The following is a 55,779-nucleotide window of genomic DNA, read 5'->3' as shown; positions in this document are numbered from 1 at the left end:
CTGCTCCAGCCGCGGCAGTCCGCTCATCGCGGTCTCGATGGGGAAGGTGATGCGCTGCTCGACTTCGAGCGGCGAGTAGCCCTGGGCGGCGGTGTTGATCTGCACCTGGACGTTGGTGATGTCGGGGACGGCGTCGATCGGCAGGCGCTGGTAGTTATAGACGCCAAGGCCGGCCAGGCAGGCGACGGCGAACAGGACCAGCCAGCGGCGCGCGATGGCGAATGCGATGAGTTTCTGGAACATGGCAGCCTTCTCAGTCGTCGTGTTCGGCTTCGGATTTCCCGAGCTCGGCCTTGAGGAGGAAGCTGCCGCTGGACGCATGGGGCGTGCCGGCTGCGATGCCTTTCAGGATTTCGGTTCGCTTGCCGTCCGAGCGTCCGATGGTGACGTCCCGCGGCTGGAAGCCGGAAGGCGTGCGCACGAAGACGACCTCGTGCTCGTGGATGGTCTGGACGGCTTCGCTGGCGACCGTCACCGGCGCCTGCGCTTGTGGGCCGAGCAGGTCGAGCGTGGCCAGCATCCCGGGGCGAAGATGTCCTTCGCGGTTGGGAAGCAGGACTCTGGCGGTGGCCATGCGGGTCGCCTCGCCGAGCACGGGGCCGACGAAGGACACGACACCGTCGAGCGCCGCCGGCATGGCGTTGACGCTGACCCTGGCCGGCATGCCCGGGCGGACCTGCGCCAGGCTGTCGGCGGGCACGGCTGCCTCCACCCAGACCCGGGACAGGTCGGCGATCGTCAGCAGCGGCTTGCCGCTGTCCACCGCCTGGCCGGCGACGGCGGGCTTGTCGATCACGACGCCGTCCAGCGGGGCGCGCACGGTAACGATGCCGGATAGCTTGCCGTCCGCCGCGATGCCCAGCGCTGTCATCCGCTGCCGCGCGGCCTGTGCGGCGATCTCCGATTCCTTCAAGCCTGCCTGTGCGGCCTCGAGGTCCTGGCGCGCGGAGATGCCTTCTTCCCACAGGGTCTTTTCGCGCTGCCAGGCCGTTCGCGCCAGCGCCACGCGGGCCTGGGCGCTCGCCAGATCGGCGCGCCACTGGGCGGCGCTGGGGCTCTGGATGGTCACCAGCGCCTGTCCGCGCTTGACGGTGGCGCCGGGCGACACCAGCACCGATTGCGCGATGCCTTCGGCGGGCGCACCGATGGCGACCGTCCGCTCGGCATCGACCTTGATTTCCGCCGGCAGGTGCAGCCGCTCGCGGATCATGGCCGGCGCTGCCGGGTCGACGGCGATGCCATTCGATTTGATCTGCGCCTCGCTCATCGCCACGCCAGGCTGGCTTTCGGACTGGGCAGCTTGTGCGCCTTCGTCAGGGTGGCGGTCGTCATGGCCGTGGGAGTCCCGGTGTGCGGCGTGCTCGCCGCCTTGCGCGGCGGGTGCGGCGGGCTGGCGCCACAGGATCAGGGCGGCCAGGATTGCGGACACCGCGCACATCAGCGCGATCGTCCATGTCTGTTTCTTCGTCATGTCTGTCTCAATCGGTAAATTCGGTGGAGGCTGCGGGGCCGGCGATGCGCTCGATGTCGGCAAAGGCGCGCCAGGCTTCCAGCACGCTGTTCGATTCGCGGGACTGGGCCTGGAACCAGGTGCGCTGGGCGTCGAGCACGTCCAGGATCGAAAACTTGCCGTACTCGAAGCCCTTCAGGGTCAGCTCGTAGGCAGATTGCGCGTTCGGCAGCACTTCCTGGCACAGCAGCCGCGCTTCGGTGCGCGCGGCGTCGTAGCGGGCGCGGGCGCTGGCCAGCTCCGCTGCCGTATTGGACTGGGCGGCGGCCAGCTCTTCGCGGGCCTTGTCGGTGCGCTGCAGGGCCGCGCGCAGATTGCCCTCGTTGCGGTTAAACAGCGGCAGCGGCACCGAGAGGCCGAGCACGGCCTGGCGCCGGCCGGCTTCGTCCTCGCGCTGGCTGCCGACGGACAGGGTGAGGTCGGGAAGCCGCGCGGCGCGCTCGACGCCGGCCTGCGCTTCCTGGACCGCCAGCTGGCTGCGGGCGCGCCGGACGGATCCCGAGGCGCCGGCGCGGGCGAGCAGGGCGCCGAGCGCTTCGACCTCAGGCAACTGGTCCGCCGGCCCCTCCAGCACGAGCTCAGCTGGCGACATGCCGGTCAGCGTGCCCAGCCGATTCCTGGCGACGGCGAGTTCGGCCCCGGCCTGGGTCAAGCCGGCGGCGGCGTCCACCGCGGCCAGGCGGGCCTTGGTTTCGTCGATCGGTGAGACCTTGCCGGCGCGGACCCGCTTGCCGGCCACCTCGACGCTCCTGCGCGCCAGCTCGCTCATGGCCTGCGCCAACTGCACGCGGCGCTGTGCCACCAGCACCGCATGCCAGGCGCCGATGACGTCGGCGCGGACTTCCTGGCGCCGTGCCGCCAGCTCGCTCTTCGAGAGGCCGGCGGCGCCTTGCGCGAGTGCGACGCGCGCCCGGCGCTTGCCGCCCAGTTCGATAGTCTGGTTGACCTGGATGGTGGTAGTGCGCGCGCCCGGCTGCTGGCCTTCGCGCAACCAGGCGAGCTCCGGGTTGGGGTAACTGCCGGCCTGGCCGACCAGGGCTTCGTTTGCCGCCACCTCGTGGGCGGATGCGCGCAGGGCGGGCTGTGCGAGCGCCAGGCGGACTGCGGCCGCCAGGTCGATCGTCTCGGCCGCGCAAGGGCCCCACGCCAATAGGGATACGACGGCCAGCATGGCTGGACGCCTCTTTAGGGTGTACATGGTCTGCTCCTGAAATGGGTTTATTCAGGCGCGCAGGCGGTGCGGGCCGGCCGGCCCGTCAATCAAGAATCCGCGCGCCGGTCGGCGGCGGTCGGCCATTTGGGCCGTTCCAGGCGGCCCCTGGGCGGCGCGGTCGGGCTCGGGAGGGCGAAGGCCGTGCGCTCCACGTGGTGCGGCGCGGCGGGCAGGTCGATACTGCCGGAAGGGAGGTAAATGATGTGCCCGAACACGCAGGCGGCGCAATGCGGATCGGACAGCGCACCGTGGCCGTCGTCGGCCACGAACACCGCCGGCGCGGCGAAAGTGGCGCGGTCCTGCTCCGCGCCGTGATGGGTCAGGCCGGCGGGCGTCGTCACGCAGCACTTGTCCGCCACTGCCAGGGCAACCTGGAATGGATAGACGAGCAACAGCATGATGATGATCCAGCGGCGCATGGAGGCATGATACCGGCAATTGCGAGATCGTCAAACCGTCCTGCGCAACGTGCCGGTGGTGGGCGGCAGCGAAACCATCCTGGTGGTGAGGACGACCTGGCGGTGCAGGCGATGCAGGGCCTCGGCTACCGCGTACTGAAGGGCAGCGACGGCCAGGGCGCGCTGACCATCCCGCAAAGCGGGATCCCGGTCGACATGCTGTTCACCTCGAGCTATACGCAGAATGCCATCGTGCACGGCGGCCGCCTCGATCCGGGCGTGGAACTGATCAGCAAGCCTTGCGGCCGCGACGAACTGGCGCGCCGGACTCCGCCGGCCTCGGGATCAAGCCGCTGTTCCTGCCGAAGCCCTTCACCCTCGCCGCACTGCAGGCGCTGCTGGAAGAACTCAGCGGCGAAGGCAGCGTCTGAGGTCGGCCTTTATTCGAGACCGTCGATGATCCCGCACAGCCGCTCGGTCGGCACCGGCTTCACCAGGTGCAGGTCGAAGCCGGCTTCCAGCGCCCGGTTCTGGTCCTTCACCAGGCCGTAGCCGGTCAGGGCGATCAGCCGGATGCCGCTGGTGGCCGGGTCCTGGCGCAGGCGCCGCGCGACTTCGTAACCGTCCATGCCGGGCAGGCCGATGTCGACCAGCGCCAGCTGCGGCGGGTTGGCGGTCGCCTCTTCGATGCCGCGGATGCCGTCGCCGGCCTGGCGCACGTCGTAGCCATGGGCGCGCAGCGCAAGCGCCATCATTTCGCGGCCGTCGTCGTTATCGTCGATCAGCAGGATGCTCGGCCTGGCGGCACGCGGGGATGCGCGGCGCTCGACCCGCACCGTCTCGCCCGGCTCGATCGCCGGCAGGCGCACCGTGAAGCTGCTTCCCTGTCCGGTTCCTTCGCTGCTGACGGCGATCGCGCCGCCGTGCAGTTCCACCATCCGCCGCACCAGCGACAGGCCGATGCCCAGGCCGCCCTGCGAGCGGTCGAGCGCGCTCGATACCTGCATGAAGATGTCGAAGACGCGCGGCAGCAGATCGGCGTCGATGCCGATGCCATCGTCCTTGACCACCACCACCGCCTCCTGTCCGATCCGCTGGACCGACACCTCGATGGCGCCGCCCGGCGGCGTGTACTTCAGGGCGTTCTCGACCAGGTTCGAAATCACCTGCTCGAGGCGGGCGGGATCGCCGTCCACCCAGACCGCGTCCAGGGTGTCCTTCAGCGTGTGCAGGCCGGCGCGCCCGGTCGCGCGGTAGGTCGCAAGGCAGGTCTCGACCAGCTTGCCCAGATCGAGCGGCCGGCGCGCCAGCACCACCTTGCCCGACATCGCGCGCGACAGGTCCAGCAGGTCGTCGACGATGGCGCTCAGCTGCTTGGTCTGGCGCTGGACGATGCTGCGCGCGCGCAGGGCGATATCGGACGTGATGGCCGGCATGCCCAGCAGCGAAGCCGCGCTGCTGATCGCCGACAGCGGATTGCGCAGCTCGTGCCCGAGCATCGCCAGGAATTCGTCCTTGGCATGGCTGGCCCGCTCGACGGCATGGCGCTCTTCCATCTCGCGGGTGAGCCGCTCGTTGATGTCGACCAGTTCCTGCGTATGCTGGCCGAGTTCGGTGGTCTGGCGGCGCAGCTCTTCGTTCTTCTGCGCCATGGTGACGAACACCGAGACCTTGGCGCGCATGATCTGCGGGATCACCGGCGTGAAGAGGAAGTCGGCGGCGCCGCGCTGGTAGGCCTGCAGGCGCGCGACTTCGTCGGCCTGGTAGGCCGTGATGAAGATGATGGGGACTTCCGCGGAGCGTGGGTGCTGCTGGATCGCCTCCGCGGTCTCGAAGCCGTTCATGCCGGGCATGTTCACGTCGAGCAGGATCACGGCGAAGTCGTGCAGCAGTACCTGGCGCAGGGCCTCCTGTCCGGAGCGCGCGCTGACGACCGTGTAATTCAGTTCCTCGGCCCAGAGATCGAGCAGGCTGGTCAGCGCCAGGAGGCTGGCATGGTCGTCGTTGACGACCAAAATCCTGGGACGCTCGAATGGGGGCACCTTGTCTCCGGTCGTATTTATCAATGCTGGCCGCGAAGCATAACAAAGTTGCAGTGATGCATGCAATTCGATTCGTATCGTGCAGGCCTGCGCCTTCTAGTGTTTCTGATAGACCAGCCCTTCCGGTTCGGCTTCCGCCCTATCGGGGCCGCGCCGTCCCAGTCGCATGATGGGCGCCTCCACCAGTACGAAGGATAGCCTGGCGAGCGCCAGCGTGAGCACGAAGATCAGCAGCGCGCGCCCAACCGGTCCGGGCAACTGTACATGCAGCAGCGCGAGCCCCTGGCGCAACCAGGCGCTGTCCAGCAGCAGCGGCACCGCCAGGTGGTAGAGGTAGAAGCCGTAGCTGATCCTGCCCAGGGCGGCCAGCGGACGGGTCTCCAGCAGGCGCACCGCCAGGCTGTCCTGGCGGCAGGCGAGCCAGGCGACCAGCACGGCCAGGCACAGGCCCAGCACCAGCGCCGAGCCGGCGTAGCGCAGCGGGCCGAGATCGGTCCAGGCGTCCGGTGCGCGGTAGCAGGAACTGGCGGCGCCGACAACGAAGGCCAGCAGGGCCACCCGGCCGCCCAGCAGCCTGCGCAGGCGGGACGCCGGATTGCCCACCGCCTGGTAAGCAAGCGCGCCCAGCGCCAGCACCCACATATTGGTGAGCGGATGGGTCAGGAAGAACACCTGGCTCGTACCGGCGGTCTTGAAGGCCCACATGGCCATCACGCCGCTGGCGGCCAGCAGGGTGCAGGCCAGCCAGTGCCAGCGCAGCGGCAACAGTAGCAGCACGGGGGCGAACAGCAGGTAGAACTGTTCTTCGACCGCCAGGCTCCACAGGTGCGAGAAGGGCCCTGGCCAGTCGCCCCAGGCGCCAATCCAGAAGTTCGACAGGTAGGCGTAGTGGAAGGGCAGCGAGGGCCGGAACTCGGCCGGCAACGCGCCGCTCAGCACCATCGCCGTCAGCACGACCAGCAGCAGGTAGTAGATCGGAAAGATGCGCAGCGTGCGCCGCAGCAGGAAGTGCTCGAGCGCCGTCGTCACCTGGCTGGCGCCGGCTTCGATCAGGCGGCGATGGCGCGCCAGGATGCCGGTGATCAGGTAACCGCTGAGAGCAAAGAAAATCCAGACGCCCAGCTGACCCGGGCCGAACAGGGTGATGTGCGCGTTATGCTGGAGGAAAACCAGGCAGACGGCGATGGCACGCAGACCATCGAAGCCGCGAATTCTCTGTGTCATAAACCTGTGGAATAAAATGTTCCACAGGGATATTACATTAATAATATTATAAAAGATGAAACAGTTCACTGGACTGTCGCATTGCCAACACAAGCGGCGCTAGAAGGGCGGCGCTTCGTCGGACGCCGGTGGCGGCAGGTCCAGGTCGATCTCGAATTTGTCCAGCAGCGAGAGATCGGCGCCGTCGACCAGCGCCTGGGCCTGGAAGGCCGCATGTGCGCGCACCCCGTGCGGCTGATGCGACACCAGCATCACCGGCAGGGCGGGGAAATGCGGCTGCAGCCGCGCCAGCAATGCATCGCCCATGCCTGGCACGACCCAGGCCGGCGGCGGGAAGGCCACCACCACCCGCACGCCTTTCAGCACCGCCAGCGCGACCCCGATCTTCATCTCAGATCCGGTCGCTTTCCTTGCGCACCACGCGCCCGATCAGCAGGCATTCCGCGCCTTTGCACAGCTTGCGGTGGTAGCGGCGCTGGTCCGGGTTGTCCGAGGTCAGCCACCACTGGCCGGCGTCGCGCGTGAGGCGCTTGACCACCGCTTCGCCCTCGTAGTTGAAGGCATAGACGGCGCCGTCGACGGGCTTGGTGTCGAGGGTGTTGACGATCACGATGTCGTCCTGGTACAGCGAGGGCTCCATGCTCTCGCCCTTTACCAGGATGGCGATCAGGTGCTCGGCGCGCAGCTGGTGGCGCTCGATCCAGGAGCGGCGCAGGCCCAGGGTGCCGCCATCGCGCCGTTCGGGCTCCGTCTGGAAGCCGGTGATGCCGGCGGAGAGGCGCAGCTTGACCATCTGGATCTGGACGAAGTCGGCGTCGTCGTTGGCGGCGGCGCGCACCGCCATCGCATCCTTGACCCCGTGCAGCGGTGCATGGTGGCGGTCGCCTTCGCCGGTCATCAGCCAGATATGGGAAATCCCGAGCTCGCGCTCGAGGTTCAGTGCGTAGCGGATATCCATCGACTTGATCTTCCCGGTCAGCCACTGGTTGACCACGCTTTTCGATGCGCCGGAGGCTTTCACCAGGCCGGTCTGGCCGCGTTCGCCTTCGAGCTGGGGGAGGTCGCGATGGATGAGGTCCAGGCGTTCCGATAGGGAGTTCATGTTTAGCATCCTAAACCCGATTGGTGTAGTGTTCTTGACTAAGATCAGTTTAGAGTTCTATACTCGTATCGAATACTAAACCTTTGCAAGGCAATAATCAACGCTTGGAGACACACCATGATCGCGATCCTGTTCCTGAAGCTCGCCGCTGTCCCGTTTGCCGCCGGCCTGGCGGCGACCGGCCTCGGCTTCCTGTTCCTGTGGCCGAAGTCGGGACGCGAGGCGGCCGTGCGCTTTGCCTGCACCTTGCTGGCCTGTACGGTGGCCGGGCCGATCCTGGCGATCGCCGCCTACTGCTGGTGGCCGGCCCTGTTCGCCTCCAGCGGGCAGTTCGCGGTCCTGGCCGGCGGGCCGGCCGAAATGGGCGTGCTGATGGTGGCCGCACCCTTCCTGGTGCTGGCGGGCTTGCCGGCCTGGTGGATCCTCGGCGCCGTGCTGCTGTGGTTCGAGCGGCGCCGCAGCAAGGATATCGCCGAGATCGCGCAAGATGCCGCCGAGGCCGTGCGCCAGGTGCGCGAGACGCTGTGAAGTCATGCGCGCGGGTTTGAGCTAGATCGACCGCGAAGCGCTGGCCCAGTTGCTGCGCCAGAAAGCCGATGTCTTGCGTCACGCCAATCAACATTCCGCTCCGCATCACATTCGAGCGGACTCATCGATCTAGCGCAAGGGTTCTCGCCGAGCCCGTCTTGTTGTGCCTACCCGCGGTGGATAGATTGAACGGTGCTGTCGAGCTCGTCCATAACGGACCGCCGACGATTCCGATTAACATACCGAGGAGAACAACATGACGCGCAAACCCTTGTCCATATCCGAACTGGTCCATCAGGCGCAGGCCGCACTGTCGCCCGGCATGCAGGCCTGGCGCCGCCGGCGCCGGAGCCTGCTGGCCGCGGGCCTGCTGGCGGTGGCCGGCATCGGGCTGCCCTCGCTGCCCGCCATTGCCCAATCCGCCTGGAATACCGAGCAGTGGGTCGGCACCTGGGGCACGGCGCCGGCAGGCCCGCCGCTGCCTGCCCAGCTGCAGACCTTCAACGACCAGACCCTGCGCCTGATCGTGCACACCAGTATCGGAGGGAAGTCGGTCCGGATCCGGATAGCGAACACCTTCGGCACCACCCCGCTACGCGTAGGCTCCGCACACATCGCACTGCGCCAGAGCGGCGCCAACATCGTTGCCGGCAGCGACCGCACCTTGACCTTCAGCGGCAACGCGTCGATCACGATCCCGCCCGGCGCGCCGGTGCTGTCCGACCCGGTCGACCTCGACGTGCCGGCGCTGTCCGACCTGGCGATCTCCCTGCACCTGCCGGGCAGCGTGCAGGCCAACACCATCCACGGCTCGGCCTTCCAGACCAACTACGTCTCGCTGCCCGGGAACTTTACCGGCGCCGCCACTTTCCCGACCGATCGCACGATCACTTCCTGGCCGTACCTGACCGAGGTCGACGTCAACGCGCCGGGCGCCGCAGCCATCGTGGCGCTGGGCGATTCGATCACGGACGGCGCCGTTACCACGGTCGACGCCAACCACCGCTGGCCCGACCTGCTGGCGCTGCGCCTGCAGACCGCGCGCGACGTCTTCGGTGCGGCGCCGGCCGGAAAACGGGGCGCGAACCTCGGCCCTGACACCGCCGGCCTGATCGCCTGGGGCACGAACCTGGGCGTGGTGAACCGCGGCATCGGCGGCAACCGCCTGCTGCGCGATCCGGGCGAGCAGCCTCTGTTCGGCCGCTCCGCGCTGGAACGCTTCGACCGCGACGTGATCGCCACCGCCGGCGTCCGCTACATGGTGGTCCTGATCGGCATCAACGACATCGGCCACCCGGGTACCGGCACCATCCCGGCCTCGGAAGAGCCGACTCCGGCCGACCTGATCGCCGGCTACCGCCAGCTGATCGCTCGCGCCCACGCCAAGGGCATCGCAGTGTATGGCGCGACGCTGACGCCCTTCGAAGGCACGATCTTCCCCGGCTATTACTCGCCCGAGAAAGAGCAGATCCGCCAGGCCGTCAACAACTGGATCCGTTCCGGCGACGAGTTCGACGGCGTGATCGACTTCGACCGCGCGGTACGCGATCCCAGCCACCCGACCCGCATGCTGCCGGCCTACGACAGCGGCGACCACCTGCATCCGAACGACCTCGGCATGCAGGCAATGGCCAATGCGATCCCGCTGCAGCTGTTCCGCAGCCTGGGCTCGCCGGCGGCTGCCACCACGCGCTAACGGTGCCGGCGGAGGAGGCGGCCCGCTCGGATTGCGGCGGAAGGCGAGGGCGGTTATGCTCGGCAGTTCTCCGAATGAACAGCCGAGCCTGACGTGAACAGACCGCCGCCATCCGCCGCTTCCCCCGATGCCGCGTCGCCGCCTCGCGCGCGCCGGCGCAGCATCGGTCTCGTTCCCCGTCTGCTGCTGGGGCTGCTGGCCATCTATGCCCTGGTCCTGCTGCCGCCATGGCCGCGCCTGATGGCGCCGGCCGACGACGGCTGGACCGGCACCTGGGGCGCGGGCCTGGCCGGCCCGGCGCTGCCCGCCGAGACAGTGGTCCTGCGCGGGCAGACGCTGCGCCTGATCGTCCACACCAGCATCGCCGGATCCCGTGCGCGCATCCGCCTGTCCAACGAATTCGGCGCGGCCCCGCTGCGCATCGCCGCCGCACATCTCGCGCTGCGGCAGGACGGCGCCGGCATCCTTGCTGCAAGCGACCGCGTACTGCTTTTCGACGGCAAGCGCGAACTCAGCATCCCGGCCGGCAAAAGCGTGGAATCGGATCCGGTCGCGCTGGCGGTGCCGGCGCTGGCCGACCTGGCGGTCAGCCTGTATTTGCCGGACAGCGTGCAGGCGAACACCGTGCAGGCGGCCGCCTACCAGATGAGCTATGTGTCCGCGCCCGGCAATTTTGCCGGCGCAGCCACGCTGCCGGTCGAACGCAAGATTCCGTCCTGGCCGCTGCTGGCCGAGGTGGACGTCGACACCGGCGGCGCCAAGGATGCCGCGGCGCTGGTCGTGTTCGGCGACTCGATCGCCAGCGGCGCCGTCACGACCATGGACGCCAACCGCCGCTGGCCGGACCTGCTGGCCCGGCGCATGTTCACAACCGGTGCGGCGCGGATCGGCATCGTCAACCGCGGCATCGGCGGCAACCGCCTGCTGCGCGACCCGGCCGTGCAGCCCGTCTTCGGCATCGCCGCGCTGGACCGCTTCGGGCGCGACGTGCTGGATACCGCCGGGGTGCGCGCCGTCATCGTGGCGATCGGCATCAACGACATCGGCCACCCCGGCATGGCTGGCACCCCGGCCGCCGAACTGCCGTCCGCCGACGAGATGGTCGAGGGCTACCGCGCGCTGATCGCGAAGGCGCACAAGCGCGGTATCGCCGTCCTCGGCGTGACCATGACGCCGCTGGAAGGCACGGTCTACCCGGGCTATGCGACGCCGCAGAAGGAGCGCATCCGCCACGTCGTCAACGGCTGGATCCGCCTCTCGGGCAAGTTCGACGGCGTGATCGACGCCGACCTTGCCGTGCAGGACCCGGACCACCCCACGCGTCTGCTGCCGGCCTACGACAGCGGCGACCACCTGCATCCGAACGACCGCGGCATGCAGGCGATTGCCGATGCGGTGCCGCTCGCGATGGTGCGCGAGGCTGCGCGCGGCTACCGCAAACCGGCTAGCTAGCGTCGAGGCCGGCATCGGCTTCCTCCATTGGCCGTGCTGCCAGGCGCGGCGCCAGCAGCTCCAGTACCGCATCGGCGACGCGTGCCGGCGTCACCCCGGCCAGGCACGCGTGGTGCCCGGCCGGGCAGGCGCTCTTGAAGCAGAAGCGGCAGGACACGTCCTGGAACAGCACCCGGCAGCGTACCTGCCAGGGCGTGTGCTGGGGATTCGTCAGCGCATACAGGTCGACCACCGGCGTACCCACCGCGGCCGCCACATGGGCCGGTCCGCTGTTGTTGGTCAGGGCGACGGCCGCCAGGCGCAGCGCGGCCCCCAGTTCGCCCAGGCTCAGCTGGCCGACCAGCGCATGCACCGCCATGCCAACGCCGGCGCCGCAGCCGGCGCGGATCTCGGTGATCGTGCCGGCATCCGATGCGCCGCCCACGATCAGCACCGGCAGGCCGGTACGCCGCACCAGCAGCTCGAGCGCGCGCGCCCAGTGGCCGGCCGGATAGCGGCGCGAGGCCGCGCTGGCGCCCGGATGCAGCAGCAGCCAGGGACGGTCGGCATCGATGCCCAGCCGCAGCAGGCGTGCACGCATGGCGGCCAGATCGGCGGTGCGCAGCGCGAAGGACAGCGGCTGTTTCGCTCCGGCCGGCTGCGCCGCGCCGGCGCGCCGCACCAGGGCCAGCTGGCGCTGCACCTCGTGGCGCACCAGCAGCTGCGGCTCCGGCTCTTCGACCCAGTCGGTGAGCAGGTGGTAGGGATTCTCGCGGCAGTGGGCCAGCCGCAGCGGGATCCCGGCCAGCCAGCACAGGGTCGCCGCCGGCAGGGCGCTTTGCGTGTAGGTCGTGAACACGACCGCCGCATCGAAGCGGCGCGCCGCCAGGCTGGCCGCCAGCGCGAACAGATCGTCGGGCCGCGACGGCAGCTCCGTTTTCATCCAGGGCGCGGCGTGCACGATCGCGTCGTCGAGTTCGGGAATGAAGGGCGCGGCCGCGGCGCCCGACGGCGAAGTCAGCAGGGTCAGGCTGCGGCCGGGGACGGCGTCGCGCAGGGCCCGCATCGCCGGGGTGCACATCAGGACGTCGCCGAGGGCGTCCAGGCGCACGCACAGGATGCGGCGCGCGTCTTCCCATGCCGGCCCGACGCGCGCCGTCATGCGGCATCCCCATGGCTGGCGATCAGCACCGCCGCGGCATACAGATCGGGCGCCATGCGGGTCGGGATGCGGCGCGGGCCCAGCCGCCATTCGGTTTCGTTGCCGTTATCGATCAGCACGGTGCGGCAGCCGGCGCGGTTGCCCGCTTCGACATCGTGCAGGATGTCGCCGACCATCCAGGACGAACGCAGGTCGATACCGTGGTCGCGCGCCGCCTGCAGCAGCATGCCGGGCATCGGCTTGCGGCAGTGGCAATCGCAGGCATAGTCGCTCACGCTGCCTTCCGGATGGTGGGGACAATAATAAAAGCCTTCCAGCGTGAGCTGCTCGCGGAACAGCAGGTCCTGCAGGCGGTCGTGGACGATCTCCATGGCGCCTTCGGCAAAGCGGCCGAAGGCGATGCCGGCCTGGTTGCTGACGACGAACAGCCGGTAGTCGAGCCGCGACAGCAGGCGCAGGGCCGGTCCCGCGCCGCTGCACAGGGTGATGCGCTGAGGCTCGACGTTGTACGGCAGGTCGTCGACCAGCGTGCCGTCCTTGTCCAGGAAAACGGCTTTCATGGCCAGGACGTCTCCCGCACCGGCAGCACGGTCAGCTCGGGCACCACGCTTGCGCGCGGCAACAGCAAAGCGCCGAGGATGGCCTGGGCGACGTCGGCCGGGTCCTGCAGCACGCCGGGATCGAGCTCGGGGAAGCGGTCCAGGAGGAAGGGTGTGCGCATGCCGCCGGCCACCACGGCGGTGACCCGGATGCCGTGCGGGCGCAGCTCGGCGTGCAGGGCGTGCGACAGCCCGAGTAGGCCCCATTTGCTGGCGTGGTAGGCGCTGGCGTTGGGCCAGGCGCGCTTGGCGGCGGTCGAGGCGATGTTGACGATGTCGCCCGAGCCCTGGCGGCGCATGTGCAGCGCCGCGCGCTTGGACAGAAGGAAGGGACCGTTCAGGTTGGTGCCGATCACGCGCAGCCAATCCTCCTCACTCAGTTCGTCGATCGGCAGGGTGACGTCGGTGCCGGCGTTGTTGACCAGGATGTCGAGGCGCCCCATGCGGTCGAGGGTGCGCTCGATGGCCTCGTGCGCCTGCGCCGGGTCGCTGACGTCGAGCTCGACGCCTTCGGCGCGCACGCCGTGGGCGCGCAGGCGCGGCAGCAGGTCGTGCAGGGCGGCGGGACGGATGTCGGCCGCCACGATGTCGGCGCCGGCGGCGGCCAGCGCATCGGCCAGGGCGGCGCCGAGCCCGCTGGCGGCGCCGGTGATGAAGGCGGTTTTGCCCTGCAGGGCGCCTGAAGAAGTGGTGAAGGACGGCTCGGCCATGCTGGCTCCTAGGGTTGGGTGAGGTCGATGGTGGCGCGCGCCTGCGTTTCGGCCAGCACGGCGGCGTACACCGCCGCGACCTGCTGGGCGACGCTGCGCCAGGTGTAGTGGCGGTAGGCCCGCCGCAGGCCGGCGTCGCCCATGCTGCGGGCGAGCAGGGGATTGCGCTGCAGCGTGGCGAGGCGCTCGGCCAGCGCCTGCGGGTCGCGCGAGGGCACCAGGAAGCCGGTGCTGCCGTCGACCACCGTGCTCTTGATGCCGCCGACTTCGGCGCCGACCACCGGCCGCGCGCAGGCCATCGCCTCAACCGGGGTGATGCCGAAAGGCTCGTACCAGGGCGTGGTCACGAACACGTCGGCGGCGCTGTACCAGCTGCGCAGCTCGGCGCGCGGCTTCTGGCCGACGAAGTGCACATGCTCGAGGACGCCGAGCTGCGCCGCCAGCGTGCGCAGGCGCGCGATCTCGGGGCCGTCGCGTCCGCCCGCGTGCATGTCGCCGCCCACCACCAGCAGCTGGGCGTCGATGCCCTGCTCGCTGCGCAGCAGGGCGGTGGCCTGGATCACGGTGTCGACGCCCTTGCGCGGCACCATCCGGCCCAGCTGCAGCACGGTGAAGCGCCCGCCGCCGGGACCAAACTCGAGGCCGAGCTGGCTGCGCGCCTCGTGCTGGTTCTGGGGCCACAGCTCGGCGGGATCGAAGCCGCAGGGCGCCACCGCGATGCGCGACGGGCTGGCGCCGTACAGCTGCTCCATGTCGAGCCGGTCCTGGGCGCATTCGGCGATGATGCGGTCGGCCTGCTGCATCAGCAGGGTCTCGATGCGCATGCGCGAGGGCGGAAAGGCGTCGTCCGCGCCCTGGGCGAGGCGGCGCACCTGGCCGAGCGCGTGGAAGGTGATCACGAAGGGGATCCCGAGCATCTGTTTGAGGTGCTGGGCCACCATGCCGGACATGAAGAAGTTGGCGTGCACGATGTCGTACATGGCCGGCTGATGGCGCGCAAAGCGGGTCGCGAAGCGCGCGAAGGCCTGCACGTGGGGGAGCAGCTGTTCCTTGGGCACGTGGTGGGCAGGGCCGGCCGGCACGTTGATCACGCGGATGTTGTCGCGCCAGTGCACCAGCTGCTTCTGGCCGATGGCGTCGCGGCGCGTGAACACGTCCACCAGGTGGCCGTCCATCGCCAGTTCGCGCGCCAGGTGGGCGACGTAGACGTTCTGGCCGCCGCAGTCGATGCTGCCGGGGGAGGCCAGCGGCGAGGCGTGGTCGCTGATCAGGGCGATGCGCTTCATGCGTGGAGCGTCGTCGAGTCTCATGTGGCGTCCTAGCTGGTGACGTGGCGCAGGGCGGCGTCCCAGTCGGCGCTGAAACGGGCGATGGAAAAGCGCTCGAGTGCGGTGCGGCGCGCGCCCTCGCCGAGGCGGCGCGCGAGATCCGGCTCGGTCAGCAGTGCGCGCATGCAGGGCGCCAGCTCGCGCGCGTCGGTGACCGCATAGCCCGACCTGCCGTGTTCGATGACGGTGGCCATTTCGGTAGTGGCGAGGGCCACGACCGGCATGCCGGCCATCATGGCTTCCAGCGTGGACAGGCTCAGGCTGGAATAGCGGACCGGGCTGAACAGGAAGCGGTAGCGCGCGGCGAAGGCCGGCAGCGCCGGGTGGTCGATCTCGCCCAGTCCGCCGATCTCGGCGGCGCCCATGCCGAGCAGGTCCAGCGGCAGCTCGGTGCGCAGTGCGGCGAACAGGTCGGCTCCCATGCGCCGGCCGCGCCGCGCCAGGTGGTTGGTGATCGTCAGGCCGCGCTCCAGCTCGCCGCTATAGTGCACCGCGGGCGGGATCGCGACGCCGTGCTCGATGACGCGCGTGGGCGTGCGGCCGCTGTCCCACATCAGCGCATTGAAAGGCGTGACGTGCACCAGCAGCACGCAGGGATCGTCGACCAGGTGGCGGGTGTCGGTCGGCCAGGCCTGGCGTGGCGCCGCACCGCCGGTCACGGCGATGCCCGGCGGATCGTGCTCGAGGTAGATACGGGGCAGGGCGCGCTGGGCCGGCGTGAGGAACTCGAACTGGTCTTTTTCCCAGTGGTGGTCTTCCTGGAACAGGATGCAGTCGAATTCGCGTTCGCGCGCCTGCTCGACCGGCAGGTCGTGGACGTTGGCGCCGAAGGGAAAGGGACCGCAGCGCCCGCCGTAGCCGGGCGGGCGGCCGGGCTTTGTCAGCACGTGGAAATCGTGCGGAACATGGGACAGGTAATACAGGTAGCTGCCGTGCGTATGCCAGGTCAGAATGTTCAGGCGGCGCATGGCCTCCCCCCGTATGAATGATGTGACGGGTTCGACTGGGGCGGGAACGGCAGGGTTCCCTTGCAGCGGGAATGCCTGAATCTGCGTCAAGCGTGCTGCCGACAGCCTGAAAAAGAAAACGCGCCGGGGTCGGCGCGTTTCGCTTGGGAGCCTGGCTTACTTCAAGGCTTGCGCTTGAAGCCGGTGTCGTCGTCCATGTTGCTGTCGCCGGCCAGTTTGTTGGCGTAGCCCGGGCTGCGCGGGTAGCCGCCGGCGGCGTCGTTGGAATCGTGCGACGGCGGTCCGCTGTCGGCCGCGCCGGCGCCGGTCTGCGAACCCGCACGGTCGGTGCTGGCGGCCGCGTTGCGCGCGCCGCTGTTGCCCGGCGAGCGAGGCAGGCCGCCCGCCACGTCGTTCGACTGGTGCACACCGCCGACACTGGCTGCCTGGTTGGCCATCGAACCCGAGCCGGACACGCCGAGCTGGGTGTTGCCCTGCTGGGCTTCCTGGCCATTGCCGTGCGACCCACTGAGCGGACCACGCATGCCGCCGCCATTACGGGTCGAGTTATCGGACACGTACAGGCTGCTGCCCTGCTGGCGGTTGCCGGTCGCGGAACCGGCGTTGAGGCTGGTTGGCGCGCTCTGCGGCCCGTGCATGCCGCCGCCGCTCGTATTGCCGCTTTGCATCCCAGACTGCATGTTGCCGCTGCCGTGGTTCGGGCCCAGCGAGCCCCCCTGCAAGTCGGGCTGGTTCGGGTCTTGCGAGCCCATCTGGCCGCGCACGGCGTCGCGGTGCATATCGCGTTGCTGGTTCAGATTCACACCCGTGTCTTTCGGACGATGTCCGACGGGCTCTTCCAGAATGCCGTAGGCGCCGGACTTCGGTTCCATCTGGCGCTGGTGGCTGTCGGTGATGCCCTGCACGGCGCCCGAGCCGCCGCTCATCTGGTTCTGCATGGAGCCGCCCGGGGTCTGCGACTGGTTGTCGGGCTGCGCGCTCATGGTGTCGACGCCCTGGTTGCCCCGGTTGCCCTGCTGCTGCGCGCCGGGGCCGTTGGGATAGGTGTGGTCGAGCGGACCTTCGTCCGCGGTCTTGCCCTTTGAGCCGGGCGTCCATTTTTCGTTGGCGACGTTATTCGTCTGGTTGTTGACTTCGCTGCGTTGGTTCGCGTCCACGGTCGTCTCCTTTCACTGGAACGATGCATTCTTATAAAGATAATGCGCGCCATGAGGCAAGTTCAGTATAGGAAGAGACAGCGGGTGATTGTAGGACTACTACTGACGACTCGATTCTCAACAATTTACTACCGGAAGTAACTTTCGGCTGTGCATTTTCTGTCTCACATTGTCCTACAAAGTCATCTGAAAACGTCCTATAGCCTCATCCATCTCGCATGCCTAAGATGATTCCGACCGGCGCTCATCGGTGTCTGCCGAGAGCGTCGGAATCGGCCTGCCGCAGGACGCGGCGGTTTTTAGAGCAAAGAGGAGAGAGCACCATGGCTTCAAATAACCAGGGCAACAAACAGAGTGGCGGTACGAAGAACCGCGGTTTTGCGTCGATGGATCCTGAACGTCAGCGCGAGATCGCCAGTCAGGGCGGCAAGGCTGCTCACCAGAAGGGCACGGCGCACGAGTTCACCTCGGAAGAGGCTCGCCGCGCAGGCAGCATGAGCCATGGCAACCGCCAGTCGGCATCGGGCGGATCGTCGCGCGGCGGCTCGCGCGGCAACAAACAGTAAGCAGCTTCGGCAGGGCGGTGGCGGCGCCGTCCCTCCCGGGCACAAGATCGGGGAGCCCACGCTCCCCGTTTTGCTTTTCTTTCACACAATTCAGGTATGGGATAAGGTAGAATCGCTGCGCCTTTTTGTCCAATCTCATAGGAGTTGTCGTGAAATCTGCGGTCATCCGTCAAGTCAAGAGCATGGCTATGTCGTGCGACCGGGTCGGTAATCTGTTGCTGGCGAAGTTCTCCGCGCAGGGCGCGAATGACACCTGTTTCGTCATCCCGGCCTCGATCGTTTTCTTCCTGCTGAAGAACCTCCCGCCCAACCAGGATCCTACCCTGCAGCCGCCGCCTCCCGGTCCGCAGATCACCCAATGGGACTGGGATAATCCGAACGTGCCGCGCGCAGCCACGGTCAACTGCAAGGTCCTGCCTGGCAAGATCAGCATGACCTTCAACCTGGACATCAAGCCGGACATGACCCTGGTCTTGGACCGCAGCAACGTCGAACTGATGCGCCAGATCCTGATCGCATACAGCAGGGACCTGATCGACCTCGACGAATAAAGGAGCCGCCATGCCCATCAAGATCAGCCAGCACTTCGACTCCGGCGCCATCGAGGTCGTCAAGGCAGAGAATCCGCAACAGATCGACCTGAACCTGCGCAAGGATTCGCATGCCGACATCCATCAGTGGTTCCACTTCCGCCTGCAGGGTGCGCGCGGCCAGGCCTGCACGATCCGCTTCCTGAACGCCGGCCAGGCGACCTATCCGAAGGGTTTCGAGGGTTACCAGGCGGTCGCCAGCTACGACACCGAGAACTGGTTCCGCGTTCCCACCAGCTTCGACGGCCAGGTGATGACCATCGATCACACGCCGGAACTGGACAGCATCTATTACGCCTACTTCGAGCCCTACACCTGGGAGCGCCACCTGCGCTTGCTGGGAGAAGTGGCCGAGAACCCGGTCGCGCGCGTGCACGACATCGGCACCACGGTGGATGGCCGCGACATGAACCTGGTGGTGGTCGGCAACCCGCAGGCCGAGAAGAAGGTCTGGGTCATCGCACGCCAGCACCCGGGCGAGACCATGGCGGAATGGTTCGTCGAGGGCATGATGGATGCGCTGCTCGACAATTCGAACCCGGTCTCGCGCAAGCTGCTGCAGCGCGCCGTGTTCTACATCGTGCCGAACATGAACCCGGACGGCTCGGTACGCGGCAACCTGCGCACCAACGCGGCCGGCGCCAACCTGAACCGCGAGTGGATGACCCCGTCGCCGGAACGCAGCCCGGAAGTCCTGTGCGTGAAGCGCAAGATCGAGGAAACCGGCGTCGACATGTTCTTCGACATCCACGGCGACGAAGCGCTGCCCTACAACTTCGTGGCCGGCAGCGAGATGCTGACCGACTTCACGCCGGAACGCCTGGCTGCCCAGAACGCCTTCATCGAGCGCTACATGGCGTCCAGCCCGGACTTCCAGAACGTGTATGGCTACGCGGCCTCGAAGTACAACGACGAGCTGCTGACCCTGGCATCGAAGTACATCGGCCACACCTACAAGTGCCTGTCGCTGACCCTCGAGATGCCGTTCAAGGACAACGCCAACCTGCCGGACAGCTATGTCGGCTGGAACGGCGCTCGCAGCGCGGCTCTGGGCGCGGCGATGCTGCAGCCTATCCTGCTGTCGCTGGACGACTGAGGCAAAAGGAGGAATCGTGGGCATCGAAATCGAGCGCAAGTTCCTCCTCAAGGGCGACGGCTGGCGCGGGCTCGGCCAGCCGACCCTGATGCGCCAGGGCTACCTGGCGGCCGACCCCGTACGCACCGTGCGCGTGCGCATCGAGGGCGAGCGGGCCGTCATCACGATCAAGAGCAAGAGCATCGGCGCATCGCGCGGCGAATGGGAGTACGAGATTCCCGTGCCGGACGCCGCCGAGCTGCTCGACCGCCTGTGCGAGCAGCCGCTGGTCGAGAAAGTGCGCCACCGCATCGAACATGCCGGGCACACCTGGGAGGTCGATGAATTCAAGGGCGAAAACGCCGGCCTGATCGTCGCCGAGATCGAGCTGGGCAGCGAAGACGAGGCCTTCGAGAAGCCTGACTGGATCGGTCAGGAAGTGACGGGCGATAAGCGCTACTACAATTCCAGCCTGATCCGGCAACCGTACTCCAAGTGGAAAGACCAGGCATGACCAGCATTACGCGTCGTACGCTTTTTTCGCTGTCCCTGGCCCTGCTGGCCGCTCCCGCCTTCTCCGCTCCCCCCACTTATTTCCCGCCTGCCGGCAACTGGGCCCACAAATCGCCGGCATCGCTGGGCATGGACCCGGCCAAGCTGGCCGAGGCCGTCGCCTACGCCAGCTCGCACGAGACCGAGCGCGCAAAAGACTTTTCGGACCAGCAGCAGACCTTTGGCCAGCCCCTTGGTTCGCTGCCGACCAGGCGCGCCGCCACCAATGGCGTGGTGATCTACAAGGGCTATGTGGTGGCCGAGTTCGGCGACACCAGCTTTGTCGACCCGACGTATTCGGTGGCAAAGAGCATGCTCTCGACCGTCACCGGCGTCGCCCTGCGCGACGGCAGGATCGCCGATCTGAACCAGCCCGTCGGCCAGACCGTACAGGATGGCGGCTATGCATCGCCGCACAATGCACTGGTGACCTGGAAGCATCACTTGCAGCAGGAATCCGAGTGGGAAGGCAGCATGTGGGGCAAGAATGCCGACTTCATCGGCCATGAAGCCTTCGGCGCCGGCGAGCGCAAGCCGCGCCAATTCGGCGCTCCCGGCAGCTACTACGAATACAACGACGTCCGCATCAACCGCCTGGCGCTGTCCCTTCTGCGCGTGTTCGACAAGCCGGTGCCGGAGGTGTTCCAGCAGGAAGTGATGGACCCGATCGGCGCCTCGAATACCTGGAAATGGGTGCCTTACCACAACAGCTACGTCGACCTGCACGGCAAGCCGGCGCCATCCGTGAGCGGCGGCACGCGCTGGGGCGGCGGCATGTGGATCAACTCCTGGGACATGGCGCGCTTCGGCTACCTGTGGCTGCGCGGCGGTGCGTGGAACGGGAAGCCGATCCTGCCGCAGGACTACGTGAAAGCGGCGCTGACGCCCAGCGAGCATGGTCCAGACTACGGCTACCTGTGGTGGCTGAACACGAAGGGCAAGAACCTGCCGGGCCTGCCGGCCACGGCCTACGCGGCGCTGGGCGCGGGCAGCAACGACATCGTCGTCTCGCCCGAGCATGAGCTGGTGGTCGTGTGGCGCTGGCATGCGGGTAACACGGCCGAGTTCACGAAACGTGTAATCGCCGCCATCAGGCAAAAGTAAGGTAGATTGGCGGCACCATCTTCATTGCGAGCCGCCGCCATGCCAGACCAGTTCCCGACCTTCGGTGCCGATGCCCTTGGGGCCGATCCCGAATCCCGCGCCGTCGTCGACCTCGCCACGCGCGGCCACCAGATCTTTCCCACCTTGAGCAGCGAGGACATCCGGCGCGTTCGCCGCTTCGGCCAGCCGCGCCAGTGGCGGGACGGCGAGTGCGTGTTCCATGCCTGCGTCGACTCGCCCGGCATGCTCGTGATCCTGAAAGGGCGCCTGGTCTGCAGCCGCGGCAATGCGCTCGGCGAGCGGGTCGAGGTGGTCGACTACGGGCCGGGCCAGTTCAGCGGCGAGGTCGCCCAGCTGTCCGGCCGGCCGCCCCTGGTCGACGGCATGGCGGTGGGCGAGCTGGAGGCGCTGGTGCTGGACGCCGAATCCATCCGCGCATTGCTGATGGCCGAAGCCGAGCTGGGCGAGCGCGTGATGCGCGCCTTCATTCTGCGCCGCGTACGGCTGATCAGCGACCATCCCGGCGGCCCGATCCTGATCGGCCCGCCCGCGCACGCCGGCCTGTTCGAACTCGAGAACTTCCTGTCCCGGAACGCCTACCCCTACACGCGCCGCGATCCGGCGCACGACCCCGAGGCGGCGCAGCTGGTGCGCCAGCACTGGCATTCGGAAGCCGACTGGCCGCTGGTGGCGCTGCCCGATGGCTTCGTGATGCGCAACCCCAGCCTGCTCGAACTGGGGCGCTGCCTGGGCACCTTTCCGCGCATCGACCGCGAGAAGGTCTACGACGTGCTGGTGGTGGGCGCCGGCCCGTCCGGCCTGGCGACCGCCGTGTACGCGGCCTCCGAGGGTTTATCGGTGATGGTGCTGGACCAGCGCGCCTACGGCGGCCAGGCCGGCGCCAGCGCACGCATCGAGAATTTCCTCGGCTTCCCGACCGGCATCTCGGGCCGCGCGCTGGCCGGCCGTTCCTACGTGCAGGCGCTCAAGTTCGGCGCCGAAGTCGCGATCCCGGCCCCGGCCACGCGCCTGCTGTGCCACGAGCGGCCGCTGAAGGTGGAGCTCGACGACGGCACCTGCCTGCGCGCCAATACCGTGGTGCTGGCGGCCGGCGCGCGCTACCGCCGGCCGGAACTGCCCGACCTTGAACGCTATGAAGGGCGCGGCGTGTATTACTGGGCCTCGCCGGTGGAGGCGGGGCTGTGCCGCGGCCAGGAGGTGGTGCTGGTCGGCGGCGGCAACTCGGCCGGGCAGGCGGCCGTGTTCCTGTCGGCGCATGCGAAGACCGTGCACCTGATGGTGCGCCGTGCCGGGCTGGAAGAGACGATGTCGAGCTACCTGATCGAGCGCATTGCCGCCGCGTCGAACATCCAGCTGCACACCCGGCTCGAGCTGGCTGCGCTGGAAGGCGACGAAGGCGGCTTGAGCATGGTGCGCTGCCGCGGCATCGGCGATGGCCGGGAGGTGGCCTTCGAGACCCGGCACATGTTCCTGTTCGTCGGGGCGGACCCGAACAGCGACTGGCTGCGCGAGTGCGGGGTTGGGCTGGACGACAGGGGCTTCGTGATGACCGGGGCAGATGCCGGGCGCGACCTGCATGGGCGTGGGTTGGAGACCAGCGTCGATGGGGTGTTTGCGGTGGGGGATTTGCGCTCGGGGTCGACCAAGCGGGTGGCGGCTGCGGCGGGGGAGGGGGCGGCTGTGGTGGCGCAGATTCATGGGTATCTGGCTAGTTAGCTCGTCGTTCCCGCGCAGGCGGGAATCCATGCGTCGCGTGATCAGTGCCTCAGTATGGGTTCCCGCTTTTGCGGGAACGACGCCTATTCGTCTTCTAAGGCTGCCACCTGCTCCAGCCACCGCGCCACGGTCGCCAGCTCGGCATCCGAAAATCCCTTCGTGATGCGCTGGTTCAGCTCCGCCAGCGCGGTCTTCGCCTTGTCCGCAGCCTGCTCCCCCGCAGCCGTCATGCGCACCCGCGTCAGGCGCGCATCATGCTCATCGGCCACGCGCTCGATCAAGCCCGCCGCCTGCATGCGCTTCGACAGATTGGTCACCGCAGCCGGCGCCACGCTCAGTTCAAGCGCAATCTCGCCGATAGTGGCGCTGCCGCGCCCCGCCAGGATGAACAGCACGCCCGCTTGGGCCGAGCTGACGCCTTCCCATGCGTCCGGACGGGTCTCGACCCAGCGCTGCAGGATGCGCTGGGCGCGGTTCAGCAGGAAGACGAAACGCGGCTGCTTCATGCGCGCGCGTCCGTCTTGATGGGCGCGTCGCATTGCGCCAGCAGCCAGGCGCCGACCTGCGGCCACAGCACGGCGGCGCAGCGCTTGCGGAAGAAGCCTATGTGGCCGATCGCCGGCACGCCGGCCGCCGCCGGGGCAATCTCGCGGCGTTCGACGGCGGCGTTGACGAGGGGCGCCACCAGCATTCCGACCGCGTCCGCGTTGGCCCAGGGATCGTCCTCGAAACCCAGCACCAGCAGCGGCAGGCGCTGGCGGCGCATGCGCCGTTCGGCATACATCGCCGGGTCGTCGAAGAAGTAGCGGGGCAGGCTGGTCCAGCGGGCCCACTGGCGCATCACGGAGGCCGGCAGATCCTCGCCCAGGCCGATCCGGCGTCCGGGCATGTAGCCGAACAGGGCGCACATGACGGGCGCCAGCACCCGCATCACGAAGCGCACGCGCAGCCGCTCGCCGGCGCCGCGAATCAGGCGGCTGGTGCCGGCATGCGAGGCGACCAGCACCGCCGCGCGCAGGCGTTCGGTGTCCTCGGACAGCGCGATCGCATGGCCGCCCACGCTGTGGCCGACCGCGAGCAGCGGCAGGCCGGCAAAGCGCTCGGCCGCCCAGCGCGTGACGGCGCCGACGTCTTCGCTCATCCAGTCCGCCATCGTGACCGTGCAGGCATGCAGGCTGGGTCCGCGCGACGCGCCGGTTCCGCGGTAATCGTAGGTCAGCACGTGCAGGCCGAGACCGGCCAGCCAGCGGGCGAAATGTTCGTAGTAGCCCTGGGTGACCGCGGTGGCCGGGTGCAGCAGCACGGCGGCGCGCGCGTTCGCGGCAGGGTAGAGCCGGGCGGCGATGGCGTTGCCGTCCGCGGTCGTGATGAAGAGCGTTTCGTTGTCCATGATGCCGCCGAATTCGTTAACGTGTTAACGACTTTAGCAGCCGGAGCCCCCGGGATCAAGAAAAAAAAGCCCGGACAGTGCCGGGCTTCATTGTTCGGGACAGGGAGCGATCAGTGGAAGTGCTCGTTCCCCGCCGGCGTATCTTCCGGCATCTCGGCATGCACCAGCTCTCCGCTCGGGTCGGCGAACAGCGGCGCGCCGCAGTCGTCGCAGTACTCGGCAACGTAACGCTCGGCGATGCGCTTGACGTGGGCGATGCCCATCTCGTTGAGGTGCTTGACGATGTCGTCCATCGGCGCCAGCGGACGGCCGCCGTGCACCGGGCCTTCCATCGGCGTGCCTTCCTCGTCTTCCTGGCCGTACAGCGGCCAGACGATGCCGTACACCACGTCCGAAGACTGGCGCAGGGTGAAGCCGACGCGGTATTCGTCGACCTGGCTGTCGTTGATCTCGTCGCCGAAGCCGGCAATCACCGCGCGCAGGTCGCCCGGCTCGACGCCCAGCGTGTAGGTGAGGTAGTGGACGGCGGCGCGCACCGACACCGGGCGGATCAGCTTGTCGGCCTCGCGGCAGGCCACGTAATAGGCTTCCGGCAGCAGCAGCTCGGTGCCGCAGCCCGGCAGCAGGCGGGCCACGTTGGGGCCTGCCTGGGCGCGCCATTGCTCCAGCGCGGCGTCGCGCACGGCTTCGAAATTGACGTGGTGTTGCGGTTCCTGCCAGCGGAACAGCGGGGCGCCCACCGGGGCGATGACGGCCACCAGCAGGTAGCGGGTATCGGCCAGGAACTGCGAGGCGTCCGGTCCGGGCGCGGCCGGCTTCACGCTCGAGCCCTTGTGCGCGGCCTGGGCCAGCTTGTGGGTCAGGCCGTAGGTTTCGGCGTGGGTGCGCGGCAGCTGGTCCAGCGAGTACAGGGTCGGCGCCATCGCCATGCGGGCGCCGTCGGCCAGCAGGTGGGCCGAGAAGTGCGCCGACAGCGTGGTGACGATGTCGTTCGGGATCGTGCCGGACGCGATCGAGAAGCGGGTCCAGGCCAGCACGGGCGCGGCCACCAGCAGGGCCTGCCAGGTGACTTCGGCGCCGTCCGCCTGCTCGGTCATGGTCGAGGATTCGCTGACCGCTTCGACGCCGTCCATCAGCACGTCGTAGACCGCGAGGTCGCCCTTGAACAGGACGTTCAGGGCGGCGTCGATGCTGTCCTGGTGGTTGGTCTTGAGCAGCTTCTGCAGCTGCGAGTCGAGATTGCGCTCCCAGGTCCGTTCTTCAACGCGGCTGGCGGCCTGCACGATGGCTTGGCTGATGCTGACTAGACGCTGGCTTTCTGCCGATAGTTTGGGTGAGTCTTTGGAGGAGCGACGCATAGTAGGTGTTTGAATGTGGAACGATGACTCAGAGGGCCATGATAAACCCTTATCCACAGTATTGTAGTTGATTCGGCCACATGCCTGTAACACACAGGCAAGTACGGCGCTTGCCAAAAAGCTCAACAGGAATCATAATGCGAATCGTTCTCATTATCCTTCCGCATTGTCCTTCATGACCAAGAATAACAAGCAAGCATCCTTCATCAAGAGCCGCAAGCACGCCCGCGTCCTTCCCGCTCCTGCAATGGCCCTGCTGGCCACGCTCGGCATGCCGGCTGCCCACGCCGCCCCGGACAACGTGATCGACCAGAACATCCCGGCCGTGCAGGTGTCGGGTACCGCCGCGAAGGGCGGTCCGGTCTCGGCCAACGACAAGTTCACCGCGCCGCTGCTGGACACGCCGAAATCCGTGACGGTGGTGACCGCCGACACGATCGCCCAGACCGGCGCCGTCTCGCTGACGGACGCACTGCGCACCGTGCCCGGCATTACCATCGGCGCGGCCGAGGGCGGCAACCCGGTCGGCGACAACCTCTTCATCCGCGGCTACAACGCCCAGACCGACACCTATATCGACGGCATCCGCGACGCCGGCTCGCAGTCGCGCGAGATCTTCAACCTCGAGCAGGTCGAAGTGGTGAAGGGCCCGAACTCGGCCTACGGCGGCCGTTCCTCGGCCGGCGGCGGCGTCAACCTGGTGACGAAGACGGCCCAGGGCTACGACTTCAACAACGCTTCGGTCGGCATCGGCAGCGACAAATACCGCCGCATCACCGGCGACGTTAACCGCTATATCGGCAGCAACAGCGCCTTCCGCCTGAACGTGATGGCGCACGAGAACGACGTCCCCGGCCGCAACGTGGTCGGCGGTAATCGCTGGGGTGTGGCGCCCACCGTCACCTTCGGCCTGAAGGGCCCGGACCGCGCCATCGTCAGCCTGTATCACCTGACTTCGCACGAGATCCCGGATACCGGCATCCCTTTCAACAACCCGGTCACGACCGGCGCCAACGTGGCGAAGAATGGCAACGGCACCCCGTTCGCGGTCGACCGTGAGACCTTCTACGGCCTGGCCAACCGCGACTTCCGCGATACCAAGAGCGACGTCGGCACGATCGACCTGCGCCACGAATTCAGCAGCACACTGGCCCTGCGCAACGTGACCCGCTACGGCAAGTCGACCAATGACTACGTCTGGACCCAGCCCGACGATTCGAAGGGCAATACCGTCATCTACGGCACCGTCTGGCGCCGCGCCAACACCCGTGCCACCGAGACCCGCACCTTCGCCAACGTGACGAGCCTGAGCGGCGAACTGACGACCGCCGGCCTGAAGCACAGCTTCAACACCGGCGTCGAATTCGACCGCGAGACCACCGACCGCAGCAGCTACATCTTCACGCCGGGCACCAACAACCCGCTGACCAACACCTTCACCTGCCCGACGTCCGGCGCGGCCACGCTGTACAACTGCACCACCCTGGTCAACCCGAACCCCTACGATCCGTGGGTCTACACCCGCACGCTGTCGGGCGCGCTGACCCACGTGAGCACCAAGACCAAGGCGGCCTACGCCTTCGACACCATCGAGATCAACCCGCAATGGCTGCTGAACCTGGGCGTGCGCTGGGACGACTTCCAGAGCACCCTGGATACGCTGCCGACCGCCACCACGGTTGCCGCCCACGCCGTGGTCGACACCGATTTCGTCAGCACCCAGGCCGGCCTGGTCTTCAAGCCGAGCAAGAACGGCAGCATCTACCTGTCCTACGCCAGCTCGGCGACCCCGCCGGGCAACGACGGCGGCGACGGCCTCGATGCCCTGACCGCGGTGATCCAGAACCTGCAGCCCCAGCGCAGCCGCAACATCGAGCTGGGCACCAAGTGGGACCTGCTGCCGGGCGGCCGCCTGTCCGTGACCGGCGCGCTGTTCAAGAGCACCATGAACAATGCCCGCGTGACGGCGCCGGACGGCACCACCCAGAACGTCGGCCGCAAGGAGATCCAGGGCGTCGAGCTGGGCTTCTCCGGCAAGCTGACCAGCGCCTGGACCGTGTTCGGCGGCTATACCTGGCTGGACGCGGAAATCGCGGACAACGGCTTCGTCAACACCGGCACCACAGCAGCGCCGATCTGGACCGCGTCGCCCTTCAACGGCAACCGCTTCCCGACCACGCCGAAGAACAGCGCCTCGCTGTGGACCAGCTATGCCTTCACCAAGGACTTCACCGCCGGCTTCGGCATGAGCGCGATGTCCAAGGTCTACGCCAACGTCAACAACAACAAGTGGGTGCCGGGCTATGCACGCTTCGACGCGATGGCCAGCTATGCCCTGAACAAGGACATCAGCCTGCAGCTGAACCTGCAGAACCTGACGGACAAGCTGTACTTCGACAAGGTGTCCTCGCCGCACTATGCGGGCGTGGCGCCGGGCCGTTCGGCGACCCTGACTGCCAACGTCAAGTTCTGAGGCTTTTTGTAGGTATCATTGGCCCTTCCTGCAGCGTGCGGGAAGGGCTTTTTCATTTGCGGAGTAGTTAGATCATGATGCTGCATATCCCAGGCGTACTCACGCCGGAGCAGGTGAAGGCGATGCGCGAGCGTCTGGCCGCCACCGACTGGATCGACGGCCGCGCCAGCGTCGGCAGCCAGGGCGCCCAGGTCAAGCGCAACCGCCAGCTGGCGGAAGGCTCGCCGCTGGCGCTGGAGCTGGGCCAGATCGTCAGCGCGGCGCTGATGGCGCACCCCTTGTTCTTTGCCGGTGTGTTGCCGCTGCGGATCCTGCCGCCTTTCTTCAACAGCTATGCCGGCGGCGAGCATTACGGGCCGCACGTGGATGGCGCGATCCGGGCGCAGCGGGGCGGGCCGGCCTTGCGGACCGACGTGTCCTGCACCGTGTTTTTATCGGAGCCCGAAGAATACGAAGGCGGTGAGCTGAGCGTGATCGATTCCTACGGCACGCACGAGGTCAAGCTGCCGGCCGGCGATGCGATCGTGTATCCGTCGACCAGCATCCATGAGGTGCAGCCGGTGACGCTAGGGGAGCGCGTGGCGTCCTTCCTGTGGGTGCAGAGCATGGTGCGGGATGACTGGAAGCGTTCGATGCTGTACGAGCTGGATACGAACATCCAGGCGCTACGGGCGAAGCATGGGGACGGGCCGGAGCTGGTCGGGCTGACCGGGCATTACCACAATCTGCTGCGGCAATGGGCGGAGACCTGAACGCGGGTCCGGTCAGGAGGACTTGCCGGCGTTCAGGCCCAGATAGCGCCCCTCCGGATCGACGTGCGAAGGATCCACGTCCATCTCGCTGTCCGGCATGGCCGTCAGCTTGTTGAGCGTGATGAATTCCATCGTTGCGTAGCTGTGCGCCAGCGTTTCGTCATGTTCGACGGGCGCCTGCGCGAAGCGGTAGACTCGTACGGTCATCGATACCTCCAGTGGCGACGGGTTCGGGGCAGGGCGTACAGGCCAAGTGTACGGGAATTGCGCGCTTCGTGAGTCACAAAAGAAAAGGCCGGAGCCCTTGCGGGTTCCGGCCTTTTTTGCGCTTGCGGCTTCGAACCGGCCTGCGCTAACTTAAGCAGCCAGCAGCTGACGCAGCACGAACGGCAGAATACCACCGTGCTTGTAGTAGTCCACTTCGATCGGGGTATCGATGCGCAGCAGGACCGAGGTTTCCTTGACCGAGCCGTCGGCGCGGTGGATCACCAGGGTTGCCTGCATCTGCGGGCGGATCTCGCCTTCCAGGCCCTTCAGGTCGTAGGTCTCGTTGCCGGTGATGCCCAGGGTTTCGACGCTGTCGTCGCCCAGGAACTGCAGCGGCAGCACGCCCATGCCGACCAGGTTGGAACGGTGGATACGCTCGAACGAACGGGCGATCACGGCCTTCACGCCCAGCAGCTGGGTGCCCTTGGCGGCCCAGTCGCGCGAGGAGCCGGTGCCGTACTCTTCGCCGGCGAAGATCATCGTCGGGGTGCCTTCCGCGATGTACTTCATGCCCGCGTCGTAGATCGACATCTGTTCGCCGCTCGGCTGGTGGATGGTGATGCCGCCTTCGACTGCGGAACCGTCGGCCTTCGGCGGGATCATCTTGTTCTTGATGCGGACGTTGGCGAAGGTACCGCGCATCATGACTTCGTGGTTGCCGCGGCGCGAGCCGTAGGAGTTGAAGTCGGCCTTGAGCACGCCGTGCTCTTTCAGGTACTTGCCTGCCGGGCCATCTTCCTTGATCGAACCGGCCGGGGAGATGTGGTCGGTGGTGATCGAGTCGCCGAACACGCCCAGTGCGCGCGCGTTGGCGATGCCTGCGGAAGCGGCTTTCGGGGTCATCTCGAAGTCCGAGAAGAACGGCGGCTCGGCAATGTAGGTCGACTCCGGCCAGTTGTACACCTGGCCCTCGACCGCCGACACGGCTTCCCACAGCTGGCCAGGGTTGCCCTTGACGTCGGCATAGTTGGCTTTGAAGACCTCCGAGTTCATCGCGAACTTCATCAGGTCCTGGACTTCCTGCGAAGTCGGCCAGATGTCGCCCAGGTAGACGTCGACGCCGTCCGAACCCTTGCCGACCGGCTCGCTCATCAGGTCGCGCGTCACGTTGCCGGCGATCGCGTAGGCGACGACCAGCGGCGGCGAGGCCAGGAAGTTCGAACGGATGTTCGGGTGGATACGCGCTTCGAAGTTACGGTTGCCCGACAGGACCGCGGCGGCGATGATGTCGTTCGAGGTGATCGCGGCGTTCAGTTCCGGGGTCAGGTCGCCGGCGTTACCGATGCAGGTGGTGCAGCCGTAAGCGGTGACGCCGAAGCCCAGCTGGGTCAGGTAAGGCAGCAGACCGGCGGCTTCGAGGTACTCGGTGACCACGCGCGAGCCAGGGGCCAGCGAGGACTTGATGTGCGGAGCGACGGTCAGGCCCTTCTCGACGGCCTTCTTGGCCAGCAGGCCGGCGGCCAGCAGCACGCTCGGGTTCGAGGTGTTGGTGCACGAGGTGATGGCGGCGATCAGGATGTCGCCGTTCTTCACGCGCACGCCGTTGGTGGTCTCGTAGACCTTGTTCAGGTCGTCGGCTGCCTTGTTGAAGCCGTTCGCGGTGGTCGGCTTCGAGAACAGGTCGGTGAAGGTCGACTTCATCGCGCCCAGTTCGATACGGTCCTGCGGACGCTTCGGGCCGGCCAGCGACGGGGTCACGGTCGACAGGTCCAGCGAGACCACGCGGGTGTACTCGATGTCGCCATCTTTCGGGATGCCGAACAGGTTCTGGGCCTTGAAGTAGTTTTCGAAGGCAGCCAGCTCTTCTTCGGTACGGCCGGTGCCGCGGAAGTAGTCGACGGTCTTTTCGTCGACCGGGAAGAAGCCCATGGTCGCGCCGTATTCCGGGGCCATGTTGCCGATGGTCGCGCGGTCGGTGGTCGACAGCGAGGCGGTGCCTTCGCCGAAGAATTCCACGAACTTGCCGACGACCTTCTCTTTACGCAGCATTTCGGTGATGGTCAGCACCAGGTCGGTTGCGGTGCAGCCTTCGCGCAGCGAACCGGTCAGGTTGACGCCGATGACGTCCGGGGTCAGGAAGTAGACCGGCTGGCCCAGCATGCCTGCCTCGGCTTCGATACCGCCCACGCCCCAGCCGACGACGCCGACGCCGTTGATCATGGTGGTGTGCGAGTCGGTGCCGACCAGGGTGTCCGGGTAGTACATGGAACCGCTCTTCATCACGCCGCGCGCCAGGTACTCGAGGTTGACCTGGTGGACGATGCCGAAGCCCGGAGGCACGACGCCGAAGGTGTCGAAGGCCTGCATGCCCCACTTCATGAACTGGTAGCGCTCGTTATTGCGCTGGAACTCGAGCTTCATGTTCAGGTCGAGCGCGTTCGGGGTGCGGAAGTGGTCGATGGTGACCGAGTGGTCGACCACCAGGTCGACCGGGACCAGCGGCTCGATCTTCTTGGCGTTCACGCCCATCTTGTAGGCGACGTTGCGCATCGCGGCCAGGTCGGCCAGCAGCGGCACGCCGGTGAAGTCCTGCAGCACGACGCGCGCGACGACGAAGGGGATCTCTTCGGTGCGGGCGGCGGTCGGGCCCCAGTTCGCCAGCTGGCGGATGTGTTCTTCGGTGACCTTCTTGCCGTCGCAGTTGCGCAGCACGGACTCCAGAACGATACGGATCGACACCGGCAGGCGCGACAGGTTCACGCCCAGGGCTTCGCCCAGTGCCGGCAGCGAGTAGAACTGGCCGGTCTGGCCCGCGGTCAGCGGGAATTCCTTGAGCGTATTCAGCGTGTTGTGAGACATGAATTCTCCTTCAAAAGAGGATTTTGTTAACTACTTAAAACCAAACGGGCAACGTCGCCGGTGCGCCGGTATCAGCTTTTCTTTTCCGCAGGCCCTGCCGCCACCAGCGGCTTGGCCTGTTCGGCGTTCTTGCATTCGTTGGCCAGCTGGCGGTTCAGCTTCGAGTCGAGCAGGATGCCCTTCGACGGGATGCCGATCCAGATCAGGCCGAACTTGGTGTTCTCGAAACGCAGCGCGCCGGTGGTGGTTCCCACGCGCTCGAGGCGGTGCAGGCGGTTCTTCCAGCGCAGTGCGATGTGGCCACTATCCTTTTCGTTGGTATAGATGGTGACCTTGTTGTTCAATTCGCATGCGTATTCGGCGACGACGGTGTCGGTGATGTCCGGTTCCGGTTCGTCGTCCGCGACTGCCTGCTTCGCTTCTTCCTTCTTGTTCTTTTTCGACTTGGCAGCCTTGGCTTGCTCCTTCAGGACCTTGACGGCCTTCGGGTGCGATTCGTGGTCGGGAGAGGCGGCGGATGCGGGAGCGCAGAGGCCGGCGGCCGCGAGCGCGACTGCGCAGGCGGCGACGATTTGTTTCAGGGTGATGGCCATCAGATGGATTCCGGTTGGTTGACGAGTGCCGCCGCGGCATCTGGCAGCGCAAGGCCAGCCAGCTTCGCGCGCTGCAACACCGTCCAATAATATCGGTAGCTGGCGCGGTCATGCAAGCGGCCATGCTGGGCGATCGGCCCCCAATCTGCTGCCATTGCTTCGAGCAGGATATTGCTTGCTTCGTTCACTTCCGATACGCGCGGCATGAAGGCCTTGACTACCGGCTTGATCTGGTCCGGGTGGATGCTCCACATGCGCGTGAACCCGAATTCGCCGGCGGCACGGGTGGCGTCGTTGGCGACAACCGCACTGTCCTTGATATCGGTCGTCACATTATGGGAGGGGACTTTGTCATAAGCATGACATGCCGCAACCATCTCCAGCTTCGCCCGTACTACCAGCGGATGGGTAAATTGGCCCGGCGTCCGCATGGCGCTGGCCGGGATCGCGCCATAGTGGGCCGACACAAAATCCATGATGCCAAACGAGAGACATTCGACCTGGGGCAGGGCGGCGATCTCCCACACTTCGTGCAGCGCGCCGTGGGTCTCGATCAGCACGTGCAGCGGGATCGGCTTGCTGCCTGCCGGGCGTCCCGATTTTTCGGCGATGGCATTGACGATCTGTTGCGCGCGCAGCACATCGGCGACGCCGTTGGGCTTGGGCAATACCACGTAGGCCAGCTTCGATGCCGCATTGCCGACGATGATGCCGACATCGTGCGCGAAATGTTCGCTGCCGACGTCGTGCAGGCGCGCGCCGATGCGGTTGAAGCGGTTGTCCTCGCTGTTCAGCAGGCTTGCCACCAGCTGCGCATGTTCACGCTCCTGGCCGGCGGCGGCGCCGTCCTCGCAGTCGAAGGTGATGTCGAAGACCGGGCCAAGCTCTTGTTGCAGGGCCATCGATTTGCGCATCAGCTTCTCGCTGCCGGCGTAGTGGTCGCAGGCAGGGAGCAGCAGCGGCTGGCGTTGGCCCTGAAACAAAATCTCGGAGGGGTGCATTTTAGGTATCGGGATGTTACGCGTGGGCTCGGGGAGCCCACCCTACGAAATCACATGCTCGTAGGGTGGGCACCCCGTGCCCACGTTAATCGCAAAGGATTACTGGCCCAGCAGGTGAGCGACGCCGGCCTTCTCTTCGTTCAGCTCGTTCAGCGTCAGGTTGATGCGCTCTTGCGAGAACTGGTCGATGTCCAGGCCCTGGACGATGGTGTACTCGCCGTTTTCGGTGGTCACCGGGAAACCGAACATGGTGCCTTCCGGGATGCCGTACGAACCGTCCGACGGGATGCCCATGGTGGTCCACTTGCCGTTGGTGCCCAGGACCCAGTCACGCACGTGGTCGATCGCTGCGTTGGCGGCCGAGGCTGCCGACGAGGCGCCGCGGGCGTCGATGATCGCTGCGCCGCGCTTGCCGACGGTCGGCAGGAAGGTGTCGCGGTTCCAGGCGTCGTCGTTGATCAGGTCCTTGACGGACTGGCCATCGGCGGTGGCGAAGCGGTAGTCGGCGTACATGGTCGGCGAGTGGTTGCCCCACACGACCATCTTCTCGATCGAGCCGACCGGCTTGCCGGTCTTGGCGGCGACCTGCGACAGGGCGCGGTTGTGGTCCAGGCGCAGCATGGCGGTGAAGTTCTTGGCCGGCAGGTTCGGGGCCGACTTCATGGCGATGTAGGCGTTGGTGTTGGCCGGGTTACCGACGACCAGCACTTTCACGTTGCGCGAAGCGACGGCGTCCAGCGCCTTGCCCTGCACGGTGAAGATCTGGGCGTTGGCTTCCAGCAGGTCCTTGCGCTCCATGCCCGGGCCGCGCGGACGGGCGCCGACCAGCAGGGCGACGTCCGCATCCTTGAAGGCGGTCATCGGGTCGCTGTGGGCGGTCATGCCGGCCAGCAGCGGGAATGCGCAGTCGTCGATTTCCATCATGACGCCCTTGAGCGCCTTCTGTGCCTTCTCGTTGTCGATTTCGAGCAGCTGCAGGATGACCGGTTGATCCTTGCCCAGCATGTCGCCGTTGGCGATGCGGAACAGCAGGGAATAGCCGATCTGGCCGGCCGCGCCGGTAACGGCGACGCGCATTGGGGTTTTAGCCATGATGAATCTCCAAAGGGGTTCGGGAAAACTACTATGATACCAAAAGCGAATCGGTGGTTCGGGCACCGAATCGACCGGGAGTGTAGTCCTCGGATATTCCATCTGTCAATTCATATCATATGTCTTATATAAGACACATAATCTTTCCCGCGGCGCACTGGACGCAGAGGGGGATTTGTGAAAAAATCGCAGTCTATGAATCAGGTCCCGTCCAATCCGAACAGCAATGGCGCCGCTAACAGCACCGCGGGCAGCGCCGGCAACGCTGCCTCCGGACAGGGGTCTTCCCAGGCGAACACGTCCCCCACTTTCTCCCCGCTCTACCAGCAGATCAAGGCCCTGATCACCCAGAGCCTGCAGTCCGGCGAGTGGAAACCGGGCGAACTCATCCCCAGCGAAGTCGAGCTGGCCGGCCGCTACAAGGTCAGCCAGGGCACCGTGCGCAAGGCGATCGACGAGCTCGCGGCCGAGCACCTGGTGGTGCGGCGCCAGGGCAAGGGCACCTTCGTGGCCAGCCACAACGAGGCGCGCGCCCACTTCCGCTTCCTCAAGCTGGTGCCCGACGAGGGCGTCTCCCACCCGCTGGATCACCAATACCTCGAAGTCAAGCGCATCCGCGCCGCGGCCGAAGTGGCGCGCCTGCTCGACCTGAAGTCGGGCGACGCGGTCGTCTACATCAAGCGCCTGATGTCCTTCGAGGGCGCGCCGACGATCCTGGAAGAGCTGTGGCTGCCCGGACAGCTGTTCAAGGGGCTGACGGCGGAGCGCCTGGCGGAATACAAGGGGCCGATGTACGGCCTGTTCGAATCGGAGTTCGGGACCCGCATGATCCGCGCGACGGAAAAGGTCCGTGCGGTGGCGGCCGATGCCGGCGCGGCCGAATTGCTGAAAGTACCGGAAGGCACGCCGCTGCTGTGCGCGGACCGGGTGTCGTTCACCTATGGGGACAAGGCGGTGGAATTGCGGCGCGGTCTGTATCTGACCGCATCGCACCATTACCAGAACGAATTGTCCTGATAAGTTTTTAGACAAGCTCTATGCTGGTGCAGGATTCGCATTGAGCGAGTAAAATGGATTGGTTTTGGGAAAGCGAAGACGAAGCCCGGTCGACGTTCTCCCGGAGTCCGGAAACGGCTCCGAGCAGGTCGCAAAATCGATGAATCTGGGTTGGATAACTAAGTATTGAGGGAGGTGTTGCAATGTCCGAAGCCGTGAGAGAGGCTCAAAAGAAGGGCCGGCCGGTAATCCGTAACGTCGATTTTGGCGACATTACTTACCGGGGTTACTACAAACAGCCGCCGTCGGCGATCGTGTCGATCCTGCACCGCGTGAGCGGCGCCGGCCTGTTCCTGTTCCTGCCGTTCCTGCTCTGGCTGCTCCAGGAAAGCCTGCGCTCGGAAATTTCGTACGCGCACTTCGCCGGCGTCGTCAGCCATCCGTTCGCCAAGATCATCATCCTCGGCCTGTCCTGGGCTTACCTGCACCACTTCTGCGCGGGCGTGCGCCACCTGTTCATGGACAACCACATGGCCCTGGACAAGGACGCGTCCCAGAAGACCGCACGCTGGGTGCTGATCGTCAGCCTGGTCTTGACCCTGGTGGTCGCCCTCAAACTGTTCGGAGTGTTTTAATCATGCAATCCCATACTAAAAAGAATATCGGACAGCGCCGCCTGGTCGTCGGCGCCCACTACGGCATGCGCGACTGGCTGGCCCAGCGCCTGACCGCGATCCTGATGGCGGTGTTCACCATTGTCCTGCTGGTCTCCTTCCTGACCGGCCAGAATTTCACCTACGAAGGCTGGGCCGGGCTGTTCGCGCGCCAGTGGTTCAAGCTCTTCACGATGGTCACCTTCTTCGGCCTGTTCTACCACGCGTGGGTGGGCATCCGTGACATCTGGATGGACTACGTCAAACCGGTCGGTATCCGCCTGACCCTGCAGACCCTTACGGTGTTCTGGCTGCTTGCCTGCGCCGCCTGGACTGTGCAAATTCTCTGGAGCGTTTAATCGTGGCAGCATTCAATTCTTCCATTCCTACCCGCCACTTCGACGTCGTGATCGTCGGCGCCGGCGGCTCCGGCCTGCGCGCAGCGCTGCAACTGTCGGAAGCCGGCCTGAACGTGGCGGTCCTGTCGAAAGTCTTCCCGACCCGCTCGCACACCGTGGCGGCGCAGGGCGGCATCGGCGCTTCGCTGGGCAACATGAGCGAAGACGACTGGTACTGGCACATGTTCGACACCGTCAAGGGTTCGGACTACCTGGGTGACCAGGACGCCATCGAATTCATGTGCCGCGAAGCACCGAAGGTCGTCTACGAGCTGGAACACTTCGGCATGCCTTTCGACCGTAATCCGGACGGCACCATCTACCAGCGTCCGTTCGGCGGCCACACCGCCAACTTCGGCGAGAAGCCGGTGCAGCGCGCCTGCGCGGCAGCCGACCGTACCGGCCACGCACTGCTGCACACCCTGTACCAGCGTAACGTCCGCTCGCGCACCCACTTCTTCGTCGAATGGCAGGCGCTGGACCTGGTCCGCAATGCCGACGGCGACGTGCTGGGCGTGATGGCCCTGGAAATGGAAACCGGCGACGTCATGATGCTGCAGGCGAAGACCACCGTGTTCGCCACCGGCGGCGCAGGCCGTATCTTCGCCGCGTCGACCAACGCCTTCATCAACACCGGCGACGGCCTGGGCATGGCGGCACGCGCCGGCCTGCCGCTGGAAGACATGGAATTCTGGCAGTTCCACCCGACCGGCGTGGCCGGCGCGGGCGTCCTGATCACCGAGGGTGTGCGCGGTGAGGGCGGTATCCTGATCAACTCGAACGGCGAACGCTTCATGGAGCGCTATGCGCCGACCCTGAAGGATCTGGCGCCGCGCGACTTCGTCTCGCGCTCGATGGACCAGGAGATCAAGGAAGGCCGCGGCGTCGGCCCGAACAAGGACCACGTGCTGCTGGACCTGCGCCACATCGGCGCGGACACCATCCGCAAGCGCCTGCCGTCGATTCTGGAAATCGGCCACAAGTTCGCCAACGTCGATGCGACCAAGGAACCGATCCCGGTCGTTCCGACCATCCACTACCAGATGGGCGGCATCCCGACCAACATCCACGGCCAGGTCATCGCACCGGACGGCACCGGCGGCCAGAAGATCGTCAACGGCCTGTACGCAATCGGCGAGTGCTCCTGCGTGTCGGTGCACGGCGCGAACCGCCTGGGCACCAACTCGCTGCTCGACCTGGTGGTGTTCGGCCGCGCGGCCGGCAACCACATCGTCGGCCAGAACCTGAAGGCGCAGGGCAACCGCGCGCTGCCGAAGGACTTCGCCGACTACGCGCTGGACCGCCTGAACCGCCTCGAGAACTCGACCGGCGGCGAGAAGGTGCAGAACGTGGCCAACGACATCCGCGCCACGATGCAGAAGTTCTGCGGTGTGTTCCGTACCCAGGCCCTGATGGACGAAGGCGTCAAGGAAATCATGAAGCTGGACGAGCGCCGCAAGCACGTCTCGTTCAAGGACAAGTCGAAGGTGTTCAACACCGCCCGCATCGAAGCGATCGAGCTGGACAACCTGATCGAAGTGGCGAAGGCGACCATCGTCTCGGCCGCGGCGCGCAAGGAATCGCGCGGCGCCCACGCCCACAGCGACTTCCCGAACCGCGACGACGACAACTGGATGAAGCACTCGCTGTTCTACTCGGAAGGCAACCGCCTCGAGTACAAGCCGGTCATCACCAAGCCGCTGACGGTCGACACCTTCAAACCGAAGCCACGAACCTTCTAAGATCCGGTTCCAAGCTCCGACTGACAACAGAATATTTAGGTAAAACATGGCACGCACAGTCCAACTGAAGATCTACCGCTACGATCCGGACAAGGATTCGAAGCCCTACATGCAAGACATCACCGTCGAGCTGAAAGACACCGACAAGATGCTGCTCGACGCCCTGCAGCGCATCAAGTCCGACGTCGACGACTCGCTGGCCCTGCGCCGCTCCTGCCGTGAAGGCGTGTGCGGTTCGGACGCGATGAACATCAACGGCAAGAACGGCCTGGCCTGCACCACCAACCTGAACGAGCTGACCCAGCCGATCGTGCTGCGTCCTCTGCCGGGCCTGCCGGTGGTGCGCGACCTGATCGTCGACATGACCAACTTCTTCAAGCAGTACCACTCGATCAAGCCGTTCCTGATCAACGACTCGATCCCGCCGGAGAAGGAGCGTCTGCAGTCGCCGGAAGAGCGCGAAGAGCTGGACGGCGTGTACGAGTGCATCCTGTGCGCCTGCTGCTCGACTTCCTGCCCGTCGTTCTGGTGGAACCCGGACAAGTTCGTCGGCCCGGCCGGCCTGCTGCAGGCTTACCGCTTCATCGCCGACTCGCGCGACGAAGCGACCAACGAGCGCCTGGACAACCTGGAAGACCCGTACCGCCTGTTCCGCTGCCACTCGATCATGAACTGCACGGACGTCTGCCCGAAGGGCCTGAATCCGAACAAGGCGATCGGCAAGATCAAGGAATTGCTGGTACGCCGCGCGATCTAAGCCGGCAGTTTGCAGCGTGGACGTGGGCACGGGGTGCCCACCCTACGTCGCGAATGATGGTAGGGTGGGCACCCCGTGCCCACGCGCGAACATCGTCATAAATATAGTAAAACTACCGTACTGCCGGGAAACGGCAGCCGGAGTATAGTGTTGACCGAACAACGGACTCTAGTGTGAAAACGCATCAATCCGACCCCGCGAACCGCGCACGCCTGCGCTGGCGCGCACGCCGGGGCCTGCTCGAAAACGACCTGATCCTCACGCGCTTCCTGGATGCGCACGAAGAGGAATTGACGGACGAGGAAGTCGATGCGCTGACCCGCTTGCTGGACCTGGCGGACAATCCGCTGATGGACCTGCTGCTGGGACGCGCCGAGCCCGAGGGCGAGGTCGACCTGCCGCATGTGCGCGCCCTGGTGGCGCGGCTGCGGCAAGCGTGAGCGAAAATCGCTTTTTATTTTGTACACCCACCTCCCAAAGAAGGAAGTGCCATGAATACCTCTGAAACCAAAGCCACCCTGTCGTTCTCGGACGGCAGCCCGTCGGTCGACATGCCGATCTACAAGGGCACCATCGGCCCGGACGTCATCGACATCCGCAAGCTGTACGGCCAAACCGGCAAGTTCACCTACGACCCTGGCTTCATGTCGACCGCCGCCTGCCAGTCGGCCATCACCTACATCGACGGTGACAAGGGCGAGCTGCTGTACCGCGGCTACCCGATCGAGCAGCTGGCCGTCAATTGCGACTTCCTGGAAACCTGCTTCCTGCTGCTGAACGGCGAACTGCCGAACGCCGAGCAGAAGGAAAAGTTCACCGAGACCGTGACCAAGCACACCATGGTCCACGAGCAGATGAACTTCTTCTTCCGTGGCTTCCGCCGCGACGCGCACCCGATGTCGGTGCTGGTGGGTACCGTCGGTGCACTGGCTTCGTTCTACCACGACTCTCTGGACATCAACGATCCGGAGCAGCGCGAGATCTCGGCAATCCGCCTGATCGCCAAGCTGCCGACCCTGGTCGCAATGGCATACAAGTACTCGATCGGCCAGCCGTTCATGTACCCGCGCAACGACCTGTCGTACAGCGCGAACTTCATGCACATGATGTTCGCCAACCCGTGCGAAGAGTACAAGGTCAACGACGTGCTGGTGCGCGCCCTGGACCGCATCCTGATCCTGCACGCGGACCACGAGCAGAACGCATCGACCTCGACCGTCCGTCTGGCCGGTTCCTCGGGCGCCAACCCGTTCGCCTGTATCGCAGCCGGTATCGCCTGCCTGTGGGGTCCGGCACACGGCGGCGCCAACGAAGCCGCACTGACCATGCTGAAGGAAATCGGCAGCGTCGAGAACATCCCGGCCTTCATCGAGAAGGTCAAGGACAAGAACTCGGGCGTCAAGCTGATGGGCTTCGGTCACCGCGTGTACAAGAACTTCGACCCGCGCGCCAAGCTGATGCGTGAAACCTGCCACGAAGTGCTGAACGAACTGGGCCTGCAGGACGACCCGCTGTTCAAGCTGGCCATGGAACTGGAAAAGATCGCCCTGAACGACGAGTACTTCGTGTCGCGCAAGCTGTACCCGAACGTCGACTTCTACTCGGGCATCGTGCAGTCGGCCCTGGGCATCCCGGTCTCGCTGTTCACCGGTATCTTCGCGATGGCCCGTACCATCGGCTGGATCGCCCAGTGGAACGAGATGATCGCCGACCCGGAACAGAAGATCGGCCGTCCGCGCCAGCTGTTCGTCGGTTCGCCGCGCCGCGACGTGCCTTCGATCGACAAGCGTTAATTGGCTTCGCCGGCTTTGCCGGCGTTTTTGGAGAAAAGCGAGCTCACGGGCTCGCTTTTTTTTTGTTCAAGTGAGTATTTGAGAGAAAAGATTTAATTCTTCCTGATACTCTATTTTGGTACAGCATTATTATTCGATAGGGGTTTGGTGCAACGAAGTTTCACAATCCTCAGATTAAGGTGCAGAGCAACCCCGTAGTAGCGCACTACGTTAGTGATTTTCGCTCGGATGTTGTAGCCGCTGTGGCGTAAATTTGTATCTGATGTTTCAACATTTGTGTCGGCGGTGTTGGCGATCACTAGAGAATGATGTGATAACCAAAAAATTTTATCATTCAGTCTCAACAAATTTTTCTGTGTGATTACGTATAGAGATTAAGGCGCTGGGAGAGTATATGTTTAAAGTGGAGAGTATAAGTGCGCCCCGTTTCGAGGTGCGCTTTGGAAGTCTGTGGCGTCAGGAAAAAAATGTGATCAGTGTTGTTACAGGACCAAATGGGTCTGGAAAAACTGAGTTGTTGACCAGTCTTGCCTCGTTTTTTGGAGGCACAAGCGGGAGCAATGATATTCAGGTAGATTGGCTCCGAACAAAAAAGGAAACTATATTTGAACAAGAAGAGTACAACGGCCCAGAAAGAGTAATCGCCCAAACATTTAGTCCTTTTTCACGGTTTGCAGCGCCGTCGTTAGATAATGTTTTAAGCTTGACAGATGTATATTCGGAAGGGGCGGAAAGCGTTAATCGTTACCGAATGATTGGATTGCATCGAAGGTCGAGGCATATTGGAGGTGCGCTTTCCCGCAAAACTCTCGAGGATGCGATATTCCGATTAAGCGAGTCTCCAGGGCAAATTAGGCCACTTGGTATAATTTTAGGTAACTTGGGTTTTCATGAGCAAATCCACTTCGTCTACAGGCCATACCCTATTTTCAATAAGATACTGTCTTCCCATCAATCGCGCGAGATTCAGGGGTTTCTTAAGAATATTTTAATGGGCGGAGGATATCTCGGTACTACTACTCTCGTTCGTGAAATACGAGCAGCTGGAGTCGATCGATTATCTTCTTTACTATCTGAAGCATTCGAGTTGGTTTCAACTAAATTGCCCTATCGGTCATTAGAACTTTTCTTCAATTTTTCGAATGCGAAAGCATCTGAAGATTACGCTGTAATGCAGGCGTTAGCTCTGCTGAGACGGCTGAAGTTAATAGGTCTTACTAAATGTTATTTGAGAAGTTGGGATTCAAATCAAGGATTCGACCTAGCGAATGCAAGTTCCGGCCAGCAACAGATTCTTTGCTCCATTTTCGGCTTGGTCGCCGAATTGCAAGATAACTCGTTAATTTTAATAGATGAGCCAGAACTAAGTCTCCATCCTACTTGGCAAATGGCATTTATTGATTTTCTCGAAGCTGTTCTAAGTGAGCATAAAGGTTGTCACGCCATTATTGCGACACATTCGCCACTAGTGGTGCAAAAAGCGTTGGATCAAAAGATGGAGGTGATTCAGCTAGGTCGAGATCGAACTATTTCAGAAGTAAATTTGAATTCCCTTCAGGGTAAAGGGGCTTCTGTAGAAGGTGCTCTTTTGGAAGTTTTTAGGACACCCGTTTCCGGTAGTATATATCTTGCAAATGAGGTTGTCGAAATTGTGGCAGAAGGTGAGGACGGAGGGGTAGCATCAAGACAAGCAGCAATCACTCGATTGAACGAGCTTAGAAACCTATACTCCTTTGAAGGCCATGGTTATGATAGGCATGCTCTGCAGGTAATAGATGAGGCTTTGATGCTAGTAACACAGTCAGATGAAGACGTAGAGGGTGGTAATGACATACACACCACGTAGTATATCAACTGTGTTAACGGGCTTGACCCAAATAACGGATAATGAACACGCATCGTTAACCGCAGCAGGAGCTGCGACTGCAAATTATTGGAATGTCCAGCCAGAGTCGGACAAGGAAATTTTTAGACGATTCAAGGCTGAAGTCAAAGAACACTACTTTTTCGGCCAAACTCGTCGTTGCTGCTATTGTAGCTTTGAGCTTAGAAATGATCACGCCTCTTTTGATGCGGAACACATATTAGACAAAAGCACTCATGCCGAGTTTATGTTCTCATTGAACAACTTCGCAGTTGCTTGCAAGCCTTGTAATAGAGGTAAAAATGCTAAATCTCCGTTAGTTGGCAATCAACCTTTAACTGAAATCCCAAGCTTGTCCTCAGATTACAAAATAGTCCATCCACATTTAGATCCGTGGGAAGCACATTTGGAATTCGATGACTTAGATCGGATCAGGTCGCGTCCTGGTAGCCAAAAGGGAAGTATTACAATCGAAATGTGTAATATATCTTCTCTTAACGCAGCGCGATTGTCTGACCATTTTATTGGAAACCGCAGTGCTGCAGAAAAATTACTTAGAAAATTTTTCGATTACAAGTCGTTAAGGAAAAAAAGGCAATCGATCGCGTTACTTCGTGCGTTGACACAAGGGTATGGACTTATGCGAGCGAGCTCTATCTTAGATCGTCTAGAGCAAGAACTTTAGTTACTTTCTAGTCGAATTCGCGATTTTTACATGCGAAGCTTCAAAATTGGCATTGGAAAAATGTGACGTTAGTTACTTTAGTTGATAACTAAGTTATGGAGCCAAGACGAACGTTGTTAAGAATAAATATACGGTATTACGTAAGTTGCACGTGCGAACAAAAAAGCGAGCCTCTAAACTCGCTTCTTCGGTTCATTAGTCGTCGAAATCTTCCGCCAGGTTCTTCCAGCCCTTGCTCTTGGCAAAGCTCGAGAACTCCTCGGGCGCCTCGAGCACGATCAGGCGGCTTTCCTGCAGCCCCGGATCGCTGAGGCCGAAGTCCGGCCCCTTGTAGCCGACCGCGCGCAGGCGGTCGACGATCTGGCGCAGCAGCACGCTGTCCTTGTGCGCGCCGGCATCGAGCTGGTGCTTGAATTCCACGTACACGTCGATGATCCCGTAACCCTCGTCGAAGATGCGGATCGCCTTGACGTCGAGAGTACGGCCGTTTCCATCCTTGGCCTGGAAGGGGCCGGACAGTTCAATATCGGAGTCGGTTGTCATGGTGCGAGCATACCACCTTCATTCGACCAGGTGCTTCTGCACGGCGCGGTGCATCGGGCCGTTGATCTCCCAAAGCAGGTAGACGTAAAACACGAGTCCGCCGGACAGCGCCGCTGCCAGAATCGTCCACTCCGGCAATTGCCAGGTGCCCTCGAAATAGGCCGGAAGGGCCGGTACGGCGAGCACGACGGTCAGCATGGCGTAAAAGCGCCATTTCGCCCAAGGATCGTAGCGGCGCAAGGCTTCAGTGACGATCGCCGTGATGGCCTGTTTGTCGCGCCCGCGCAGGGCAGGATAGGCGGTCGTCGAAAAATACATGCCAGAGCCTTCAGAAAAACGGCCGCGGGATCGCTCCGGCGGCCGTTACTTCAACAAGATGTCAGTAGAGAATCAGACAGCGTAGTAAGCCTCGACCGTGCCCTTCAGCTTGATGAGCATCGGGCGGCCCTTGCGGTCCACGACCTTGCCGGCAGCGACCTTGATCCAGCCCTCGCTGATGCAGTATTCCTCGACGTCGGTGCGTTCCTTGCCGTTGAAACGGATGCCGACCGGGTGCTTGAAGACTTCCGCGTCGTGGTGCGGGCTGCGCGGGTCGATGGACAGGTGGTCGGGCAGGGGAGGGAGTTGGGTAGTATCGTTCATGGCGATATTATCCATGATTCGTCCTTCATTTGCACTTGCCGCGCACGATGGCGGCGGCCCAGAAGGGCAAGGCGAACAGGCCGCCGACGCCCACGACATAGTCCTGGCCGCCGGCTTTCACCGTCGTCGTCGGCGACTGGAACTTTAAGGCATCCGGACCCATGCAGCCCGGTTTTTCGGCCTCCGAAAAAGCGCGTTCGAATTTCTGGTAGGCATCCCCGCTCAGCGCCCGCTCCGAGCGCAGCTTCGGACTGCCCGGCTGCTCGGCCAGCGTCTCGCGCACTGCCTTGCTGATCACCTCGTCGGTCAGGCGTAGGCTGAGCTTGCTCTCGGCCTTGCGCTCTTCCTGCGCCATCGCCTGCCACCCCGCAAGGCACAGGCCCATCGCTGCCATCCAGGTCCACGCTTTCATCGCTCGCACGCAAAAGTTTCCGGTGAATCAACTCTACACGACTTATTGAACAATCACCGATCTTGCACAATTGGTTACATTTCCAACGTACAATGCATGATCGATGACTTAGACGAGGTTCCGATGAAGCGTTTCCTTGCCCTGATCGTAGCGCTGCTGCTGGCGATCCCTGCATTTGCCGCTACTACCAGTTACTTCGACAACAGCGGCCGCAACGACGTATTGTCGGGCGGCGTGCGCATGATCCCGATCACGACGCCGAAGGGGACCTTCAAGGTCTGGACCAAGCGCGTCGGCAACAACCCGACCATCAAGGTCTTGCTGCTGCACGGCGGCCCAGGCATGACCCACGAGTATCTCGAAGCCTTCGACAGCTATTTCCCGGGCGCCAGCATCGAGTACTACTACTATGACCAGCTGGGCTCCAGCTACAGCGACCAGCCGGACGATCCTTCCCTGGTCGAGCTGCCGCGCTACGTCGAGGAGGTCGAGCAGGTGCGCAAGGCGCTGGGCCTGGACAACAAGAATTTCTACCTGCTCGGCCATTCCTGGGGCGGCTTGCTGGCGGCCGAGTACGCGCTCAAGTACGGCAAGAACCTGAAAGGCCTCGTCATCTCGAACATGATGATGAGCATCCCGGCCTACAACCGCTACGCCGACAAAGTCCTGATGCCGGCCATGGACCAGAAGGCGCTGGCCGAGATCAAGCGGCTGGAAGCCGCTGGCAAGTACGAAGATCCGCGCTACATGGAACTGCTGCTCCCGAATCACTATGTGCATCACGTGCTGCGCATGCCTTTCGAACAGTGGCCCGAACCTGTCACGCGCTCGATCAAGCACATGAATCCGAAGATCTATGTGCCGATGCAGGGCCCGAGCGAACTGGGGGCGCATAACGCGAAGCTGGAGAAATGGGACCGCGTCGCCGACCTGCCGAAGATCGCCGTGCCGACCCTGGTCATCGCAGGACGCCACGACACCATGGACCCGGCCCACATGAAGATGGTGTCGCAGAAGGTGCAGCATGGCCGCCTGCTGATGTGCGAGCAGGGCAGCCACATGTCCCTGTACGACGACCAGAAGACCTACTTCACCGGACTGATCAAATTCCTGCGCGACGTCGACGGAGGCCAATTCAAATGATGCCTACTTTTATGAAATCCCTATTCCTGGCCTGCTGCCTGTTCTTCGCCGGCATGGCCCAAGCCGCCCCTGCCGATCCCGCGCTGGCGAAACAGGTCAATGCCTTCGTCGACGCCTGGCACGACGATGCCGCCCACGCGCGCATGGCCTACTTCGACAAGATGGCGCCCGACGGCGTCTACATCGGCACCGACCGCAGCGAACTGTGGCAGCGCGACGCCTTCAAGGCCTGGGCCCGCAAGTACTTCGAAGGGAAGACGTCCGCATGGTCCTTCAAGGCCACCCGCCGTAACGTGTATACTTCCGACGATGGCAAGCTGATCTGGTTCGACGAGCTGCTCGACACGCCGAACATGGGCCACTGCATGGCCAGCGGCGTCATCCGCAAGACGGACAAGGGTTTCGAGATCCTGCACTACCAGCTGTCGATGGCGGTGCCGAACGAGATCGCGAAGCAGGTGACGGAGCTGGTGAAGAAAGCCGAGGCCGCGCCCGCCAAATAGTGTTATTCGATATTTTTATTGCAATTCTTGTGCTGATCTCGCAACGGTATGTCATCCATTGCATGACAAGGTCTCGCGAACCCATTTAGAATGTTGCCTTGCAACAATCAATAATCCTCAATAGAAATTCTCTGTGGGGTAAGTGAGAAAAACGCTCCATGGGAACCTATTACGACATCGATCACTGGCGCTCCAGGGTCTTCGCGTCCCTGCTGTCGTATGTGGTCGTGCTGGGTACCCTCGCTGCGGTGCCGAGCATCGGTCTGTCCATCAGCGAGGGCCTGTGGCCGGTCGCCCTGATGGACAGCGTGGCGCTGGCCTGGGTGGCCACGCTGTGGCGCCTGCCGCGCCTGAACTACACCTTCCGCGTCCTCAACTTCCTCGCGATCCTCTACCTGATCGGCATCGGCCTGATGCTCACCGTCGGCCCGGTCAGCCAGATCTTCCTGATGGCCTTGCCCGTGCTGGGTGTGGTCCTGCTGGGCATGCGGCCGGCGCTGGCCGCGCTGTGCCTGAGCGGCGCCACCATCTTCGTGCTCGGCCTGACCGGCTACGCCAGGCTGTACGTCACCGGCATGGAAGAGCACGAGCTGCTGCCCTGCCTGATCGTCACCCTGAATTACCTGTTCGTCGGCGCGCTGATCACCCTGACCTGCGGCAGCCTGCTGCAGCGCCTCGATAATTCGATGGCGGAGCTGGGCCGCACCGCCGACTCGCTCGAGGAAGGCCACGCCAGGCTGCACGAACTGAATGCCGAGCTGCGCCTCACTTCGGCCGCGGTGGCGCGCCTCAACGACATGGTGCTGATCGCCAGGGTGGTCGACAGCGACGGCGCCGAGCAGCCGATCATCTTCGCCAACGACGCCTTCGTGCGCCGCACCGGTTATACGCGTGACGAGGTGGTCGGGCGCAGCATGCGCCTGCTGCACGGCCCCGAAACCGACCCGATCGAGGTGGCGCGCATCGTCGGCGCCATGGCGCGCGGCGAGGCGGCCAAGGCCGAACTGGTCAACTACACCCGGCGCGGCGAAAAATACTGGGTCGAGATGGAGCTGGTGCCCTTCGCCGACGAAGGCGGCCGCAACACCCACTGGGTGGTGGTCGGACGCGACATCACCGAGCGCAGGAACGCCGCCGACGCCATTCACCGCCTGGCGTTTTACGACGTCCTCACCGGCCTGCCCAACCGCCGCCTGCTGATCGAGCGCCTCGACGCCATGGTCGCGCGCGCGCACGCCGCGGCCGGGCTGGGCGCGGTGCTGTTCATCGACCTCGACAACTTCAAGACCATCAACGACGCGCGCGGCCACGCGATCGGCGACAACATGCTCAAGCACGCCGCGCAGCGCGTAGCGGCGGTGCTGCGCCAGGGCGACACGGTGGCGCGCCTGGGCGGCGACGAATTCGTGGTGGTGCTCGAGAACCTGGGTCCGGACGCGCAGCGCGCCACCCTCGCTGCGCAGGTGGTGGCCGAGAAGATCCGGAGCGCGCTGGCCGAGCAGGTCGAGATCGGCGGGCAGCTTTATCACGCCTCGGCCAGCATCGGCATCGCGCTGCCGCTGCGCAGCGGCCAGACCGGCCACGACCTGCTGCGCGAAGCGGATACCGCGATGTACCATGCCAAGGTGGCGGGCCGCAACGGCGTGACCCTGTTCGAAGCCGGCATGCTGGCCGAGGCCGAGCGCAAGCTGACCCTGGAGCGGGACTTCGCCAATGCGATGGAAAACGGCGAACTGTCCATGCACCTGCAGCTGCAGATCGATCACCTGCGCGTGCCGGTCGGCGCCGAGCTGCTGATGCGCTGGCAGCGCCCGGACGGCAGCTTCGTGCCGCCCGACGTCTTCATTCCGGCCGCCGAATCGAGCGGCCTGATTTACCCGCTCGGCCAGTGGGTGCTGCGCCAGGCCTGCGAATACTGGCTGCGCCTGGACCGCGCCGGCCTGGCGGTGCCGTTGTCCGTCAACGTCAGCCCGCTGCAGTTCCGCCAGCCGGACTTCGTCGAGCAGGTGTGCGCGATCCTGGTCGAAACCGGCGCCCCGGCCAGCCAGCTGATCTTCGAAGTCACCGAAGGCCTGCTGGTGAATGACCTGAACGAGACCATCGCCCGCATGCACGAGCTGGCGCAGATGGGCATCCGCTTCTCGATCGACGATTTCGGCACCGGCTATTCGAACCTGGCCTACCTGAAGAAGATGCCGCTGTACGAACTGAAGATCGACAAGAGCTTCATTCGCGACACCCCCGGCGACGTCAACGGCACCGCGATCGTGCAGTCGATCCTGGCAATGGCCGACCACCTCGGCCTGCGCGTGGTGGCGGAAGGCGTCGAGACCGACCAGCAGGCCAGCTTCCTGGCCGCCAACCGCAAGCCGGCCATGCAGGGCTTCCTGTTCTCGCGCCCGGCGCCGCTGGAGGACTTCATGGCGCAGATGCAGGCCTGGCGGGCCAAGGCAGCATAAGAGGCAAGGCTTTTCCCCCATGTCGGGTGGGTCAGCAAAGCGCGGGGCGTCGCTAGAATCGCGCTTTTTGCCATGCGATTCCTTTGCGTTTTGCCGATCCTGCTGTTGAGCGGCCTACTCGGCGGCCGTGCCGCCTGGGCTGCCGACGAGGCGCCCATCATGGCGAGCGGCGCCGGCAAGCGTTTCGAACTGGCGCTCGACCCGAAGACCAGGATCAGGGGCCTGAACCCGTCCCAGGCCGCGGCCTTCCGCGCCGAGGTCGCGAAACTCACCGATTACCTGGCCTCGCTGCCGGCCGTCGCCGAGCCGCCGGCGCCGGTGTGCATGCGCCTGGGCAGCTGGATCGAGCCGGCCAGCACCGCCGGCAAGCTCGCCGCCGCCACCGTCGGCGCGACTATCCCGATCGGCTTCGACAACGGCCGTTGCCACCGCATGACGGGCACCGGGATCGGCATGATCATCAACCAGGACGCCGGCATCTTCTCCAGCGATTACCGGCGCAAGTCGGGCGGGCGCGATTACTGGCTGCTGCCGATCCACGGCATCGAGGGACGCGTGGTGCGCTTTGGCGAAAAGGGCGTACTGGTGCTGCGCGAAGGCCGGCTGCCGTGGCGCCCGGTCAGGCGGCGTGCCTGGCTGGAGCGCGAACTGGCGCTGGCGCTCAAGCAGGCGGGCGAGGCCGAGCAGAGCTGGAAGGCCTATGTCGCGACCATCACGCACCTGGAGGGCAGGCCGCCCAAGCGCAGCCCCGGCGACGACAGGATGGTCCAGCTGATGCGCGAGCGCGTGCAGCACCTGCGCGACGAGCTCGCGCGCAAGACCGGCGCCGACTGGGTCTGCCTGGGCGACACCGACGAGGCCAGTGCGGACGACAGCTGCGGTGAGGACCGCAAGCCGATGGAACCGAACCCGGACTACTGGGACCGCGCCCACCCGGAGCGCATCCAGCTGCTCGAGGTCCACACGGAAGCGATCAACCCGCTGGAGGAATCGAAGGAGAAGTACGCGGCCCGCATGGCGGTCTGGCAGGCGATTTCCTGTCAGCGCCTGGTGGAACTGGTCATGCCTTGATGGCAGCCAGGGCCTGGCGGCCGGCATCCAGTGTCGGCAGCAGGCGCACGCCGTCGATGCCGTCGAGGCGCGCCACGCCGGCGCCGCCGGCCCACAGCTCGACTTCGGGCGGCAGGGCCTGGCGCAGCTGGTTCAGCACCGGCGCCACCTGGCGGCGCGGATAGGCCGCCGAGAAGGACAGGGCGACGATGCCGGCGCCGTAAGCGTCCGCCGCGCGCGCAATGTCCAGCAGCGGGGTCTCGGTGCCGAGCGAGATGCAGGTCGCGCCTTCGAGCGAGAACAGGGCTTCCGCCATCAGGATGCCGAGGCCGTGCGGTTCGCCGGGAACGGTGGTCATCAGGATGCGCGGTCCCTGGCGCGCACCGGGCAGGTCGGCGATCGCCTGGCGCAGCTGCTGCTGGGCCGACTCGGTATAGAAATGTTCGTCGAAGACGTCGAAGCTGCCGTCCTCCCAGCACTCGCCGACGGCGGTCGTCAGCGGTGCCATGGTCTGTTCCACAAAGCGCTCCAGGCCCTGGCGCGCCAGCGACTGGCGCAGCGCGTGGCGGAACACGCCCGGGTCGCGTGCGCGTATCGTCTTGAGCAACTGCGCGATGGCGCTGGTCTGGCCCTCGTCGTCCGCGCTGCGCTGGGGCGTGGCCAGCGCGGTCAGCTCGCCGTGCGCCAGCGTGGCCAGCGCGCCGGGACGGTGGCCCTGGTCCATCAGGCGCTTCATCAGGCGCAGGCGCTCGACCTGATCGGCCGGGTAGCAGCGCTCGCCGTTGGCGTCGCGCACCGGCTGCGGGAAGCCGTAACGGCGTTCCCACACCCGCAGCACGTCCTTGGACAGCCGGGTCTCGCGCTCGACGGCGGCGATGCTGAAAGTGGTCGATGTCATGGTGGAGGTCATGGAAGGTCTATTCTAGCGCGGCACAGCAGGGCCGCGCCATCGTAGCGGATCACGGCCAGCAGGCGCCGCAGGTCCTGGTCGAGGCGGCGGTCGCCGCTGGTCAGCGGCACCAGTTCGGCGATCCGCTCCATGCAGTCGAGCAGGCCGGCGCCGAGACGGCGCGGCATGCCGTCCGGGTGGCGCAGGGCGCAGGCCTGGCGCACCGCCACCAGCAGCGCCGCCGCCACCTGTTCCGTCAGTTCGACCGCGCGCAGGCAGTCGCGCGCCGCGATCGTGCCGGTGCCGGCCTTGTGCACCATCGCGTCCGGCGCCAGCTTGAGCGCCTCCGCGGTCCAGGCCGAGACGCTGGCCTGCAGCGCCTTCAGGCCGTGGCCGTTCGCGCTGCGCATCCCCGGCAGCAGACCCTTGCCGGTGCAGGCCTCGACCACCAGCGCCATCTGCTGTTCGAACAGGTCGGCCAGCTTGGTCACCGCATTCTTCAGGCCGTCCATCGCAAAGCTCAGGTGGACGTTCTGGACCAGGGAATCGCCGCCGCTGTTCAGTTCCAGTTCGATGTGCCGGACCATCCAGGGCAGGGCGTCCATCAGGACCCCGATCACGTGCGGCGCGCAGTGCAGCGGCGCGAGTTCGTGCGGATGCGCCGGGCCGGTGGCGCCCGCCGCGCCGCCGAGGTCGGCCCGGATCCAGTCTGCCGCGCGCAGCGTGCCCGGGTAGGGCCGGGACGCAAACAGGGCTTCGTCGAAGTGGCCGGCATGGCCGTCCAGGGCGACAGCGGCCAGCGCCGCGATGCGGCCGGCCAGCCGGCACAGGGTTTGTGCGCGCACCGCCGCCAGGCAGGCCAGGCCGGTCATGGCGGCGCTGCCGTCCAGCAGCGCGTGTCCTTCGACCAGCAGCGGGCCCGCCGGGTCCTCGGCGCCGATCGGCGGCAGGTCGTCGTGCTCGAGCAGGTTGGACAGCAGGCGCAGCGTCTCCATGCCGGCGCCGGACTGGCCGCCGGCCAGCGAGGCCAGGCGCGCCGCGAGGATCGCGCGGGTCTGCTCCGGCGTGAAGGGCCTGTCCAGGCCGCTGGCGTGCCAGGCAAACAGCTGCGACGGCGCATCGTCGGCCAGGCCGCCATCGCCATGGCCATGCAGGCGCTCGCGCAGCGCGGCGCCGGCCGCGATGCGCGCGGCAAAGGCCGGGTCGCCGGACAGCACCGGCCGGGCGCGGCGCGCAGCCAGGGCCTCGACCTCGTCCACGGTGACGGGCCCGGCGCCGAATACCACGGCAGGCAGTGCGCCGGCCGGCAGGTCGATCTTCACGATCATGTGGCGATGCTCCAGTCGGCCGGTTTGCCCAGCATGCCGCGCGGAAGACGCTCGCCGAGGGTGATCGCCTTCGGGCGCTCCGGCGCGGCCAGCCGGGTGTCCATCCAGGTGCGCAGGTCCCGGGTAAAGGCTTCGCCGGCGCCGGCGCGCGGCACGACGAAGGCTTTCAGGCGCAGGCCCTCGTCGGGACGCATCAGGCGCACCGCGGCGTCCTCGACCAGCGGGTGTTCTAGCAGGACCTCGCGCACGCGCGCCGGGTAGACGTTGACGCCGCCCACCTGCACCGCCTTGTCCTCGCGCGGGCCCACCGTAAAGCGGTCGGCGCCGCACCAGCCCAGGCTGTCCTGCGGGTGCAGGGTCTGCGCCGAACCGTCGGGGGTCCGGCGCAGCAGCACAGCCTCAGGGCCGGGGCCGCGTTCGATGTGGGGCAGCAGGCGGTAGGGCGCGCGATGCGAAGTGCGCCATCCCAGGCCGCCGGTCTCCGACGCGCCGTACACCTGGACCAGCGCCAGTCCCGCTGCTTCGGCGCGTTCGGCCACCGCGTCGGGGCAGGGCGCGGTCGAGCTGGCGCCCATCACGTCATCCGGGAAGCGCTCGCCGGCCGCCAGCGCCGCCTGCCAGAACTGCGGATGGCCGATCACCAGGTCGCCGGGCAGCAGGTGCCGCGCCAGCTGCGAGGGCAGGCGCGCACGCACGCCGATGACCTGGTCCGGCGCGATGCCGAGATGGCGCGGCAGCAGCACGCCGAACAGGAAACCGTAGATGTGATGCGAAGGCACGGCCAGCAGCAGGCGCCGGCGCCCGGGGAACAGGGTGGCCAGGCTGGCCGCTTCCTGTTCCAGCGCGGCGAGGGCGTGCGCGCAGCGTTTCGCTTCGCCGGTACTGCCGGAGGTGCGGAAAGTGAGTTCCGCGTCCCAGTGCTCCAGGCCTGCGGTGGCGATATCCAGCCAGCCGGCCAGGGTGCGCCGCGCCAGCAGGTAATCCTCGACGCCGCTGCGCTGCATCTGCAGGGCTTCGGCCAACGTTCCCGCCAGCTGCAGCAATTCCATCGAATCGACGCCGAGGTCGTGCTGCAGCGACAGCGAGGCGTTCCAGGTGGTGGGCAGCAGCAGCGGGTCGTAGCGCAGCGCCGCCAGCTCGCCCGCCACCAGGTCGGCGACGAAGCGCAGCAGCGTGCCGCGGTCGGCCCACCACGGAGCGAGCAGGGTGTCCGGCGCGTCCATGGCTTACAGGCGCTTCACGAAGATCCAGAAGGTGCCGTCGCTGATGGCTTTTTTCATGTGGATCTTCACCTTGGTCGGCGTCATTTTGTAGTCGAAGACGTATTCGAACATCGTGTTCAGGTTATTCGCGCGCACGCCGGCGTCGAACACGCCCTTGAAGCGCGCGGTGTTGGTGCAGGGCGCGACGTCGCGGAAGAAGTTGGTGCCGATCACGGCGCTGGCCTGGCGGCCGGTGATCTCCGCTTCCGCTTCGTTGTAGCGCAGGACCTTGCCCTGGGCGTCGAGCTGGATGGCGCCGAAGGCGAGTTCGTCGATCTGCTTGCCGGACATGTTGGAGAGGGTGTTATCGATGTCGTCCTTGCCGAAGGCGATCACGTTCAGAGTTGACTGCATGGTGCTCCTTTTGTCGTTTTATGAGATTACAGCACAGTTTTGTCCAGGACAAAGCGCGATTGTATATTACTTTTCAGCAACAATGAAGATTTGTCCTGGACAAAGTTGCGGCCGCATCCGGCGCAAGGCGCGATATGCTAAGGTGGCGCCTTCCCGATCAACCGAGCTTTCGCAGCGCGCAGTGAGCAGCCTTTCCGATTCTTCCGCAGCCCCGGCCGGCGCCTACGTCGGCCGCTTCGCCCCATCCCCGACCGGTCCGCTGCACGCCGGCTCGCTGGTCGCGGCCCTGGCCAGCTACCTGGATGCGCGCGCCAACGGCGGCGCATGGCTGATCCGCATCGAGGACATCGACGAGGGCCGCGCGGTGCCGGGCGCCGCCGAGACCATCCTCGAGCAGCTGGACTGGCTGGGCATGCATTCGGACGGCGAGATCGTCTGGCAGAGCCGGCGCAAGGCGCTGTACCAGGCCGCGCGCGAGCGCATCGCCGACTGGGTTTACGGCTGCGGCTGCAACCGCCGGGAGATCGCCGATTCGCGCCTGGGCGTGGGACCGGACGGCGCGGCCATCTATCCGGGCACTTGCCGTCACGGCCTGGCGCCGGGACGCGAAGCGCGCAGCCTGCGCCTGCGGGTGCCGGAAGCCGGCGAGGACGTGGTCGGCTTCACCGACCGTTTCGCGGGTTACCAGGAACAGCGGCTGGCGCTGGAATCGGGCGATTTCGTGCTCAAGCGCGCGGACGGCTACTGGGCTTACCAGCTGGCCGTGGTCGTCGACGATGCGGAGCAGGGCATCACCGACGTCGTGCGTGGCGCCGACCTGCTGGATTCGACCCCACGCCAGATCTACCTGCAGCGCCTGCTGGGCGTGCCGACCCCGCGCTACCTGCACGTGCCGGTCGTGCGCAATGCCAACGGTGAAAAGCTGTCCAAGCAGACCGGGGCATTGGCCGTCCTGCCCGGTCCGCATGGACGCGGTGAAGAGGCCGCCGTCGCGGCCCTGCAACAGGCGGCTGGCTTCCTGGGCTTGCGGCTGGCCTCGCCGGCCCCGTCCATCAGCTCGCTGGCCGCGTTCTGGCAAGAGGCGGTCCCGGCCTGGGCCAAGCTGCTTGCCGAACGCGGCGCCGAACTAGCGCCCCAGGCTAGCGCTGCCAGATGGTTTCCGGCCGCCTCCGCCGGCCCACCCACATGAGCGCACCCAGGCCGCCCGCCAGCATTGCCCACTCGGACGGTTCCGGGATCGGCGCGGCCACGATGAAGCCGCGGATCTCGCCTTCCGGATAAGCGCTGGTATGGATGTTGACGTAGGCCTCGTTGGCATTGAGGCCATCCACGAACGCCGAAGCCGCACCCTTCACGGTGCCGCCATGTGCCGCCACGAAGGCCGGGTCGAACGTGGCTTCGTCGTACAGCGGCAAGGTGGCCGAGAAGGTGCCGCTCTTCACGCCGGTCGGGAAGTCGGCGAAGGGGATCGCGACGCCCGCGGTGCCGGTGAAGGCGTCGGTGGTGCAGCAGTGGATGTGGGCTTCAAGTGTGCTGCCCACCAGGTCGCGGAAGGGCATGTCGACCATCAGGTTGCTGGTCCCGGGGTCGAACGTGAGCTCGATCGTGGCCACGCTGTTGCCCGGCGAGCCGTTGGGCGGGCTCTCGGCCGGGCCGCTGGCGGTAGCCCGGTAGGTCTGGGCGAAGGCCGGGCTGGCCAAGCCCGCCGCCGCTGCCAGTGCTAGAACGGACAGAACTTGTTTCATGGAATACCTCCTGTTGAACAGAGTCTCTGTAACGCACCCGTCCTGGGTGCTATGAAAAACTTAGCACGGGTGGATGGGCCGGACTCGCACCGTACGGCTGAGATAGTGCCCATGGGCGACTGAGATTAGGAAAGCTTGGCATAA

Annotated in this window: 56 protein-coding genes and 1 pseudogene (1 of these 57 running past the window's edge); 26 read left to right on the top strand and 31 right to left on the bottom strand. The window is 65.4% G+C overall.

Annotation, left to right across the window (positions count from 1 at the left end; genetic code table 11):
- The 4 genes from AC07PE_RS01980 to AC07PE_RS01965 form a co-directional block, all read right to left on the bottom strand.
- Positions 1-243: the beginning of an efflux RND transporter permease subunit gene (locus tag AC07PE_RS01980; protein ID WP_498761091.1), read on the bottom strand. The gene continues 2,877 nt to the left of window position 1, outside the view; 243 of the gene's 3,120 nt are visible here — the first part of the coding sequence; it begins with the start codon at positions 241-243; its stop codon lies beyond the left edge, outside the window.
- A gap of 10 nt (positions 244-253) precedes the next feature.
- Entirely contained in the window at positions 254-1,471 is a 1,218-nt protein-coding gene (locus AC07PE_RS01975; RefSeq protein WP_498761089.1) for an efflux RND transporter periplasmic adaptor subunit, read from the bottom strand.
- A gap of 7 nt (positions 1,472-1,478) precedes the next feature.
- Positions 1,479-2,708 carry a TolC family protein gene (locus tag AC07PE_RS01970; protein ID WP_498761087.1) on the bottom strand — a complete coding sequence of 410 codons (1,230 nt, stop codon included), beginning with the start codon at positions 2,706-2,708 and terminating at the stop codon, positions 1,479-1,481.
- A gap of 62 nt (positions 2,709-2,770) precedes the next feature.
- A complete protein-coding gene (locus AC07PE_RS01965; RefSeq protein WP_498761085.1) occupies positions 2,771-3,115 on the bottom strand; it encodes a hypothetical protein in 345 nt (114 codons plus the stop codon).
- An 82-nt stretch (positions 3,116-3,197) separates the two neighbouring features.
- Here AC07PE_RS01965 and AC07PE_RS01960 point away from each other — a divergent pair.
- Positions 3,198-3,581 (top strand): annotated as a pseudogene (locus tag AC07PE_RS01960) (hypothetical protein); the annotation flags it as partial.
- Here AC07PE_RS01960 and AC07PE_RS01955 read toward each other — a convergent pair.
- The 4 genes from AC07PE_RS01955 to AC07PE_RS01940 form a co-directional block, all read right to left on the bottom strand.
- Positions 3,562-5,163, bottom strand: a complete 1,602-nt coding sequence (locus AC07PE_RS01955; protein ID WP_498761083.1) for a response regulator — start codon at positions 5,161-5,163, stop codon at positions 3,562-3,564. The pseudogene AC07PE_RS01960 and the gene AC07PE_RS01955 overlap by 20 nt on opposite strands.
- A 96-nt stretch (positions 5,164-5,259) precedes the next feature.
- Positions 5,260-6,387: an acyltransferase family protein gene (locus AC07PE_RS01950; RefSeq protein ID WP_498761082.1), complete on the bottom strand. Its 1,128-nt coding sequence runs from the start codon at positions 6,385-6,387 to the stop codon at positions 5,260-5,262.
- 99 nt (positions 6,388-6,486) lie between these two features.
- Positions 6,487-6,777: a hypothetical protein gene (locus AC07PE_RS01945; protein ID WP_498761080.1), complete on the bottom strand. Its 291-nt coding sequence runs from the start codon at positions 6,775-6,777 to the stop codon at positions 6,487-6,489.
- Position 6,778: 1 nt separating this feature from the next.
- Complete coding sequence (locus AC07PE_RS01940) at positions 6,779-7,489, bottom strand: S24 family peptidase (RefSeq protein ID WP_498761078.1); 711 nt, start codon at positions 7,487-7,489, stop codon at positions 6,779-6,781.
- Between the two features lie 117 nt (positions 7,490-7,606).
- On the opposite strand from AC07PE_RS01940, the gene AC07PE_RS01935 reads away from it, so the two are divergent.
- The 3 genes from AC07PE_RS01935 (at position 7,607) to AC07PE_RS01925 (ending at position 11,165) form a co-directional block, all read left to right on the top strand.
- Positions 7,607-8,017, top strand: a complete 411-nt coding sequence (locus AC07PE_RS01935) for a hypothetical protein (protein ID WP_498761076.1) — start codon at positions 7,607-7,609, stop codon at positions 8,015-8,017.
- 256 nt (positions 8,018-8,273) lie between these two features.
- A complete protein-coding gene (locus tag AC07PE_RS01930) occupies positions 8,274-9,713 on the top strand; it encodes an SGNH/GDSL hydrolase family protein (protein ID WP_498761074.1) in 1,440 nt (479 codons plus the stop codon).
- A gap of 93 nt (positions 9,714-9,806) precedes the next feature.
- Positions 9,807-11,165 carry an SGNH/GDSL hydrolase family protein gene (locus AC07PE_RS01925; RefSeq protein ID WP_498761072.1) on the top strand — a complete coding sequence of 453 codons (1,359 nt, stop codon included), beginning with the start codon at positions 9,807-9,809 and terminating at the stop codon, positions 11,163-11,165.
- On the opposite strand, the gene waaF is transcribed toward AC07PE_RS01925, so the two are convergent.
- From waaF to AC07PE_RS01895, 6 genes are all read right to left on the bottom strand, one after another.
- Complete coding sequence (gene waaF, locus AC07PE_RS01920; protein ID WP_498761070.1) at positions 11,158-12,306, bottom strand: lipopolysaccharide heptosyltransferase II; 1,149 nt, start codon at positions 12,304-12,306, stop codon at positions 11,158-11,160. The two genes, AC07PE_RS01925 and waaF, sit on opposite strands and share 8 nt — an antisense overlap.
- On the bottom strand, positions 12,303-12,866 hold the full coding sequence (locus tag AC07PE_RS01915) for a D-glycero-alpha-D-manno-heptose-1,7-bisphosphate 7-phosphatase (protein WP_498761068.1): 564 nt from the start codon (positions 12,864-12,866) through the stop codon (positions 12,303-12,305). Before AC07PE_RS01915 ends, waaF begins: the two co-directional genes overlap by 4 nt.
- Positions 12,863-13,615 carry an SDR family oxidoreductase gene (locus AC07PE_RS01910; RefSeq protein WP_498761066.1) on the bottom strand — a complete coding sequence of 251 codons (753 nt, stop codon included), beginning with the start codon at positions 13,613-13,615 and terminating at the stop codon, positions 12,863-12,865. Before AC07PE_RS01910 ends, AC07PE_RS01915 begins: the two co-directional genes overlap by 4 nt.
- An 8-nt stretch (positions 13,616-13,623) precedes the next feature.
- Positions 13,624-14,901 (bottom strand): glycosyltransferase, encoded by a 1,278-nt coding sequence (locus AC07PE_RS01905; RefSeq protein ID WP_498762934.1) that lies wholly within the window; start codon positions 14,899-14,901, stop codon positions 13,624-13,626.
- 32 nt (positions 14,902-14,933) lie between these two features.
- Entirely contained in the window at positions 14,934-15,911 is a 978-nt protein-coding gene (locus AC07PE_RS01900; protein WP_498761064.1) for a glycosyltransferase family 4 protein, read from the bottom strand.
- A gap of 161 nt (positions 15,912-16,072) precedes the next feature.
- Positions 16,073-17,068, bottom strand: coding sequence for a hypothetical protein (locus tag AC07PE_RS01895; protein WP_498761062.1), 996 nt, complete (start codon positions 17,066-17,068; stop codon positions 16,073-16,075).
- Positions 17,069-17,391: 323 nt separating this feature from the next.
- On the opposite strand from AC07PE_RS01895, the gene AC07PE_RS01890 reads away from it, so the two are divergent.
- The 6 genes from AC07PE_RS01890 to AC07PE_RS01865 all read left to right on the top strand — a co-directional run bounded on the left by AC07PE_RS01890 (position 17,392) and on the right by AC07PE_RS01865 (position 22,692).
- A complete protein-coding gene (locus AC07PE_RS01890) occupies positions 17,392-17,634 on the top strand; it encodes a KGG domain-containing protein (RefSeq protein ID WP_230026080.1) in 243 nt (80 codons plus the stop codon).
- Positions 17,635-17,783: 149 nt separating this feature from the next.
- The gene (locus AC07PE_RS01885) at positions 17,784-18,185 is read left to right on the top strand and encodes a hypothetical protein (RefSeq protein WP_498761060.1); all 402 of its coding nucleotides are present in this window, start codon (positions 17,784-17,786) and stop codon (positions 18,183-18,185) included.
- 10 nt (positions 18,186-18,195) lie between these two features.
- Positions 18,196-19,320, top strand: a complete 1,125-nt coding sequence (locus AC07PE_RS01880) for a M14 family metallopeptidase (protein WP_498761058.1) — start codon at positions 18,196-18,198, stop codon at positions 19,318-19,320.
- 16 nt (positions 19,321-19,336) lie between these two features.
- Positions 19,337-19,813: a CYTH domain-containing protein gene (locus AC07PE_RS01875; RefSeq protein WP_498761056.1), complete on the top strand. Its 477-nt coding sequence runs from the start codon at positions 19,337-19,339 to the stop codon at positions 19,811-19,813.
- The gene (locus AC07PE_RS01870; protein WP_498761054.1) at positions 19,810-20,955 is read left to right on the top strand and encodes a serine hydrolase domain-containing protein; all 1,146 of its coding nucleotides are present in this window, start codon (positions 19,810-19,812) and stop codon (positions 20,953-20,955) included. Before AC07PE_RS01875 ends, AC07PE_RS01870 begins: the two co-directional genes overlap by 4 nt.
- Before the next feature lie 39 nt (positions 20,956-20,994).
- Entirely contained in the window at positions 20,995-22,692 is a 1,698-nt protein-coding gene (locus tag AC07PE_RS01865; RefSeq protein ID WP_498761052.1) for an FAD-dependent oxidoreductase, read from the top strand.
- 83 nt (positions 22,693-22,775) lie between these two features.
- On the opposite strand, the gene AC07PE_RS01860 is transcribed toward AC07PE_RS01865, so the two are convergent.
- From AC07PE_RS01860 to AC07PE_RS01850, 3 genes are all read right to left on the bottom strand, one after another.
- A complete protein-coding gene (locus AC07PE_RS01860; RefSeq protein WP_498761050.1) occupies positions 22,776-23,198 on the bottom strand; it encodes a MarR family winged helix-turn-helix transcriptional regulator in 423 nt (140 codons plus the stop codon).
- Positions 23,195-24,082, bottom strand: coding sequence for an alpha/beta hydrolase family protein (locus AC07PE_RS01855; protein WP_498761048.1), 888 nt, complete (start codon positions 24,080-24,082; stop codon positions 23,195-23,197). Before AC07PE_RS01855 ends, AC07PE_RS01860 begins: the two co-directional genes overlap by 4 nt.
- A 110-nt stretch (positions 24,083-24,192) precedes the next feature.
- Positions 24,193-25,440 carry a DUF2863 family protein gene (locus AC07PE_RS01850; RefSeq protein ID WP_498761046.1) on the bottom strand — a complete coding sequence of 416 codons (1,248 nt, stop codon included), beginning with the start codon at positions 25,438-25,440 and terminating at the stop codon, positions 24,193-24,195.
- Positions 25,441-25,615: 175 nt separating this feature from the next.
- On the opposite strand from AC07PE_RS01850, the gene AC07PE_RS01845 reads away from it, so the two are divergent.
- Positions 25,616-27,913, top strand: coding sequence for a TonB-dependent receptor (locus AC07PE_RS01845; protein WP_498761044.1), 2,298 nt, complete (start codon positions 25,616-25,618; stop codon positions 27,911-27,913).
- Positions 27,914-27,987: 74 nt separating this feature from the next.
- Positions 27,988-28,665 carry a Fe2+-dependent dioxygenase gene (locus AC07PE_RS01840; protein ID WP_498761042.1) on the top strand — a complete coding sequence of 226 codons (678 nt, stop codon included), beginning with the start codon at positions 27,988-27,990 and terminating at the stop codon, positions 28,663-28,665.
- Positions 28,666-28,677: 12 nt separating this feature from the next.
- Here AC07PE_RS01840 and AC07PE_RS01835 read toward each other — a convergent pair whose 3' ends face one another.
- From AC07PE_RS01835 to AC07PE_RS01815, 5 genes are all read right to left on the bottom strand, one after another.
- The gene (locus tag AC07PE_RS01835; protein WP_498761040.1) at positions 28,678-28,872 is read right to left on the bottom strand and encodes a hypothetical protein; all 195 of its coding nucleotides are present in this window, start codon (positions 28,870-28,872) and stop codon (positions 28,678-28,680) included.
- Positions 28,873-29,022: 150 nt separating this feature from the next.
- Entirely contained in the window at positions 29,023-31,731 is a 2,709-nt protein-coding gene (acnA, locus tag AC07PE_RS01830) for an aconitate hydratase AcnA (protein WP_498761038.1), read from the bottom strand.
- A gap of 71 nt (positions 31,732-31,802) precedes the next feature.
- Complete coding sequence (locus tag AC07PE_RS01825) at positions 31,803-32,324, bottom strand: hypothetical protein (protein WP_498761036.1); 522 nt, start codon at positions 32,322-32,324, stop codon at positions 31,803-31,805.
- A complete protein-coding gene (locus AC07PE_RS01820) occupies positions 32,324-33,325 on the bottom strand; it encodes an HpcH/HpaI aldolase/citrate lyase family protein (RefSeq protein ID WP_498761034.1) in 1,002 nt (333 codons plus the stop codon). Before AC07PE_RS01820 ends, AC07PE_RS01825 begins: the two co-directional genes overlap by 1 nt.
- A 99-nt stretch (positions 33,326-33,424) precedes the next feature.
- On the bottom strand, positions 33,425-34,417 hold the full coding sequence (locus tag AC07PE_RS01815) for a malate dehydrogenase (protein ID WP_498761032.1): 993 nt from the start codon (positions 34,415-34,417) through the stop codon (positions 33,425-33,427).
- Between the two features lie 195 nt (positions 34,418-34,612).
- Between AC07PE_RS01815 and AC07PE_RS01810 the strand changes: the two genes are divergently transcribed.
- The 9 genes from AC07PE_RS01810 (at position 34,613) to AC07PE_RS01770 (ending at position 43,305) form a co-directional block, all read left to right on the top strand.
- Positions 34,613-35,434 carry a GntR family transcriptional regulator gene (locus tag AC07PE_RS01810; RefSeq protein WP_498761031.1) on the top strand — a complete coding sequence of 274 codons (822 nt, stop codon included), beginning with the start codon at positions 34,613-34,615 and terminating at the stop codon, positions 35,432-35,434.
- A 182-nt stretch (positions 35,435-35,616) separates the two neighbouring features.
- Positions 35,617-36,048 (top strand): succinate dehydrogenase, cytochrome b556 subunit, encoded by a 432-nt coding sequence (gene sdhC, locus AC07PE_RS01805; protein WP_498761029.1) that lies wholly within the window; start codon positions 35,617-35,619, stop codon positions 36,046-36,048.
- A gap of 2 nt (positions 36,049-36,050) precedes the next feature.
- Positions 36,051-36,425, top strand: a complete 375-nt coding sequence (gene sdhD / locus AC07PE_RS01800; RefSeq protein WP_498761027.1) for a succinate dehydrogenase, hydrophobic membrane anchor protein — start codon at positions 36,051-36,053, stop codon at positions 36,423-36,425.
- Positions 36,426-36,427: 2 nt separating this feature from the next.
- A complete protein-coding gene (gene sdhA / locus AC07PE_RS01795) occupies positions 36,428-38,206 on the top strand; it encodes a succinate dehydrogenase flavoprotein subunit (RefSeq protein WP_498761025.1) in 1,779 nt (592 codons plus the stop codon).
- 46 nt (positions 38,207-38,252) lie between these two features.
- Entirely contained in the window at positions 38,253-38,963 is a 711-nt protein-coding gene (locus AC07PE_RS01790) for a succinate dehydrogenase iron-sulfur subunit (protein ID WP_296945243.1), read from the top strand.
- A 173-nt stretch (positions 38,964-39,136) separates the two neighbouring features.
- Positions 39,137-39,403 carry an FAD assembly factor SdhE gene (locus tag AC07PE_RS01785; RefSeq protein ID WP_047823985.1) on the top strand — a complete coding sequence of 89 codons (267 nt, stop codon included), beginning with the start codon at positions 39,137-39,139 and terminating at the stop codon, positions 39,401-39,403.
- A 51-nt stretch (positions 39,404-39,454) separates the two neighbouring features.
- The gene (gene gltA, locus AC07PE_RS01780; protein WP_498761022.1) at positions 39,455-40,756 is read left to right on the top strand and encodes a citrate synthase; all 1,302 of its coding nucleotides are present in this window, start codon (positions 39,455-39,457) and stop codon (positions 40,754-40,756) included.
- 394 nt (positions 40,757-41,150) lie between these two features.
- Positions 41,151-42,602, top strand: coding sequence for an ATP-binding protein (locus AC07PE_RS01775; protein WP_498761020.1), 1,452 nt, complete (start codon positions 41,151-41,153; stop codon positions 42,600-42,602).
- Positions 42,583-43,305 (top strand): HNH endonuclease, encoded by a 723-nt coding sequence (locus AC07PE_RS01770; RefSeq protein ID WP_498763029.1) that lies wholly within the window; start codon positions 42,583-42,585, stop codon positions 43,303-43,305. Before AC07PE_RS01775 ends, AC07PE_RS01770 begins: the two co-directional genes overlap by 20 nt.
- A 195-nt stretch (positions 43,306-43,500) precedes the next feature.
- On the opposite strand, the gene AC07PE_RS01765 is transcribed toward AC07PE_RS01770, so the two are convergent.
- The 4 genes from AC07PE_RS01765 to AC07PE_RS01750 form a co-directional block, all read right to left on the bottom strand.
- Positions 43,501-43,848: a hypothetical protein gene (locus AC07PE_RS01765; protein WP_498761018.1), complete on the bottom strand. Its 348-nt coding sequence runs from the start codon at positions 43,846-43,848 to the stop codon at positions 43,501-43,503.
- Between the two features lie 18 nt (positions 43,849-43,866).
- On the bottom strand, positions 43,867-44,166 hold the full coding sequence (locus AC07PE_RS01760) for a hypothetical protein (protein WP_498761016.1): 300 nt from the start codon (positions 44,164-44,166) through the stop codon (positions 43,867-43,869).
- 72 nt (positions 44,167-44,238) lie between these two features.
- Entirely contained in the window at positions 44,239-44,505 is a 267-nt protein-coding gene (locus AC07PE_RS01755; protein WP_498761015.1) for a DUF3297 family protein, read from the bottom strand.
- 10 nt (positions 44,506-44,515) lie between these two features.
- Positions 44,516-44,902, bottom strand: coding sequence for a hypothetical protein (locus AC07PE_RS01750; RefSeq protein WP_498761013.1), 387 nt, complete (start codon positions 44,900-44,902; stop codon positions 44,516-44,518).
- Positions 44,903-45,025: 123 nt separating this feature from the next.
- Here AC07PE_RS01750 and AC07PE_RS01745 point away from each other — a divergent pair, with 123 nt between their 5' ends.
- From AC07PE_RS01745 to AC07PE_RS01730, 4 genes are all read left to right on the top strand, one after another.
- Positions 45,026-46,045, top strand: a complete 1,020-nt coding sequence (locus AC07PE_RS01745) for a proline iminopeptidase-family hydrolase (protein ID WP_498761011.1) — start codon at positions 45,026-45,028, stop codon at positions 46,043-46,045.
- An 11-nt stretch (positions 46,046-46,056) separates the two neighbouring features.
- The gene (locus tag AC07PE_RS01740) at positions 46,057-46,548 is read left to right on the top strand and encodes a nuclear transport factor 2 family protein (RefSeq protein ID WP_498761009.1); all 492 of its coding nucleotides are present in this window, start codon (positions 46,057-46,059) and stop codon (positions 46,546-46,548) included.
- A 158-nt stretch (positions 46,549-46,706) separates the two neighbouring features.
- The gene (locus AC07PE_RS01735) at positions 46,707-49,007 is read left to right on the top strand and encodes a putative bifunctional diguanylate cyclase/phosphodiesterase (RefSeq protein ID WP_498761007.1); all 2,301 of its coding nucleotides are present in this window, start codon (positions 46,707-46,709) and stop codon (positions 49,005-49,007) included.
- A gap of 105 nt (positions 49,008-49,112) precedes the next feature.
- Positions 49,113-50,078 carry a hypothetical protein gene (locus AC07PE_RS01730; protein WP_498761005.1) on the top strand — a complete coding sequence of 322 codons (966 nt, stop codon included), beginning with the start codon at positions 49,113-49,115 and terminating at the stop codon, positions 50,076-50,078.
- Here AC07PE_RS01730 and AC07PE_RS01725 read toward each other — a convergent pair.
- From AC07PE_RS01725 to pyp, 4 genes are read right to left on the bottom strand one after another with little or no spacing between them, the layout of a single operon-like run.
- A complete protein-coding gene (locus tag AC07PE_RS01725; RefSeq protein WP_498761003.1) occupies positions 50,068-50,955 on the bottom strand; it encodes a MerR family transcriptional regulator in 888 nt (295 codons plus the stop codon). The genes AC07PE_RS01730 and AC07PE_RS01725 overlap by 11 nt on opposite strands.
- An 8-nt stretch (positions 50,956-50,963) precedes the next feature.
- Positions 50,964-52,274, bottom strand: coding sequence for an aromatic amino acid lyase (locus AC07PE_RS01720; protein ID WP_498761002.1), 1,311 nt, complete (start codon positions 52,272-52,274; stop codon positions 50,964-50,966).
- Positions 52,271-53,497, bottom strand: coding sequence for an AMP-binding enzyme (locus AC07PE_RS01715; RefSeq protein ID WP_498761000.1), 1,227 nt, complete (start codon positions 53,495-53,497; stop codon positions 52,271-52,273). Before AC07PE_RS01715 ends, AC07PE_RS01720 begins: the two co-directional genes overlap by 4 nt.
- A gap of 3 nt (positions 53,498-53,500) precedes the next feature.
- On the bottom strand, positions 53,501-53,890 hold the full coding sequence (gene pyp / locus AC07PE_RS01710; protein WP_498760998.1) for a photoactive yellow protein: 390 nt from the start codon (positions 53,888-53,890) through the stop codon (positions 53,501-53,503).
- Positions 53,891-54,071: 181 nt separating this feature from the next.
- On the opposite strand from pyp, the gene gluQRS reads away from it, so the two are divergent.
- Entirely contained in the window at positions 54,072-55,079 is a 1,008-nt protein-coding gene (gluQRS, locus tag AC07PE_RS01705; protein ID WP_498760996.1) for a tRNA glutamyl-Q(34) synthetase GluQRS, read from the top strand.
- Here the strand turns inward: gluQRS and AC07PE_RS01700 are convergent.
- Entirely contained in the window at positions 55,030-55,635 is a 606-nt protein-coding gene (locus tag AC07PE_RS01700; RefSeq protein ID WP_498760995.1) for a CHRD domain-containing protein, read from the bottom strand. The genes gluQRS and AC07PE_RS01700 overlap by 50 nt on opposite strands.
- Between the last annotated feature and the right edge of the window lie 144 nt (positions 55,636-55,779).

It is taken from the genome of Telluria sp. GW821-FHT07G12 (assembly GCF_059418525.1).
Note: the sequence above shows the minus strand (reverse complement) of the source record. Positions and strands in the feature narration are given on the sequence as shown.

Coding starts and splice junctions, on each gene's coding strand:
- acnA (WP_498761038.1), bottom strand. CDS start 31,731: ATGTCTCACAACACGCTGAATACGCTCAAGGAATTCCCGCTGACCGCG.
- AC07PE_RS01890 (WP_230026080.1), top strand. CDS start 17,392: ATGGCTTCAAATAACCAGGGCAACAAACAGAGTGGCGGTACGAAGAAC.
- AC07PE_RS01935 (WP_498761076.1), top strand. CDS start 7,607: ATGATCGCGATCCTGTTCCTGAAGCTCGCCGCTGTCCCGTTTGCCGCC.
- waaF (WP_498761070.1), bottom strand. CDS start 12,306: ATGACGGCGCGCGTCGGGCCGGCATGGGAAGACGCGCGCCGCATCCTG.
- sdhC (WP_498761029.1), top strand. CDS start 35,617: ATGTCCGAAGCCGTGAGAGAGGCTCAAAAGAAGGGCCGGCCGGTAATC.
- AC07PE_RS01905 (WP_498762934.1), bottom strand. CDS start 14,901: ATGAAGCGCATCGCCCTGATCAGCGACCACGCCTCGCCGCTGGCCTCC.
- AC07PE_RS01840 (WP_498761042.1), top strand. CDS start 27,988: ATGATGCTGCATATCCCAGGCGTACTCACGCCGGAGCAGGTGAAGGCG.
- AC07PE_RS01750 (WP_498761013.1), bottom strand. CDS start 44,902: ATGAAAGCGTGGACCTGGATGGCAGCGATGGGCCTGTGCCTTGCGGGG.
- AC07PE_RS01790 (WP_296945243.1), top strand. CDS start 38,253: ATGGCACGCACAGTCCAACTGAAGATCTACCGCTACGATCCGGACAAG.
- AC07PE_RS01870 (WP_498761054.1), top strand. CDS start 19,810: ATGACCAGCATTACGCGTCGTACGCTTTTTTCGCTGTCCCTGGCCCTG.
- AC07PE_RS01815 (WP_498761032.1), bottom strand. CDS start 34,417: ATGGCTAAAACCCCAATGCGCGTCGCCGTTACCGGCGCGGCCGGCCAG.
- AC07PE_RS01970 (WP_498761087.1), bottom strand. CDS start 2,708: ATGTACACCCTAAAGAGGCGTCCAGCCATGCTGGCCGTCGTATCCCTA.
- AC07PE_RS01825 (WP_498761036.1), bottom strand. CDS start 32,324: ATGGCCATCACCCTGAAACAAATCGTCGCCGCCTGCGCAGTCGCGCTC.
- AC07PE_RS01940 (WP_498761078.1), bottom strand. CDS start 7,489: ATGAACTCCCTATCGGAACGCCTGGACCTCATCCATCGCGACCTCCCC.
- AC07PE_RS01975 (WP_498761089.1), bottom strand. CDS start 1,471: ATGACGAAGAAACAGACATGGACGATCGCGCTGATGTGCGCGGTGTCC.
- AC07PE_RS01715 (WP_498761000.1), bottom strand. CDS start 53,497: ATGGACGCGCCGGACACCCTGCTCGCTCCGTGGTGGGCCGACCGCGGC.
- AC07PE_RS01950 (WP_498761082.1), bottom strand. CDS start 6,387: ATGACACAGAGAATTCGCGGCTTCGATGGTCTGCGTGCCATCGCCGTC.
- AC07PE_RS01915 (WP_498761068.1), bottom strand. CDS start 12,866: ATGAAAGCCGTTTTCCTGGACAAGGACGGCACGCTGGTCGACGACCTG.
- AC07PE_RS01735 (WP_498761007.1), top strand. CDS start 46,707: ATGGGAACCTATTACGACATCGATCACTGGCGCTCCAGGGTCTTCGCG.
- AC07PE_RS01725 (WP_498761003.1), bottom strand. CDS start 50,955: ATGACATCGACCACTTTCAGCATCGCCGCCGTCGAGCGCGAGACCCGG.
- AC07PE_RS01775 (WP_498761020.1), top strand. CDS start 41,151: ATGTTTAAAGTGGAGAGTATAAGTGCGCCCCGTTTCGAGGTGCGCTTT.
- AC07PE_RS01900 (WP_498761064.1), bottom strand. CDS start 15,911: ATGCGCCGCCTGAACATTCTGACCTGGCATACGCACGGCAGCTACCTG.
- AC07PE_RS01880 (WP_498761058.1), top strand. CDS start 18,196: ATGCCCATCAAGATCAGCCAGCACTTCGACTCCGGCGCCATCGAGGTC.
- AC07PE_RS01740 (WP_498761009.1), top strand. CDS start 46,057: ATGAAATCCCTATTCCTGGCCTGCTGCCTGTTCTTCGCCGGCATGGCC.
- gltA (WP_498761022.1), top strand. CDS start 39,455: ATGAATACCTCTGAAACCAAAGCCACCCTGTCGTTCTCGGACGGCAGC.
- AC07PE_RS01700 (WP_498760995.1), bottom strand. CDS start 55,635: ATGAAACAAGTTCTGTCCGTTCTAGCACTGGCAGCGGCGGCGGGCTTG.
- AC07PE_RS01855 (WP_498761048.1), bottom strand. CDS start 24,082: ATGGACAACGAAACGCTCTTCATCACGACCGCGGACGGCAACGCCATC.
- sdhD (WP_498761027.1), top strand. CDS start 36,051: ATGCAATCCCATACTAAAAAGAATATCGGACAGCGCCGCCTGGTCGTC.
- AC07PE_RS01820 (WP_498761034.1), bottom strand. CDS start 33,325: ATGCACCCCTCCGAGATTTTGTTTCAGGGCCAACGCCAGCCGCTGCTG.
- AC07PE_RS01860 (WP_498761050.1), bottom strand. CDS start 23,198: ATGAAGCAGCCGCGTTTCGTCTTCCTGCTGAACCGCGCCCAGCGCATC.
- AC07PE_RS01850 (WP_498761046.1), bottom strand. CDS start 25,440: ATGCGTCGCTCCTCCAAAGACTCACCCAAACTATCGGCAGAAAGCCAG.
- AC07PE_RS01765 (WP_498761018.1), bottom strand. CDS start 43,848: ATGACAACCGACTCCGATATTGAACTGTCCGGCCCCTTCCAGGCCAAG.
- AC07PE_RS01945 (WP_498761080.1), bottom strand. CDS start 6,777: ATGAAGATCGGGGTCGCGCTGGCGGTGCTGAAAGGCGTGCGGGTGGTG.
- AC07PE_RS01755 (WP_498761015.1), bottom strand. CDS start 44,505: ATGGATAATATCGCCATGAACGATACTACCCAACTCCCTCCCCTGCCC.
- AC07PE_RS01910 (WP_498761066.1), bottom strand. CDS start 13,615: ATGGCCGAGCCGTCCTTCACCACTTCTTCAGGCGCCCTGCAGGGCAAA.
- AC07PE_RS01930 (WP_498761074.1), top strand. CDS start 8,274: ATGACGCGCAAACCCTTGTCCATATCCGAACTGGTCCATCAGGCGCAG.
- AC07PE_RS01770 (WP_498763029.1), top strand. CDS start 42,583: ATGACATACACACCACGTAGTATATCAACTGTGTTAACGGGCTTGACC.
- AC07PE_RS01835 (WP_498761040.1), bottom strand. CDS start 28,872: ATGACCGTACGAGTCTACCGCTTCGCGCAGGCGCCCGTCGAACATGAC.
- pyp (WP_498760998.1), bottom strand. CDS start 53,890: ATGCAGTCAACTCTGAACGTGATCGCCTTCGGCAAGGACGACATCGAT.
- AC07PE_RS01810 (WP_498761031.1), top strand. CDS start 34,613: ATGAATCAGGTCCCGTCCAATCCGAACAGCAATGGCGCCGCTAACAGC.
- AC07PE_RS01720 (WP_498761002.1), bottom strand. CDS start 52,274: ATGATCGTGAAGATCGACCTGCCGGCCGGCGCACTGCCTGCCGTGGTA.
- AC07PE_RS01865 (WP_498761052.1), top strand. CDS start 20,995: ATGCCAGACCAGTTCCCGACCTTCGGTGCCGATGCCCTTGGGGCCGAT.
- AC07PE_RS01760 (WP_498761016.1), bottom strand. CDS start 44,166: ATGTATTTTTCGACGACCGCCTATCCTGCCCTGCGCGGGCGCGACAAA.
- AC07PE_RS01745 (WP_498761011.1), top strand. CDS start 45,026: ATGAAGCGTTTCCTTGCCCTGATCGTAGCGCTGCTGCTGGCGATCCCT.
- AC07PE_RS01845 (WP_498761044.1), top strand. CDS start 25,616: ATGACCAAGAATAACAAGCAAGCATCCTTCATCAAGAGCCGCAAGCAC.